This window comes from Cupriavidus sp. FW306-01-F10A, assembly GCF_058782785.1.
This window is the reverse complement of the sequence record NZ_JBYSYA010000007.1, coordinates 110,847-165,620: the sequence shown is the minus strand read 5'-3', so window position 1 is coordinate 165,620 and position 54,774 is coordinate 110,847. Positions and strand designations below refer to the sequence as shown.

Sequence of the window (54,774 nt, the reverse complement as noted above, 5' to 3'; positions counted from 1 at the left end):
GACCAGTTGCGCGGACACATCGGTCAGCGCGGGCGCCGAGCCCCGGTACGGTACGGCATCGACCGGGATGCCCGCCTGTGCTTCAAGCATCTTGGCGGCCAGATGGCTGATCGTGCCGTTCCCGCTGGTGGCAAGCTGCAGCGGCGTTCCTGCCTTGCGTGAGTCCGCAAGGAAGCGCTGGACGTCGCCAGCGCGATAGTGCGTGCTGTCCGCGAACAGGATGAGCGGCGCCTCGCCGAGCAGTGAAACCGGCGTGAAATCGCGCAACACGTCGTATGGCATCTGGCGGAACACTGACGGCGCCACGGTATGAGCCAGCTCGATGACGCCCAGCGTGTAGCCGTCGGGAGCCGACTTTGCCAGGATGTCGGCGCCGATGCGGCCGGAGGCGCCGGCACGATTGTCGACGACCACGGGCTGGCCCATCGATTCGCTCATTCGCTGCGCGACCGCACGGGCCAGCGCATCGGTACTGCCGCCGGCAGCCCAGGGCACGATCAATCGGATCGGCTTTTCAGGGTAGGCGGCCAGGGCCGACGGTACCTGAGCCGCGAGGCCGAATGTGACGGCAGTCAACAGAGAACGCAAGTTCATGGGTGGCTCCGAAAATTGTCTGTAAATCAAGCTTGTCCCGGATCGCGATCGCCGCGTGCAGTCAGCATCAGCATGACTGCTTCCGTTCTGGCGATGCGCCCGTCGGCGCGCAGTGCTTGCGTCGCGGCAAACCCCGCGCCCGCGCACAGCTCGACCCAGAATCCGGCCGCAGCGAGACGGCGGGTGCCATCGCGTGCTGCCGCGTCGTCGATGACAACCGCGCCGCCGCCCGATTGCCTGACGGCGTGGACCTGCTGCGCGGTCACGGTCGAGCCGGCCGTGGAGAATTGCTGGGTCGTGCCCGGGAAGTCCGACTGCTGCGGCGCGCCCGCCAGCACGCGCGACAGCCGCGAGAACGGCTCGATCGCCCAGAGGCGGGGCAGCTTCGGGAGATGCCCTAGCGTGACCAGGTCACGCAGCGCGCTATAGATGCCCCACAACAAATCTCCCCGCGCCGTCGGCACCATGACATGGTCGGGGCGGCATCCTTGCGCCACCCACTCCAGTGCGACAGCACGGTAGCCTTCCACACCAAATACCGGGCTACCCACCGCGGGCACGCTGTAGTTGGTCAGAGCAAAGGCTCCCTCTTCCCTGACGCGGCGGCGGACATGCGCCCATCGCGCGTGACCGTTGTCGCAGATGACACGCCGCGCACCGTAATAACGCAACGCGGCATCGAAAACGGACGGAAGCGCCTGGTAGGTCGCGACTTCGCAGTCCAGTCCCGCGGCGGCGCAATAGGCCGCGGCCGAGACTGCGGCGTTGCCGCTAGACGCCAGCACCACCTCGCTCGCGCCGATATCCAGCGCCCGGCTTACGGCCTGCGCCGACATGCGATCCTTGTGCGAGCCGGTCGGATTTGCGCCTTCATTTTTGATCCAGACGGACGCCACGTCCGCCAGCGACGCCAGGGTTGGCACCGGTACGCATGGCGTGGTGCCCTCCCCCAAAGACACACCTTCCAGGTACGGCTGCCAATGCCCCCATGTATAACTTCCGCTTCTTGGTGCAAAATCCAGTGCGTGGGGCTGGTAGGCAACTTCGAGACTGCTGGGCCGGCCGGCGCTTGCGCAGTTCGGGCACCCTTCCGGCATGTCGCTGACTGGATATTGAGCGTGGCAGGTAATGCATTGCAGGGCATGCATCGCCGGATTGACAAGCGCTTCGGTCGGATGCGGATAGCGGCTGGCGCGCATGATAAAAGCCCAAGTGGTCATGACCCGAGTCTATGTGATGTCACGCCCGGGCAGCGCAGGCATTCCGATTATCGAATTAAGCAAAACTTATAGGATTGGGTATGGGGACAGCCACCGACATCGTGATCAGCGCCCGGCAAATCGAGGTGTTTCGCATGGTCATGCGCCTGGGATCGGCACGCCGGGCCGCCGAAGCCCTGCACATCAGCCAGCCCGCCGTGACACAGATCGTGCTGCAGCTTGAACAGGCAGCGCGGTTAAGGCTGTTCGACCGAAGCAAAGGGCGTATGGTGCCCACGCCCGAGGCGGCGTCCTTGATCGACGAGGTCGAGCGCGTCTATGTCGGCCTCGACGCCGTGCAGCGCAAAATTGATCAGCTGCGTTCCTATGAAGATACGGTCCTGCGCGTCGGCGCCTTGCACGCCATGGCCTCCAGCGTGATGCCGTCATCGGTGGCGGACTTCATCCACAACCACCCCCGCGTTCGCTGCCAGCTGGAGGTCGACAGCTCCAGGGGCTTGCGCGAGCGCCTGCTTCAGCGCGAACTCGACATCGCGTTCATGGGCGACGAGGCGGACACCAGCGGCCTGACCGCGTCCGAGTTCTACGCAGTGCAGGCGGTTTGCGTCGCTCCCGCGACGCATCCTTTCGCGGCGCGCGCGAAAGTCGGCATCGAGGATCTGATCGAGGTTCCGTTGATCGGCCTGGACGCTTCGGATCCTGCGCAACGCCGGCTGGAAGCGTGCTTTTCCGAGTCCGGCATCGAGCCGCGTTTCGTGGCGACAACGCCGTACAGCCACACGCAGTGCTCACTGACCCTGGCCGGTGCTGGCCTTGCGATCACCAATCCATTGGTGGCCCGTAGCTACGTAGCGCTCGGGCTGCGCAGCGTACCGCTCACCGCTCCCGTTCGATTCCGCGCAATCCTGGCATTCCATCCGGCACAAGGCCAGTCGACGGCGGCACAGCAGTTCGTGAGCCTATGCCGGCAGCGGTTGGCCGATTTGCTGTGATGCACGTGCAGCAATGAGGGGCGCGTGCAGGAAAGTGCCATAGCAGCACGTCCGCGGCGGTTCAACGGCCAGGAGCCCCTGCCCGAAGCGCAGTGCTCCTGCGCCCCGCCGTTAAGGCGTGCCGCCCGACACATCGATCCGATACACCCGCCCGCTCGTCGCCGACGTGCCCGGATCGGCCAGCACGTACAGCGCCTGCGCGTCATCCACGCCAAAGGAGAACACACTGCCCGGGATCGTGACGTTCCAGTCGACCTGTTCTGCGACAACCCCGTCGCGATACATGAAGCTCAGCAGCTTGCCCGTGCAAAGGTCGGAATAGAAGTACCGCCCATGCAGCACCGGGTTGGCACTGCCCCGGTACACATAGCCGCCGACGATGGCACAAGCGCCCGCTTCGTGGCCGTATTCGAACACCGGCATGGTCAGCCCGGTCTTGTCGCAAGTGGCCGCACCCACGCAGGCGGTGCCCTCGGTCCGGTTCCAGCCGTAGTTCAGGCCAGCGCTGGTGGCCGGCGCCACGTCGACTTCCTCGCGCTGGTCCTCGCCGACATCGGCGATATACAGCAAGCCGGCGTCGAACGTGAACCGCCACGGATTGCGCAGGCCGAGAGCCCAGATTTCGCCACGGCTGCCGGACTGGCCGACGAAGGGATTGCCGGCAGGCAAGCCGTAGCCGGATGCGCCGCTGACGTCGATGCGCAGCATCTTGCCGAGCAGCATTCCCGGGTTCTGGGCGTTGCCCGACGGATCGCCACCGCCACCGCCGTCGCCCGTGCCGATATAGAGCATGCCGTCCGGGCCGAACGCGAGCTGGCCGCCATTATGGTTGGAGAAGGTGCCGTGCGGGATCGACAGCAGCACGGTGCCGGATGCCTCGGCGATATCCGGATTCGCGGCCGATACCTTGTAGCGGGCGATGGTGATGGCCCCATTGGTGTCGGTGTAATAGACGTAGAAGCGGCCGTTGGCCCCATAGTTGGGATCGAACGCCATCGACAGCAGCCCGCGCTCGCCATCGGTCGTCGTCAGCGCGGCGATATTGAGGAACGGCGTAGCGACCAATGCGCCGTTGCGCACGATCCGGATACGGCCGGCCCGCTCGACCACGAACAGGCGCGGATCGCCGGGGGGCGCGGTCAGGAAGATGGGCTCGGATAACCCGCCGGCAACCTGCGTCAGCGACAACTGCACTGTTTCCGGTGAGCCGTATTCCACGCTTGCCAAAGCACGGCCGCCCGCGGTCACCGCCACGGTCTGCGAAGGCGGCTGCGGCTTGAGGAGCGTGCTGCCAGTCAGCACGCTGGCGGCACTGACGGTATAGCTGCCAGCAGCCAGGTTGGACAGCGTGGTCGACTGGGTCACGGTCTGGCGGAACTGGCCGGGCCCCAATACCGTGATGGCCGCCGACGTCCCGGATGGCAGGCCGGAGATGGAGAGCGTCAGCGTGCCGGTGCCCGCGCCGGTGCTGCCGTCACCGCCCCCGTCTCCCCCGCCCCCTCCGCAAGCTGCGACACCCAGGCAGCAGGCGATGAAGAATCGGCAAAGCGAGTAGCGAAGTGCTTCGGACATGGCGCGCTCCTGTCACGGCATCTGACGGCGTGGCGCAACTGCTTGGGGAGGGCTTGGCTAAAGGATGCGCCCGTCCATCCGCTGCAACATGCGCTCAAAGACCTCGAAAAAGCCTACAAGAACACGAGCCAGCGAAGCGGCGCATTTGGCGCTGCTGTTCGCCGGTCGGCATCAGTTTGTACTTGAAGGCCTGGATGCGTTGCATGGCCGGAATTTTACTCTCGGCCGATGAGCAGTGAAACCGATATTCGGCATGGGCGGCAGTGGGACGGCTATCCTGCCCACGCTATCCTTCGCCGCCCTGGAGGGCAAGGGAACGCTGCCACGAGCAACAGCGCGGCGCTCGCCACGAACGTGGTCTGGTAGCCGCTGATATCGAACATGAACTCGCTCGTCGCCACCGCTTGGTTCATCGCTCGATAGCCGGCAATCGTCAGGTCGTTGTCAGCCGCATAGTAGATATCACCTGAAGACGCCCCCCTTCCTCAACCGCAGCAGCGGAATCCGACGAAGAGGTCGCTGCGGTGCGGCAGGTAGAAGTTCCGGTAGCGAGGATGTTGCATGCGGGCATGGGTGGCGAACGATCCGCCGCGAACCGAGCGATGCGTGTGAAACCAGGGGGCGGAATATTCCTGGTAGGGGTCGGGCGAGAACCCTGCATAGGGCACGAAAGGATCTGCCGTCCATTCCCACACGGCGCTACCCCAGCGGATCAGGTCATGCGTTGCCGCATACTCCCATTCGGCTTCCGTGGGCAAGCGCTTGCCGGCCCAGCGGCAATAGGCTTCCGCCTCGTAGGCATTGATATGACACACCGGCTGCTCGAGCGGCAGCGGCACCCACTGCCCGAACCAGCGCAACGCCCATTGCCCCGGGGCGCCGCCGGCTGTCCGGCGCCAGCGCACCGGATGCGCCAGCCTGCTCTGTTGCAGCCATGCGCGTCCGTCGTCGGACCACCATTGACGGTCGCGGTAGCCGCCGGCGGCCACAAACTCCGCAAATGCGGCATTGCTGACGCAAGTGCGATCGATGCGGAACGGGGCGATGGGGACCGGGTGGGACCACTTCTCGTTGTCGAAGACGAACCCGTCGGCCCCGCTGGGCAACCCCATCTGGAACGTGCCGCCGCCCGCGGCTGCCGCGCCGGCGCCTGGCGCAATGGAAGGCATGCCGAGCGGGGCATGCAGCGGATAATCGAGGGTCTGGCGCATATAGGTCAGCGCCTCCGCATGCATGTCTTCGTGGAACAAGGCGAGCCGGAAAAAATAGAGCGCCGCGTCCGTATCGTCCGATGTGGCGAGCCTGGCGCGAACTTGCTCCAGCACGGCGGCTGCGTAGTCGCGAATCTCGGAGAGCCGGGGCAGCGCAAGATGCCATCGGTCCCGGTGGGCGACGCGCATGGAATCGAAGAGGCGGTCGGCGTCCGGCAGCATGGACGGGAGGCTGGCCACCCAGCAGCCGTCCTGGCCGGCACGTGGCTCCCGCAGCACCCATTGCTCCGTGAACCAGGCGATATGGGCATACTCCCACAAGGGCGGATTGATTCCCGCGTCATACGGAACCTGCCATTGGGACGGCGACAGCTCTTCAAGCACGGCCCAGGTGCGCCGGTGCGCATCGGCAAACGCCGCATCCAGCTCGAACTTGTTTATCCTTCTTGCTGCCGCCCCCTCAGAACCTGTCGTCATGCGTCCTCCCAAGGCCACCGTCGCGATTATCAGTCCAGCGCTGCGCAAAGCCAACAATGGCAACTGGCAAACCGCCAATCGCTGGGCCCGGTTCCTGCAGGGGGACTACGATGTCACGCTGGCCGCTGAATGGTCGACGGCCAGCCCGGGCGGCGCCCTGCCCGATTGCCTCATCGCCCTGCACGCCCGACGCTCGGCCGAGTCCATCGCCAGGTTCGCCGAGGCTTGTCCGGATCGTGCGCTGATCGTCGTGCTGACCGGCACCGATCTGTACCGCGACATCCGCACCGATGCATCGGCCCAGCGCTCGCTCGAACTCGCCACCCACCTGGTGGTGCTGCAGGACGAAGGGCTGGCCGAACTGGCGGCCGCGCATCGCGCCCGGTGCCGGGTGATCTACCAGTCTGCCCCGGCATGCGCGCCCGCGGCGCCCCGCCAGAATCACTTCGAGGTCGTGCTGGTCGGCCACATGCGGGCGGAAAAAGACCCGCTGACGCCCATGCGCGCGCTCTCGCTGCTTCCCGACGATTCGCGCGTGCGCCTGATCCACATCGGCGGCGCGCTGGATGACGCCTATCAGCAGGAAGCCCTGGCGCTGGAAGCACGAGCCTGGCCCGGTGTGCGGCGCTATGTCTGGCTGGGAAACCTGCCCCATGACGAAACCCTGCAGCACATCCGGAAAGCACAGGCCATGGTGATCTCCAGCGCCATGGAAGGCGGCGCCAACGTGATCATCGAGGCCGTCGCCAGTAGCGTGCCGGTGCTGGCCAGCCGCATCCCGGGCAACGTCGGCATGCTGGGCCGTGATTACGAAGGCTATTTTCCGTTGGGTGACGCCGCGCAATTGGCACTGGTGCTGGAACGCACCAGCCGGGATGCCGGGTTCCTGGACCGCCTGCGGCAGCAATGCGCAATTCGCGCGCCGATGTTCGCGCCGGCGCGGGAACGGGCGGAAGTGAGTAAACTTGTCGCCGACGCCTTGAAACCAGAATGACTCGGAGCCCCGCAGTGGACCAGCCAGACAACGCAAAGATCAAGCTCACCGCCTTTTCCCACGGCGGCGGGTGTGGGTGCAAGATCGCCCCCGGTGTGCTTTCTGAAATCCTCAGGAATTCGGTCGGCTTCCCTGCTCCGGCAGCCCTGCTGGTCGGCAAGGAAACCAGCGACGACGCGGCGGTCTACCAGCTCAATGAGAGCCAGGCCCTGATCGCCACCACGGACTTCTTCATGCCGGTGGTGGACGATCCGTACGATTTCGGGCGTATCGCCGCCACCAACGCCATCTCCGACGTCTATGCCATGGGCGGAACCCCGATCATGGCGCTGGCGCTGGTCGGCATGCCCATCGAAAAGCTGCCGCCCGAGGTCATCGGCAAGATCCTCGAAGGCGGCGAATCGATCTGCGCCCAGGCGGGCATCCCGGTCGCGGGCGGCCACACCATCGATTCCCTTGAGCCGATCTACGGGCTGGTGGTCCTTGGTCTGGTGCACCCGAACCGGGTCAAGAAGAACAGCGGCGCCAAGGCGGGTGACAAGCTGATCCTCGGCAAGCCGTTGGGCGTGGGCGTGTTGTCCGCCGCGGTGAAGAAGGACAAGCTCGACGCGGCTGGCTATCAGGAACTGATTGCCTGCACCACCAAACTCAACACGCCCGGCCGACTGCTGGCCGAATTGCCGGCTGTCCACGCGCTGACCGACGTGACCGGCTTCGGCCTGCTCGGCCACCTGCTGGAGCTGTGTCGTGGCGCGGGCGTCAGCGCGCGGCTGGACATGGGGCGGATTCCACTGCTGCCGCGGGTCGAGCGCATGGCCGCCGAAGGGCTGGTGACCGGCGCATCGGGGCGCAACTGGGTCAGCTACGGCAGCGAGGTGGACCTGTCCACGTCGGTCACGCCAAGCCAGCAGGCACTGCTGACCGATCCCCAGACCAGCGGCGGCTTGCTGGTGTCGTGCGCACCGGAAGCCGTGGACGAGATCCTGGAGATCTTTAGCCGGGAAGGCTTCGCAGACGCTGCCGTGATCGGAGAAATGACGCAAGGTGCCGCCCGTGTTGCCGTTGCTTAAGCGCCTTGCCGCGCTGACCCTGCTGGGCTTTGCCGGCCTCGCCAGTGCCCAGGCTGTCCTGAAGGTCTCGGCCATTCCCGACGAGTCCCCCACCGAACTGCAGCGCAAGTTCGCGCCGCTTGGCAACTACCTGGAGAAGGAAACCGGCATGAAGGTGAAGTTCGTGCCCGTCACGGACTACGCTGCGGTGGTCGAAGCGCTGGCCACCGGCAAGATCGACATGGCGTGGCTGGGCGGCTTTACCTATGTGCAGAGCAAGATCCGGACGAAGGGAGCCACCATCCCCATCGTCCAGCGCCAGGAAGATGCCGCGTTCACCAGCAAGTTCATCACCGCCGACAGCGCGATCAAGTCACTGGCCAACCTCAAAGGCCACACCTTCGTCTTCGGCGCGCCGTCCTCTACCTCCGGCCACCTGATGCCACGGCACTTCCTGCTGCAGGCGGGCATCGACCCGGACAAGGACTTCAAGACGGTCGCCTATTCTGGCGCCCACGATGCGACGGTGGCTTTCGTGCAGGCCGGCAGGGCCGACGCCGGCGTGCTCAATGCCTCGGTGTGGGACAAGCTGGTGGAGCAACGCAAGGTGGATCCCGCCAAGGTCAGGGTATTTGCTGTCACACCGCCCTACTACGACTACAACTGGACCGTGCGCGGCGGGCTCGATCCGGCCTTGCGCAAGAAGCTGACCGAAGCGTTCCTGCGGCTTGACCCGGCCAATCCCGAGCACCGGGAGATCATGGCATTGCAGCGGACCGCCAAGTACATTCCCACCCGGCCGGAAAACTACGACGGCATCGAGGCCGCAGCCCGGGCCGCGGGCCTGATCCAGTGATGCCGGTCTGATGAGCTTCCGCCTGGACGCCGCCAGCATCAGCTACGCCAACGGACAGCGTGCGCTCAGCCAGATCACGCTGGCGGCCGGCCGCGGCGAGCCCATCGCCGTCATCGGTCCGTCGGGAGCCGGCAAGACCTCCTTGCTGCGCTTGCTGGCAACGTCGCTGCGGCCAAGCGAGGGCCGTGTGGAGGTGCTGGAGCAAAGCCCCTGGGCGGTGTCCGCCGCACGCCTGCGGCAGTTGCGCTGCCGCATCGGCATGGTGCACCAGGCGCCGCCGATGCCGCCGCGCCAGCGCGTGATCACCGCCATCCTTGCCGGCCGCCTGGGCATCTGGCCCGCCTGGAAATCCTTGCTGTCGCTGGTCTATCCGGCAGACATCGATGGTGCCGGCGAACAGCTCGCCCGCCTTGAGCTGGCCGACCGCCTGTTCGACCGCTGCGACCAGCTCTCGGGCGGCCAACTGCAGCGCGTGGGCGTCGCCCGCGTGCTTTACCAGCGCCCGGATCTGATCCTGGCGGACGAGCCGGTCTCGGCGATGGACCCGGTGCTGGCCAACCTCACCCTGGGCGAGCTGCGCAAGGAAGCGGATACACGCGCCGTGCCCCTGGTCGCCAGCCTGCACGCAGTGGACCTGGCGCTGCGCTGGTTTCCCCGCATCGTCGGCCTGAAGGCGGGCGAGATCGCCTTCGACCTGCCGGCCGAGCGCGTCACCGACGCGCTGCTGCGCGAACTCTATGCCTCCGAAAGCGCATCGCCACCGGTACAGGGCAGCCAGGCCCTGATGAGCATCGCGGCGGGTGCGAGCGCCGCCATCGGTGGCGATACCCGACCCAGGCCTGCGTGCCGATGACCGCCCACCCGCGCGATCCCCAGGCGCTGCGGCGCGCCAGCGGCCTGGTGGTCGCGCTGCTTCTGCTGTGGCCATTGTTGCAGCTGTCCCGGTTCAGCCCTTCAGCCTTGTTCGACACCGGAAACCTCAAGGTGATGGGCGCCTTCGTGCGCAACTTCCTTCCCCCCGAGGTTTCGCCCGGATTCCTCGGGCTTGTGGTCAACGCCACGCTGGAAACGCTGGCGATCGCCACCGCTGGCATTGCGCTCGCCTTTGTGATCGCAACACCTCTGGCCGTGGCCTTGACGGGCAGCCTGTCGGTGTCGCGCATCGGCCCCGGCCGGGGACGCAAGCCGCGCATGGCGGTGCGCGCTGGCGTGCGCGCCCTGGTGCTGCTGCTGCGCGGGGTGCCGGAGCTGGTGTGGGCACTGGTCTTCGTGCGGGCCCTCGGCCTGGGGGCGGCGGCGGGCGTGCTCGCTCTGGCCATCACCTATGGCGGCATGCTGGCAAAGGTCTATGCGGAAATCCTCGAATCCAGCGACAAACGCGCCGTGGATGCCCTGCTTGGCAGCGGCAGCGGGCGCCTGGCGGCACTGTTCTATGGGCTGCTTCCCCATGCCGCGCAGGAGCTGGTCTCGTACACCGTCTACCGCTGGGAATGTGCCATCCGGGCTTCCGTGGTCATGGGCTTCGTTGGCGCCGGCGGACTTGGGCAGTTGATGGACCAGGCCATGAAACTGCTCAACGGCGGGGAAGCCGCGACCATCCTGCTAGTGTTCCTGCTGCTGGTCCTGCTGGCGGACGCGCTCAGCGCGCACCTGCGCAAGCTGCTCGACTGAATCATGGCGCACAAAGTCAAGGCCGCTCAATTCTGCATGCGCTGCCTGCTCACCCTGATCGCGGTGGCCGCCGCGGTTTCGGGCAGCTTCGCGTATCTGTCGCTCGATCTGGGCCAGCTTTTTTCCGCGGACGCTGCAGCCGAGATGGCGCGCTTCCTGCTGACGTTCTTCCCGCCGCAGCTGTCACCCGCCTTTCTGGCCAGAACCGCTGGCAGCATGCTCGAAACGCTCGCGGTTTCCGCGGTGGGCACGCTGTGTGCGGCGGTGCTGGGCTTTGGCCTGGCACTACCGGCTTCCGGGCTCTACGGCGATGCGCTGCGCGCGTTGTCGCGCTTGCTACTGAACCTGTTGCGCTCGATCCCCGAGCTGGTATGGGCTGCGCTAACCGTGCTCGCAGTCGGCCTTGGACCGTTTGCCGGCACCCTCGCCCTGGCACTGCATACCGCGGGCGTGCTCGGGCGCCTGTTCGCCGAGGCGCTGGAGAATGCGCCGCGCGCACCCGCCCGCGCGCTGACGGAAGGGGGCACTCCTGCCGCGCTGGTCTTCATGTACGGGACGCTGCCGTGCGTATGGCCCCAGTTCCTGGCCTACATCCTGTACCGCTGGGAAACGAATATCCGCGTGGCGGCAATCCTTGGCTTTGTCGGCGCCGGCGGACTTGGGCAGATGCTGTATTTCGAGCTGTCCCTGTTCCATCTGCCCCAGGCTTGCACGGTGATCATCGCCATGCTTGCCCTGGCCGCCGTGGTCGACACAGCCAGCGCGATCATGAGGGGTGGCCGGCATGCGTGAAGAGGCGCCGGCGGCGCTTGCGGTTACTTCCTACGTCCAGGAACCCATGCCGCTCGCGCCAGGGAAAATTGCCGGCTATAAGCTATTGGATTGACTGCTCTATTTAGTCGAGCCCCTTCTCCGACAGGAACGCCTGCATCAGATCTGCCACCTGCAGGTTGTTCAAGTCCGAAAACGGAAAATGCGTGTTCCCGCGTACCCCGAGGTCCGGCAAGTGAACCAGCCTGGCGTCGCCGCCATGGCGATTGACGGCATCGACCCACAGCTTCGCCATCGCCAACCGCACGCGCCAGTTGTCCAGCCCCGGGTCCGCGCCAGGCCGGGTCGGGATGTTGTCGCCGTAGAAGAGCACGATCGGAATGCGCGTGAGCGACTTGAATTGCGCCATCGTCACCGCCACGCCGGCCAAGGGTCCGGTGAGGCTTGGCATTGCCGCAGGCACCTCCCCTTCCGGAAACACGAAGCCGCTGCCAGGTTCGTAAGACACCACGGCGCGGATGGCCGGGTTGCGCATGACCGCTTGCCATCCCAGCCCGCCGCTGTAGGAATGCGTGACCAGGATGCCGGGGCCGATACGGTGGAAGAGCGCCGATACGGCATCGACCGCCACCTGGTTATCCAACGGCCCGGTATCCGGCACCATTTGCCTGAAGAACTGGTTCAGTGCCTCCGGATCCTTCGAGAACTGCACGCCGCGGTAAAAGTCCGGCCATGCGCCCAGGCGGAACATATTGAACCAGCGTTGTTCATCCGGTTCGGCGGCGATTCGCGCGGCGACGGTGCTTCGGCCCGCGCCGCCCCGGCGCGGTTGGTCCAGCAGATACACCGGAAAGCGGCGGCGCAGGAAGATGGTCTGGAATCCTTCGCGACCGTCGGGGGTGGTCTCCCACGTCTTCGAAAACTCGCCAAATCCGTGCCACATCACCAGGGGCAGCTTGCGCGGGTTCACGGGGATCTGGTAAGCCACGCGCGCATGGTCACCATGGAGCGTCTGTCCGTCAGGACCAGCCTTACCCAGTTCATAGATACCCGGGCTACGCACGACAGTGCCGCCGACCGCGAAGCTGCCCTGGGCCTGGAGCACGAGCGGCGCGGAGAGAGCGTTGCCGCCGAAGACCGCTGTGCAGATGAGTGGCAAGGCAAGAAGAACACGAAAATCAAGAAGCATGTCAGCACCCTCAGAGCCCGAGCGGTGGCTCGCTGATACCCGCGTATGGCTATAGCTGAAAAGGCAGGCCGCGCTGCCGCTTGCCGGTCAGCCGCGCGATGGCATTCGCGAACGCCGGCGCAAGCGGTGGCAGACCTGGTTCACCCATGCCGGTCGGCGCATCGGCACTGGGCACGATGTGCACGTCGAAGGCAGGCATGTCGGTAATGCGGGCGACCGTAAAGTCGCCGAAATTGCCCTGCTCGAGGGAAGTTTCCACCACGGAGCGAATGCGCTCGGGGCGGCTGTCCATGCCTTTGGTGGCCTCGCCGTCCTTGAAGCCAAACTTGGTGGCGATGACAACCTGATCCCGAATCGGCTGCAAGGCTTCGCCAACCATTTCCTCGTTCAGGGCACCGTAGGCTTCGGCGGTATCGAAGAAGGTCACCCCGCGCTCGAAAGCGTCGCGGATCATCTGGACCGCCGCCGCACGTTCCAGTCCGGGGCCGTAACCAAAACTCAGCCCCATGCAGCCGAAGCCCAGGGCAGAAACTTCCAGGCCAGAACGGCCGAGTTGTCGCTTGTGCATGGTGGTCTCCCGTCCAATTGGTCCGATACCCGGGACTGTAAAGACCACTGTCTCAACCAACTAGGCCATTCCCGTTTGCATCAGTTACAAGAAAAACTTGATAATCGGCTTCCAAGCCGGGAGATTGCCATGCCGGTCAACGAATTCAGGGCGATCGCCATGTTCGCCAAGGCGGTCGAGTTGGGCAGCATCCGACGCGCCGCCCAGGTGACCAGGCGTTGGCCGAATAACAAGCGAACGGGACGCGCAGGCAGTAATATGAGCGCTCCTCCCCCATTGGAAGTATCGCGATGCAAGTACTGGTTGACGCGGACGCCTGCCCGGTTGTCGTCAAGGAAATGCTGTACCGGGCCGCACAACGTGTCGAAGTGTGCGTCACGCTGGTTGCCAACCAGTACATGCGCACGCCGCCTTCGCGCTTTATCAAGTCACTGCAAGTGCCTGCGGGCTTCGACGTCGCCGATGACCGTATCGTCGAGCTGGTCAGCAGCGGGGACCTTGTGATCACGGCGGACATCGTGCTTGCCGCCGCCGCCCTTGACAAGGGCGCCTTTGTGCTCGACCCGCGAGGAAGCTGGTTCAGCCGTGAGAACATCCAGGAGCGCCTGACGATGCGCGAGGTGATGGAACAACTCCGCAGTTCAGGCGTTGATACCGGCGGGCCGGCACCGTACGCCCAGCAGGACAGCAAGGCGTTCGCTGGCCAATTGGACCGCTTCCTGGCACGCCATGCGCCGCCGGGTGCGGTCGCCTGAGGCGTGGTGGCTACAGCAATGCAGTGGTGAGCCGACTTTGGGTTCAAGGTGGCAACACGCCTTGCGCGTTCTACCATGCGTTTGCGAGCCAGGCGCCGGACGGACAGGGTACGGGCCGCCTATGGGGAGAACTACCAAAGGCTCGTCGAGATCAAGAACAAATACGACCCGGCCAACTTCTTTCGTCCGCACCAGAATGTTCGGCTCGGGCCGGTGGCTTAAGAGAATCTGACGGCGGCGGTGGCCATCCTGGCGTGCCGCCGCCTGCCACGTAACGCCCTACGCCTCCAGTTCCTCCAGCACCTTGCCCCGAGTCTCGATGCCGATCAGTGCAACAGTAACCGCAGTGACAAGTGTTACCGCTGCAAGGCAATAGAAGGCCATATTGAGTAGACCAAGGCCTACGAGTTGCGTCACGACCATCGGACCAGAAATCGCCGCAAGCTTTGACCATACGCCGCCAAGGCCGCATCCGAGCGCACGAACGCTCGTCGGATACATTTCCGGCGTATAGACGAACACCGTGATGAACCCGCACGCAAGCAGACCAAACGCGATCGAGCAAAGCGTCGCTACGACATAGACTGACTGATTGACCATCAGGCCAGCAAGGATGAGTGCGGTAGCGCAGGCGAAGAAAGCCCAAATGATGACTGGCTTCCGGCCAACCCTGTCAACCAATACCGCGCACACGATGGAGCCAATCACGCCCAAGGCAGAACACCCGATCGCGAGATTCAGCGCCGTTTGCAGCGGCACCTTGTAGATGGTCTGATAAATGGTAGGTAGCCATGTCGTCAGGCAGGACTGGATGAATCCGCAGGCTGCCCACAGTAGCGCAATAACGAGGGTACGGCGTACGTAGGCAGCACCGAACAGGTCTCGCACGCGGCGCTTCGGCATCTTCGAGAGCAACTTGTCGTAGCGCGCGCCATCCTCCGGCACATCCAGAATGCCTCGGACGGAAGCCTCGAAACGCTGCATCGCCACATGAGCTTCGGCAAAGCGATTCTTCCCAGCGAGCCAGCGCGGAGACTCGGGCACCAGCCAGGGAATCAGGACGCACAGCAGCAAAGGCAGACCTCCCACGAAATACAGAGACTGCCAGCCGACGCGGGGCACCATCCACGCTCCGACGATAGTCGAGATCAGCAAGCCGATCGGATAGATGACTTCGTACAGGAGAACAAAACGGCCGCGACCGTGTGCCCGCGCGATCTCGTTGATATAGGTAGCAGCTACAGGTAGTTCGCCACCAATGCCGACACCTTGAATCACCCGGATTATGAGGAATACCTCGAATGAATGAGTAAGGCCACACGCGATACTGCCGAGCCCAATGATCCCTGTGCTGATCGTGATTGCCTTGAGCCGTCCGAAGCGATCTGCGATCTGGGGAAAGACCAGCGTGCCAAGCAGGGCGCCTACCGAGCTCCCAGCGATAAGCATTCCAATTTGCGCGGGAGACAGCGCCCACTCCTTGATCAGAACGGGTAGTGTCGCTGCGATCACAAGGGCGTCGAACCCGTCGAAGAACGTAGCCAGGCCGATCAACAAGCGCGCTCGGATCTGCAGCGAGGATTTTTGCAGGCGTTCGAGTCTGGCAATAATCGCGCCTTGCGAATCGTGAGCAGAGTGGCGATAGTTGATATCCCTCGCCATCGAGTATTCGGCTGCTTTCATTGTGCAGTCCTTTCAGTCGTCTATTGTCATTACCAGCCGCATGGTCGGATGCGGCCTGGCGATATCTACGCGGTGAGGATCACACCAGGTAGAGAGGATCCCGAACACCTTGCAGTTGCTCCAGATCTCGGCTTTTCGGTACGCAAAACTCCACGCGATACCCGTCAGGGTCGGTTGCAAACAGACTTGTTTTTAGCGGACCGGAGATCGGAGCAATGACTTGGTACCCAAGGGCATCCAGGCGCTTCGCACTTTCCTCCCACCTCGTGCTGCCCTCAACCTCGAAGCCGAAGTGGTGCAGACCCTTTTCCTCGCCAAGAACGAGGGCCAATTGATAGGGAGAAGGGGTCGCCGATGGACGCAACAGAACAATGTCGGGTGTATCGCAAACAATCTCGAGGCCGGCGATGCACGTATAGAACTCGACCATTGGCCCAAGATCCTGGGTAACCAGGACAGCGTGCGAGAGCCTTCTGGGTTGCATCACCCCGCCATCAAAGCGTCGTGTTTCGGGATTGGGGTGCCAACGAGGATCGGCAGCTGGTGCTGGCGCACCGGGTATCCAGGACGAGGTAATCAGTTCGATGTCACCATGCAAGACCGCACGCCAGTCCTTGATCGTATCCGCGTAGAACTCGTTCATGTTTCCATCAGGGTCGCGGAGATAGACGCTACGCGCAATCTGATGATCTACAGTCCTTGGCGTTTGAGACTTCCCTTCGGCCACAGCACGGTCCCAAGCTGCGACCAATACTGCTTCTGACTCCATTTCCCACGCGAGATGGTTCAGTCCGATTTTGCTCGCGACGCCCCTGGGCATTTGCAGGTGCCCGTCCCGGCCATATCGGGCTTCATAGGTCTGCTCGATCATGCCAACGTCATGCGGAGTGTGCCCTACACCCATGAAGCCGGCGCGGATGCCGCTCTCGGTGAACTCCAAGTTCAGTCCGCAGGCTTGCTGATAGAAATCGATTGAACGCTGCAGGCTCGCAACGATGAAATTGACGTGACCGAGGCGACGTGGACGAAAGATGCCGTCGAGACGCTGTTGCTGCATTATGGATTCCTCCTATTTAGATATGTACCGATTCGCTTGGCCCAGGCGCTGTCTGGAGCACCACTCGCCAGATGGACTGAAAAATGATCATGTCCGACAACCTGGTCCCAGCAAACGGGAACGCCTCTCTGCTCCAGGATGGCCACAAACTCCTGGTTCTGCGTCACCGTCCGCGGGAAATCGCTTTCGCCCCAACTCAGATAAAAGGGCGTTTTGGCGTTATGCACGAATGCCTTCGGGCTCCACACAGAAGCCCCCGGCCCTAGCGCATCGCCGAGTTTTTTTTCGGCATCGGTAGACGGCGAGGTGAGGAAGGAGAGATCTAGTGCCGCACTGATCAGGAAACATCCCTTTACTACATCGGATGGAATGGCGTAGGCGCTCATCAGATCTGGGCGCAAGCCCAGAATTGCCGCCAGATGCCCGCCGGCGGAGTGACCGCCAACATAGACGCGGTCCGGGTCGCCGCCATATTCAGCGATGTTCTTATGCACCCAGGACAGCGCGCGGAAGCAGTCAGCCACGATTTCTTCCATGCGAACGGCCGGTGCAAGCCGATAGGATGCGGAGACAAGCATCGCGGGTGCAGAGGCAACCGCCGGGGCCATGAAGCCCATCCACTCCTTGAAGCCGTTCATCCACGCACCGCCATGAAGGAGGAATAGGACCGGCAGTCCCTTGTCTGTCTTGTCGGTATCGCGGGGAATGTATATGTCGAGCTTTTGCCAGGGGTCTTCGCCGTATGGCAGGTCGCCCGCAAACAGCATCTGGTTCGCGGCAATGCGAGACGCTGCAAGGGCCTTTTTCGCATATTCATCCGCTCCGGGATGCAGCATCGCCGGCAACTCGGGCAATCTATCGAACGCCATCAGAGGGCTCCCGTCGGACAGTGGTTTGCGGTGCGCATGCGCTGCTGTACCAGCCAGCGCGAGCGTCCCGCAAAGCTGAAGGCGACGCTGCGCAGAGAGTCCGGCAAGCGCCCGACGGTGCTGTAGAGCTTGGAAACGCGTTGGGTATGTTCGGTCAGTGGCCGTTCGCGGGCCTCCCACTCTTGCAGCGCGATCTGGATATCAGCCTCGTTCTCGACCGCTGCGGCTAACCCCAACGCATTCATCATTGCGCACCCACCACCCTGGCCGAGATTGGGAGCCTGGGCATGTGCTGCGTCGCCAACTACCGCCACACGGCCCGACGACCAGCGATGAAGGTGGATCATTTCGAACTCGTCCCATCGCCCTTCGTGGCGAATTCGATCGATGAGCGGACGTAGGTGCGGGAACGAGTCGCCCCAGGCTTTGACATTCAGCGGAAGCGTTTTTCCCTCAACATCCGAGTTGAGCGTTGTCAGTGCCAGATACAACCAGTCCTGGCTGCAAGGCACATACAGGAGCCGGCGCTTGCCGGACCAGTGTTCGACGATTTCCGCTTTAGCATCTGTGGCATCGTTGTTCCTCGGAAGAAGAACACGAATTGCACCATCCCCGAGTTTCACACGTGACCGCACAAGTCCCAGGCTGTCCCGAATATGTGAATGCACGCCGTCTGCTGCGATGATGAGGTCCGCCTTGGCCATCTCTCCCGTACTTAGCCCCACTACCCCCGCGGGAGTTGCGCTCACCACTTCGGAACCCATCAGGATTTGCGCCCCGGCGCGCCGGGCTGCGGCAGCGACTGCTTCCAGCAGTTGCTGCCTCACGATCGTGAATACACGTTGGTTGGGGCTGGATGGATGACGGGCAAGGAGTTTGCCTTCCGCGTTGCGCGTCTCTCGAGCCGGCGTCAAGTGCGCACCGCGCACTGCGTCTTCATACGCACCGATAGCTTGCAGCACCTTCAATCCATTCTCAAAGATGAAGATGCCAGCCCCGGCTGTGCGGAGGCTGGAGGCTCGCTCATGCACCCGAACTGTCCAGCCGCGTTGCGCAAATGCCGCTGCTGCGGTCAGACCTGCGAAGCCTGCCCCTGAAATTTCAACATGCCGTACTGACATTTTTTTACCTCTATTGCTGCGGGCGCTTGCCCGGTTACTCTTTCCCGGCATCGGAGTGCCAGGACAAACTCAAAAAATGTGTTTGACGCCGACCATGGCCCCAAGCTGGTTGCCTCCCGGGGAGGTCGAGCCCGGCCCGCCGGCGCTGACTGAGTTGGTGAGTGTTCCCCCGTTATCGATATAGCCAGCCGTCGCATAGACAGAAGTACGCTTGGAAAAGCTATACAGGCCTCGAACAGCAAAGAGGATTGAGCGGTTGTCGCTATGGCGGTAGTCAAGCCAGCTCAGTTGTGTCCCGAGCGTGATGGCGGGGGTAATGTCGTAGGCAACCCCGGCCCACCAGAGATCGCTCCGAGGAGTTGGACTTGCGTCGTTATCCCGGCGCAGGAGTCCGGCACCCATTTTTGCGCGGGCCAGGATGGCGTAGCCCGCAAAGATCATCCTGGTATCTCGCATGCCGCTTGATGAGAGGCCGGCGAATGCGCCCGGCCCGCCTCTCATCGCGTCATAAGCTGCACTGACGCCCCAATTACTTCCTTCGTACATCACCATCGCGGTCCACTGCTGGCACGCGCGATGGTCTGAAGGATTCTCTCCAGCACAGTTCTGGCCGGCCAGGCTTGGACCCGCGTTGACCGTATCTCTGCCAAAGCTGTATGTGCCGCCGAGCGTCAGGCCGCCAAATTTGCCGCGATAAGCAACGGAGTTGTCCGAGCGGGGATTGGCGAGGTTTGCGTCGAGATTGCTGGTGCCGTAGATGTTCGGCCCCAGTACGTCCGGGTCTGCAGTCGACCAGAGGCTCATCGTGTACTGACGGCCCACGCTAATTTGGCCCCAGGACCCCGCCACGCCTACCCACGCCTGGCGACCGAAGAGCCGCCCTCCGTTTAGCAAGGCACCGGTATCGGGACCAAATCCACCTTCGAGCTGGAAATTCGCTTTCAGGCCGCCGCCCAAGTCTTCCGAGCCACGAAGTCCCCAACGTGAAGGCACCGTGCCGGTCGCGCTTGGCATTCGAACCACACTGTCGTGGGCGCTGCCAATGCGATTCACGTACTCGACTCCAGTGTCGAATACGCCATATGCGGTGACCGTCGACTGCGCAAATGCAGTAGTTGTCGCTACTGCAGACGCAAGCGCACCAACTGCCGGGACCAAGGGCCAAGCTCTGTTCATAAGTTCCTCCACCACTTTTGTCGGGGTAGACGTCTTGTTGTTCGGTGAGGAAAGTTACCGCACGTCCGCAACATATGCAATTACATTTGTTTAGACTTAACATATCGTTTACACCTAATAAAATCACGTAGCAACACATACTTCCAAAACATGTGTATGCATAGAATCGTGGCAGAGCACGCTCAGACGGCCTTCCCAGTGCTACAATCGGTGCCGCTATGCGAAGAACGTCCAACATCCAATCGCGCGATCTCGAGCCCGTGTCGGGTTACTTGCCTTACAACCTCAGCAGGTTGATGAACGCAATGAACGCCCGGCTTTCGCGGGCGCTACGTCCCGTCGAGATCACCATTCAGCAGTTCCGCGTGATGCAGCACTTGAGATGGGTGTCAGTTGCGACAATCGGGGAGATATGCAAGGAGACGATCATCGAGCAGTCGGTGGTGAGTCGCATCGTTGATCAGCTTGAGCAACGCGGATTTGCCGTGAGGAATAAGCGCCCGACCAACGCTCGAGTGGTTGAGGTGAGATTGACGCCGGTTGGAGAGGCCGTCTATGACAAAGTCGACGTTGCGGCCAAAGACATCGCCGCTGACACGCAAGAGATCCTGACCGAGGAGGAACGTGCGTTGCTCAATGCGACGCTCGCTCGTCTGGTGACACACGTTCTTAGCCGGGACGACTAGGTTGGCAAGGCTTGGCATCTAACGTCGACGTGCCGCGACCGCTTCAACCGTAGCGCCAGGTGTCAACCAGACCGGCGTGGTTGCCGGCATCAAACATATCTTCTGACGTGGCAGGGGCATTGGTGGCGATGTCCCCTTTTTTCGCTTTGGAGAGCGAATAAATCTGCGTCAAATGGCGTCTGCCGTGCAGTCCAGCTATTCTCGTCAGCGCAGTCTCGTTAATTCCGGTTCTTGGGCGGGCGCACGGCGACGTCATTAGCTAATAACTCTTTCGGAAAACGCAGTCTGACGAATCCGGTCCCCTACACTACGGCGCTCCCCTCTTCCGTGGCAACGCTTCCGCTCAGCTAGTCGGACACCGGGCCAGGCAGTTTGGCGATCACCTTGATCTCAAACTGGAAGCCGTAGAGCCATGCGTCAGCGTCGATTCCAGCTTCACATCGGCGTCAGCGACCGGATGGTGGACGTGATTGGCGACAACGTGGATTGCGTATTGCGGGGTGGGGAGTTGACCGATTCCTCCTTGCAAGCGCGCCGCGTGGGCGAGCTAAGGCTCGGTGTCTACGCGGCCCCCGGCTATCTCGAGCAAGCGGGCACACCCATGCATCCGGGCGAACTGGAAGACACCCACCACCGCATCGTCGGATTCCTGGGAGCCAGCAGCGGCAAGGTCGCACCGGTTACGATGCAACGCGATGGCGAGAGCATCAGTGTCCGAGGCCGCTATCTGGCCGCGCTCGATGATGGCAATGCCTATCTCGCGGCGGGTCTCGCCGGCGTAGGTGTCCTTTGGCTACCGCACTACATGGCCCGGGAATATGTGGCGCGCGGCCAGCTAGTGCCGGTCTTGGAGAGCTGGCGCCTCGATCCCATGCCCATGTACGTCGTTTATCCGCCGAACAGGCACGTCAGCGTGAAGCTCAGGGTGTTTATCGATTGGGTGGGCGAATTGATGGAACGCCACGTATCGCGTTTGCCCCCGCACCATCCATGAATCGCGCGATGTTGCGCAGCGCGCTTTATCAGGCAGTCTGGCCGCGGCGGGGAGTGGCCCTTGACCAAGGGCAGATAGTCAGCTCCCGCAGGCGGATCGGATTAACCGTCCGTTTCAAGGCCCATGGAATGACCGGATCACCCACGCATCCGCAACAGATCAGCGTAAGAAACCAGCTTGCGTTTCTCATTGGCAAGCGTCTTTCGTTTGGACGCCGAGCGGGTTGGTTGGCCGCGCTCGAACTTGGCGGCGGCGCGTGCATCCTCCCGCGCGTAGGCCCGCGCGGTCTTGGCTTCCGCCTTCAGGCGTTCAGCCTCCAGCCGCGCGGCAGTGCGTTCCTCTCGGGCAACATCTTGCACGGCCGACATGATTTCGGCTCTTAGCAGATCGCGCCTTTGCCTGGCAGCGGCACGGGCAGCCTGCAATTGCTCTTTCCTCTGCCGCAGCCAGTCTTTCCCGTTGACCGGCGCAGGCCTGGCCTCTGGCGGCACGCTCAGGCGCAAAGCCCTGCTGGTTGAAACTCTCTCAGTCGGCGGCGCGCGCCGCGCATCCTGCTTCGCATCACTCACGCTGCATCACTCTCCCAGCACCACATGGCTGCGGCCCATGCGTCACTGGTTGAAAGTCCGTAAACTCATGCCAGCAACCTTACCATAGGACTGCATCTCGGGCCTGGTGCGTCCAGCTTCCTTTTGCGTGGCGGCATGAATCGCTTAAACACGCGGGCTTACGCCGTCACCGCGCGGTAAGTGCCGCGATATCGCGTACGCCGCCGTCGATCACCAGTGCGGCAATGCCCGCCGCCTCGGCCGCGACCGTCAGCACTTCGCCCCAGTAGCCAGCAAACGACCTCCTGGATCGACGGAAGGCCAGCCACGGGGCGCGTTCATATAAGAACATCGAGTCGGGTGAGGGGTCGCCCCCTCAGCCCGCTCACACCACCGTACGTGCGGTTCCGCATACGGCGGTTCACGAACGAGACTGCAAGCGCCGCTGAGTATCCAGCAGCGAGACCAGCCCCATGGCGTCGAAGTAGCTCTTTGGATAGGCTGCGCCCATGTGGCTGGCCCCGGCATTCCACCATGGGCCTTGCCCATTGCGGGCCGAGCGCCACGCGCGGTCCTCCGTTAAGCCCTGTCGACGCAGCATCACAGTGCGGGTAGCGCGGCTCTTGGCTTGCCGCCACATTACGCAGCGCAGCCGCCGCCGCACCCACCCGTCTAGTGTCTCCAACACGCCTTTCGCTTCCGTGTATTGGAAGTACCCAATCCACCCGCGCAGCACCGGATTCAGCACCGCTATCGTGTGAGCCGGGCTCCTTCCTCGCCCCTTACGCATCAGCTCCTTGATTCGCCCGGTCAGTCTTTGCAGACTCTCCGGGGCGATACGCAGCTTGGCCTGACGATGTGCGGTCACGCTGTAGCCCAGGAACTTGCGCGCCCACGGGCGCCCGCACGTACTCTTGCCTTCGTTGACCTGCAGTTTCAGCCGTTCCGCAAGGAACGCCGTCATCCCAGCCAACAGCTTTTGCCCCGCCGCTTTGCTTCGGACGTAGATATTGCAGTCATCCGCGTAGCGACAGAACGACAGCCCCCGCTTCTCCAGTTCACGGTCCCAATCCGTCAGCAGGATGTTCGACAGCAGTGGCGACAGCGGCCCGCCCTGCGGCGTGCCCTGCCTCCTTGCCTCGACCATCCCGCCACGCATCAGCCCCGCTTCCAGATACCGCCGGATCAGCTTGAGCACCCGGGAATCCTTCACTTGTCGGGCCACCCGCGCCATCAGGATGTCGTGGTTGACCCGATCGAAGAACTTCTCCAGGTCAATGTCCACCACCCAGCGCCGGCCTTCCTGCACGTACCGCTGTGCCTGCAAGACCGCCTGCTGGGCGCTGCGCCCCGGCCGGAAGCCGTAGCTCGACTCGGAGAACCCCGGTTCGTAGATCGGTTGGAGAACTTGCAGCAGCGCCTGCTGGATCAGCCGGTCCACCACCGTCGGGATGCCCAGTGTTCTCACCCCGCCCGCGGGCTTGGGAATGTCCACCGCACGCACCGCTTGCGGGATGTACTGGCCGGCCAGCAACGCCGCCTTGACGCTCGGCCAACTCACCTTCAGCCAGTCCCGCAACGCCGTCACCTCCAGGGCATCCACCCCGGCCGCGCCGCCATTGCCGACCACCTTCCGGTACGCCAGCCGCATGTTGCTTCTCTCGACCACCGCCTCCATCAGCGATGGCGCCTGCGCTTTCGTTTGCCCAACAGCCGCCGTGCCAGCCTCCGCACCCCCATCGGCCCAGGCAGGTTCCGCCCGCCTTCCTCCGCTGTGGGCTGCACTCGTTCGTGCATTTGGGCTTCGTCGGTAAGCATCGAGGTCTGTCGTCCTAATCGCGCTCGTTCGTGTTCGGCCCTTCAGCGCCAACTGCGCGCCTAATATAGCCTCTGCTGACTTCTGCACCGCCATCCCAGCGCCTCTCGACGCCGGTAGCACACCATGGCAGCAGTGCAGATCTCCCCGGGTATGACGCACCCACCTTCACGCTTATGCCTGTCGGATATACGCCGCATCGTTCCGTGCAAGTACTGGGCTTTGGCTATTTTGGCGGCCTCACCCCGCTGCGTCGCCTCGTATCCGCTTCCTGTTCGTCAGGCCAGCGCTTTGCCTCGGGCTTCCTTCAGACCCCCAGTCGCCCGGGGAACCCTTGCCTCTGGCTAACACTTCCCCTTGCCGGGTGTGTAGGGGACTTCCACCCCCAAGTAGGTGCGCCCTGCCGGGCGCACCAAAAAAAAGCCGCTCCAAAGAGCGGCCTTCCCGGCAAACGAAGTAAAGGGTCGCCCCAGGATCAGTCATCCAGCAACGACAAGTCCCGCACCGCGCCCTTGTCCGCCGACATCACCAGCTTGGCGTAAGCCTTTAGCGCAGCAGACACCTTGCGCGGACGCGCCTTGGCCGGCTTCCACCCCTTGGCGTTCTGCTCTTCGCGGCGGCTCGCCAGTTCCTCGTCGGACAGCAGCACGTTGATGGTGCGGTTGGGAATGTCGATGCGGATCTTGTCGCCGTCGCGCACCAGGCCGATGGCGCCGCCAGCCGCCGCTTCGGGCGAGCAGTGGCCGATGGACAAACCCGAGGTGCCGCCGGAGAAGCGGCCGTCGGTCAGCAGCGCGCAGGCCTTGCCCAGGCCCTTGGACTTGATGTAGCTGGTGGGGTAGAGCATCTCCTGCATGCCGGGGCCGCCCTTGGGGCCTTCGTAGCGCACGATCACCACGTCGCCGGCCTTGACCTTGTCGTTGAGGATGTTCTCCACCGCCTCGTCCTGCGATTCGGTGACGTGGGCCGTGCCTTCGAACACGAGGATGCTCTCGTCCACGCCGGCGGTCTTCACCACGCAGCCGTCGAGCGCGATATTGCCCGTCAGCACCGCCAGGCCGCCTTCCTTGGAGAAGGCGTGCTCGTAGGAGCGGATGCAGCCCTCGGCGCGGTCCAGGTCCAGGCTGGGCCAGCGCGTGTTCTGGCTGAACGCCACCTGGGTGGGAACGCCCGCCGGGCCGGCCAGGTAGAAGTTCCTGACGGCTTCGTCCCGGGTCCGGCTGATGTCCCACTGCTCCAGCGCGTCCTTGAGCGTGGGGGCATGCACCGTGGGCACGTCGGTGTGCAGCTTGCCGGCGCGCTCCAGCTCGCCCAGGATGGCCATGATGCCGCCCGCGCGATGCACGTCTTCGATGTGGTACTTGTTGGTGTTGGGCGCCACCTTGCACAGCTGCGGCACCACGCGCGAGAGACGGTCGATATCGGTCATGCCGAAGTCGATGCCCGCCTCGCTCGCGATCGCCAGCAGGTGCAGGATGGTGTTGGTGGAGCCGCCCATGGCGATATCCAGCGTCATGGCGTTCTCGAACGCCTTGAAGCCTACCGCGCGCGGCAGGACGCGCGCGTCTTCCTGCTCGTAGTACTGGCGCGCCAGTTCCACGATGCGGCTGCCGGCGCGCTTGAACAGCTGCTCGCGGTCCGCGTGGGTGGCCACCACCGTGCCGTTGCCGGGCAGCGACAGGCCCAGCGCCTCGGTCAGGCAGTTCATGGAGTTGGCGGTGAACATGCCCGAGCACGAACCGCAGGTGGGGCAGGCGGAGCGCTCCACCTCGGCCACGTCGGCGTCGGAATAAGCGCTGTCGGCGGCGATCACCATGGCGTCCACCAGGTCGAGCTTCTTGAACTCCATGGCCTTGGTGACGGGGTTGGCCAGGCGCGTCTTGCCGGCTTCCATCGGGCCGCCGGAGACGAAGATCACCGGGATGTTGAGCCGCATCGCGGCCATCAGCATGCCGGGGGTGATCTTGTCGCAGTTGGAGATGCACACCATGGCGTCGGCGCAGTGCGCGTTGACCATGTATTCCACCGAGTCCGCGATGATGTCGCGGCTGGGCAGCGAATACAGCATGCCGTCGTGGCCCATGGCGATGCCGTCATCGACCGCGATCGTATTGAACTCCTTGGCCACGCCGCCCGCGGCCTCGATCTCGCGCGCGACCAGCTGGCCCAGGTCCTTCAGGTGCACGTGCCCGGGCACGAACTGGGTGAAGGAGTTGACCACCGCAACGATGGGCTTGGAAAAATCTTCGTCTTTCATGCCGGTGGCGCGCCAGAGCGAGCGCGCCCCCGCCATGTTGCGGCCGGCGGTGGAGGTTTTGGAACGGTATGTGGGCATTTTTTATTGCTGAAGAAATATCGCAGAAAGGAAGCGGGCCACAGGAATAAGGGCCCTTGCGCGCCCGTTGCGAACAACCTCTTGAGCTGCGCCCTGGGCAAAAGCGCAATTATCCCACACCGCTCGGGCGGTCTTGCCACCACGCACCGGTCCCGCCTGAGCCCCCACGGACGGCGAGAAGTTGCCTACGCTAGACGGATCCCGATAACGCTGTGGGAGGACCGGAAATGGCCGCCACGAAATCCACCCGCAAGCCGGCAAAGGGCCGCGGCAAGACGCGGCGCTGGTCGCAGCAGGTAACCGAGCACAGCGACGCGCTGGACCTCGAACCGCACCTCTTCGCCTCGGACAACCCTGAGGAAATTGCCGCCTCGCTCAAGCGTTCCGCCGTGAGCAGCCGGCGCCGCAAGGGCACGGCGTTCCAGTCGGCGATGTCGATGCTCAATTTCTACATCAATCGCGCCGGCCGTCATCTGCCCAAGGCGCGCCGCGCCACGCTGGAAAAGGCCAAGGGCAAGCTGCGCGAAGCGTTCGGGCGGCCACCTTAGGCAGGCGCTACGCGCCCCGCCTGGCTTGCGCGACGGCGTTTTCGCGCCAATGCTTGTTCCTATGTCACCTGCACGGAGCCTGATCATGGACAGAAAAAGCGAATTGCAAGCCACCGTGGACGCCCTGGCACAAGCGGGCAAAGGGTTGCTGGCAGCCGACGAGAGCGGGCCGACCATCGCCAAGCGGTTCGAACGCATCGGCGTGGAGTCGAGCGAGGAAAACCGCCGCGCGTGGCGCAACCTGCTCTTGTCGAGCCCAGGTCTTGGCGAGTTCATCAGCGGCGTGATCCTGTACGAGGAAACCTTGGGTCAGCGCGCCGACGATGGCACGCCGCTGCCGGAACTGGCGGCGCGCCAGGGCATCGTGCCCGGTATCAAGGTGGACAAGGGCAAGATCGCGCTCGCCCTGGCACCCGGGGACGAGATCACCGAGGGTCTCGACGGGCTGGCCAAGCGGCTTGCCGGCTATCGCCAGCAGGGCGCGCGCTTTGCCAAGTGGCGTGCGGTCTACAACGTTTCGGACAAGTTGCCGGGCTGGGCTGCCGTCCAGGCCAATGCGGAAGCGCTGGCACGCTATGCCGCGATCTGCCAGGAAGCAGGCGTGGTACCCATCGTCGAGCCCGAGGTGCTGATGGACGGCGCGCACTCCATGGCGCGTTGCGCCGAGGTTACCGAGGCCGTGCTGCACGCAGTCTTTCATGCCTTGCACCGGCATGCGGTGGTGCTCGAGCACATGCTGCTGAAGCCGAGCATGGTGCTGCCCGGCAAGGAGGCCGGGCACGCGGCCCCGGCCGAGGTCGCCATGCAGACCGTGCAGGTGCTCAGGCGCACGGTGCCGGCGGCGGTGCCGGGCATCTTCTTCCTGTCCGGCGGCCAGACGCCCACCGAGGCCACCGTCAATCTGGACGCCATGAACCGGCTTGCCCCGCTGCCCTGGCGATTGTCCTTCTCCTACGGGCGCGCCTTGCAGGAGCCGCCCCTGCTGGCCTGGCGCGGCGACGCCGCCAACGCCGCGCAAGCGCAACGGGCGCTGCTGCAGCGCTCACGGCTGAATGCCATGGCCTGCCTGGGTCAATACGACGCGGCGCAGGAGAACGCCGCAGGCTGAGCTTGCCGATGCGCCTGCGCTCCTTCGGCGCAGACGCGCAGCCCCGATGCCAGCGCGGCAAATTCCGCATACCTCAGGGCCCGCGATCATGGCTCGCCCCGTTGCGCCATTGTTCCTATAGTCGTATGGGGCGCCAGGCCGAGCCTTCGTGGCATCGGTTCAAGCCGGGCCGCTCCGCCGAAGACCCACGGCTCGCCGCCATGATCGGCGAGCCGTATTCATCCACGAACAGGAGTCCAGGTCATGAGCAACAAGCCTACGGTTGTGTTGGTGCACGGGTTCTGGGGCGGCGCCGCGCATTGGCGCAACGTCATCATTGAGCTGGCACGCAAGGGGTATCCGTCCCTGCGCGCCGTGGAGCTCCCGTTGACCTCGCTGGCTGACGATGCCGAGCGCACCCGCAAGATGATTGCCCAGCAGGCAGGCCCTGTCCTGCTGGTGGGGCATTCGTACGGCGGCGCCGTGATTACCCAGGCGGGTGACCAGCCGAATGTGGTCGGGCTTGTCTATATCGCGGCCTTCGCTCCCGACGCGGGGGAGAGCCCCGGCGCAATCACGCAGCAGCATCTTCCTGCCGCAGCGCCGAACCTGGTGCCCGACAGCGATGGCTACCTTTGGCTCAACCCCGACAAGTTCCACGAGAGCTTCTGCCAGGACCTGTCGCCCGACGAAGCCCTGGTGATGGCGGTGACGCAGAAGGCGCCGCTTGCCAGCACCTTTGGCGATACCATCACCGCGCCAGCGTGGAAGAAGAAGCCGTCCTGGTACCAGGTCTCAAGCGAAGACCGGATGATCGCCCCGGAGAACCAGCAGAAGATGGCGGCCCGGCTCAATGCCAGGAAAGTCATCACCCTGGCGGCAAGCCATGCTTCGCTGGCGTCGCAGGCACCAGAAGTCGCGGCCTTGATCGACGAGGCGGCAAGCGAGGCCATCAAGGCGTAGCCACTGCCGGCGCTGCTGCGCGGGATGCAGCAGGAAATGCAAGGAAACGTCTTTACCCGGGATCAGCTCGATGCCTATTTTTCTTCTTATGTGGGCATGGAGGGGGCAACCCGGCCGCAGCGGCCTGGATTTGCGATCCAGCGCCCGCCACGGCGGGTTCGCCGCTAGTGGCGCCGCTGACGCCAGCGCATTTGCCGCAAGCCTGGGCCGCCAACTTCCGTGCCGTTCATGCACGGGACATGGCAAGGTGGCAGACACACCAGCGCATTGCTCGCATCATGTCTGCAGCCATTCGAACCAGCCTGTCTACCGTTGACCGCAAGCTGTGTGGCGATTCGCCAGCAATCACGAGATAGCCATGTCCCGATACGTTGCCTTTCTTCGCGGCATCAGCCCGATGAACGCCCGGATGCCCGAACTCAAGCGCTGCTTCGAGGCGGCGGGCTTCTCCGAAGTGAAAACCCTGCTCTCCAGCGGCAATGTCGTGTTCAACGCGCGATCGTCGTCACTGGCCAGCCTGGAGCGACGCGCCGAGAAGGCGATGCAGTCTGAACTGGGCCACAGCTTCGACACCTTCGTCCGGCCGTCCCGCTATCTCCAGGACCTCATCGACTCGGACCCTTTCGCCGGGCTCAGCCTTGCGCCTTCGGCCAAGCGGGTTGTCACCTTTCTCCGCAACCCGGTGCCGCCAGACGTGGAGCTGCCCATCGAGCGCGACGGCGCAAGCATCGTCAAGGCCAATGCCACGGAGGTCTTCAGCGCCTACGTGCCCGATCCGAAGAAAGGCCCGGTGTTCATGCGCCTGCTCGAACGCTCGTTCGGGAAGGGCATCACCACTCGCACGCTCGATACCGTCATCAAGTGTGCCAAGGCATAGGCTTCATGCGTAAGGCGGTCGTCCGACGTCTTCGAGTGCGGCACGCAGATCGTCGCCGGGACAAAGGCGTAAGGGATGTGCTTGCATCGCGCGGTTCCAGGGTGGGGCTCTGTGGCAGATTAAGGCGAATTGAGACCGATCGCGATTGAGCACCAGCTTTCGGTCGTTGGCGTCCTGCCCTGCGCGGGACGCTGGTTTCGACAGCCTCCGGCGTCCGGCCGAGGCCGGTCGCGTAACACGTTACGTTACACGTAACACCCCGCCGCGGCCGTCAGTCGTCCGCAAAGGCCGGCAGGTCCGCGTCGACCTCCCGGAAACCCGCAGCGGGCCTGGCTCCCGCGCTTGTGCGCGATGGCACGAGGCGGCCGTGCCAGAGTTGGCATTGCCCTTGCTGGTACTGGTGCAGGGCGCTGGTCACGAAGCCAGCGCAGGCAAACCGGAGGAGACAAGGATGAGCTGGACGAACCGTGGAGCGGCCGCCTGGGAGCAAGTCCTGGGGCGCAACCGCGAGGCACATGCCGTGGTGATCGACGACATGCCGGTGTACCGGCACGGAGTCATGCGCCTGCTCGGAGAAATGCCGGGCATTGGCCGGGTCGAACTCGTGGAAACGGACGCCCTGGCGGCACGCAATGCGCGCCTGCCGGCTCCGGCATTGCTTGTGTTCGGCATGCCGCCGGATCTTGCCGAAGGCTGGCACCTGCTGCGCCTGGCCAGCCTGGTGCTGAAGCCAAGGCGCCTGCTGCTGGTCTCGGACAATATGTGGCTGCGTCTGCCACCAGGCCTCGACGGCCGGTTTGCCCGCGCCCTGTCCAGGTCCGCTTCGCTCGCAACGATCGAGCGGGATGTGCGCGCGTTGCTGGACCTTCCGCCCTCTGCGGAAGCTACGCCCGGGCAAGACGCCGGGTCGGTAGCCTTCCAACGCCCGTTCCACGTGCTCGCGTAAGCCGTTCATGCGGCCACGGATACCGGCAACAGCCGCACGCTTATAGAGCTGTAGCGTTGAACGAGACCCAGCACCAGCGTTGACTGCAGCGCGCGCCCCTCCTGAAGAGGGTGAAGCCATGCTGGCATACCTCGCTATTCAAACACGATTGTGTCCCCGCAACTCGAGAACGAATTCACTTGCCACAAATGGCGGTCTTCGACGGAGGCACGACGGATCTTCAGGCTCGGCGTCAAGTCGCCGCTCTGCACGCTCCAGCGCTTGCGGACAACCACCATCATATCGAGCCTCTCATGAGCCGGCAGTTGCGTGTTGATCCGATGGCGCAACTGTTCCAGGGTCCGCGCCACGGCTGCGCATGCTCCCCGCGCCACGAACTCGCGGGCCGCCTGGTTCAGCATCAGCAGCGCAAACGGTTGCGTGCGGCCAGCCCCGGTCACGCAGGCAGCTTCGATCCATGGATGGCTGGTCAGGCTGGCTTCGATTGGTGCCGGGTTGACAAAGATACCCTTGGCCGTCTTGAATGGATCATTCATGCGACCGGTAATGCGCAGGAACGCACGGGCGTCTATGTAGCCACGGTCGCCGGTCTTGAAGTAGCCGTCTGGCGTCAGGCTGTCGGCCGTCAGGCCGGATTCCTTGTAGTACCCAAGCATCTGTGCTGGACTCTTGACCAGGATCTCGCCGTTTGGCGCAATACGGCACTGCACATCGGGAGAACACTGTCCGACATATCCTTCGCGCGCGCTACCCAAGCTGTTGAAATGCGAGTATCCGAAATTTTCCGTCATCCCGTAACCCTCGAGCAACTCCAGGCCAAGCCGGCGATACCAGCGCAGCAGGTATGTGGGCACCGCGGCTGAACCGATATATGCAATCCTGACGTCGGCAAGACCCATTGCACGCAGCAGCTTGCGCCGCATCAGGCCTGAGAGCAGCTCTTGACAATCTGCGGCACCCAGGTGCTGATCATTCCCAGCGTGTTGGTTTCCGGGCTCAGTTCGGCGTCGTCCAGCATCACCGGCGCCGTTTCCATCATCGTCGCCACGGCGAACGGCTTCAACGAGGGAAGCAACGACGTGACGATCAGCGTCCTGAATCGCCCCGGCTTTCGTGGAGGCTAGTTGGTTTAAGTCAGGCCGTGGCGGCCTGCTCGGTAAGTTGCCGATAATACGTTGCTTCGGCTTCGGCTTCGGCTTCGGCCGGTGGCACGTACCCAATGGAGCCGAGCAGCCGGTGATGGTTGTACCAGGACACCCAGTCAACAACGCCGGCATCCTGCGCGACAAGTCATTCAGCAAGCTCGAGATCGCCGACATCAAGGCCGTGCTGGACGTGCACCTCATGGGCTCGATCTACTGCACCAAGGCCGTCTGGGAAATCATGCGCGCCCAGGAGTATGGCCGCATCGTGATGACCACTTCGTCGTCGGGCATGTTCGGCAACTTCGGCCAGTCCAACTTTGACCAGCAGGAAATAGGCCACGGCCAGTTGCATCACCGGCAGCGAGCACAGCGTCTTCGCCAGCGACACGTCATGCGCCTCCGCTAGGCGCCGAGGGCCGACGTCACAGGCATGGCGATCATGAAGAACGCGTTGGCGCGTGCGCGATGCGCCGACGGGAACCAGAACATCATGTACAGCAGGACGCCGGGCAGGAAGCCCGCTTCCGTGATGCCGACCAGGATGCGCAGGACGTAAAGGCTGTTGGCATCCGAGGCGAACATGGTCGCGGTCGATGCAATGCGCCACGCCACCATGATGATCGCGACCCAGCGACGCGCGCCGAGCTTGCCGAGCATGATGTTGCTCGGCACCCCGAAAAAATGTAGGCGCCATAGAGCACGGTCGAGGCGAGGTTGAACTCCGTTGCCGAGAGGCCGAGGTCGCGCCCCATCGTCAGTCCCGCGAAGCCGATATTGATGTGGCCTAGGGATGAGAGCATGAAGAGGACGAACAGGAAGCCGATCAACCGGCGGTAGATCTTTCCGACCACGCGTTCGTCGGCCATGGCGTCTGCTTCGCGGAATCTTTCCTCCGGCAACGGCATGGCAGGGGCGGGCATGGCATCGATCGTGGGATCGCTACCTGGTCTCATGACTTGTCTCCCTTGTGGATTGGCCACGACAACCGTGGTGGGCGTACGCCTTTGTCAGGCCGTGTGCGATGCGCAGACGGCCCGGTGTCGCGTTTCTTGCTTTCATAGCCAACGTAGTTCCAGGTGTTGGCGAAAAAGTGCTCCTGTTCCAGCGGGAACAGCTCCGGGTCGATGTAGACGTCGCGGTGCGCGCGGTCACGCACGGCGTCTCGGTTGTCGCCGTACCTGCTCATGCCAAGGTCTCCTTGCTCGCGTGCGAATCAATCCAGCTTGATTCCGGCATCACGGATCACGCGTCCCCACCGCTCACGCTCGCTGCGCGCATAGGTGGCGAGCTCGGCCGGCGTGCTCGGCGCGGGCTCGATGCCAAGTGCCTGCAGGCGCGCCTTGATGGCCGTCGTGCCGAGCGCCTCGACCAACGCTTTGTTGAGGGCGGTGACTGCCTCCCGCGGCGTGGCCGTCGGCACCACCAGCGCCTGCCACGCATAGGCCTCGAAGCCGGCCATGCCCTGCTCGCTCAAGGTCGGAATCTCGCCCATCGTCTTGAGCCGTGAGGCACTGGCCACGCCGATCGGCTTGACCTTGCCCGACGTGATGTAGGCGCCCCCACTCGAGGTGTCGACGAACATGAACGGCACCCGCCCGCCGATCAGGTCCAGCAGCGCCGGCGCCGCGCCGCGGTACGGCACGTGCGTAAGCTTCAGTCCTGTTTGCTGGCGGAACAGTTCGGTCACCAGATGGTGCGGGCTGCCTGGTCCCGGCGAGGCGTAGGTCATGCCCTCCGGGTTGCGTTTGGCCCAGGCAAGAAACTCCTTCAGGTTCGTCGCCGGCACGTTCGGCGCCACCACCAGCACCAGCGGAAAGCGAGCGATCGATCCGACCGGCGCGAAGTCTTTCTCCGCGCTGTAGGTGAGCTTGCTGTAGAGCGATGGGTTGGCGGCCAACATCGCCGAATCGGCGGTCATCACGACGTTGCCGATGTCCTTGCTCTTGCCGACGTAGTCGGCTGCGATATTGGAGCCGGCCCCCGGCTTGTTGACGACGACGATGGTGCGGTCGAGCGTCTTGCCCATCGCTTCGGCCAGCATGCGGGCGACAACATCGGAGCCCCCGCCAGCGGCATAGCCGACAACCCATTCCATGGGCCGTCCCTCAGCGGCGAGTCCCGCCAGCGGCACCAGCAGCGGAACGAAGAGGGCGAGCAACCGGCGGTAGAACCTTCGGACTCCGCGTTCGCCGGCCATGGCGTCTGCTTCGCGGAATCTTTCCCCCGGCAACGGCATGGCAGCGGCGGGCATGGCATCGATCGTAAGATCGCTATCTGGTCGCATGACTTGTCTCCTTTGTGGATAATGGCCGCGACAACCGTGGTGGGCGTGCGCCTTTGTCAGGCCGTGTGCGATGCGCGGACGGCCCGGTGTCGCGTTTCTTGCTTGAGTGACTGGAGGCCTACCGGCCAAGCGCCTTCGCGGTCTGGCCGCCGATGGCGTAGTCGGTCTTCGGCACGTCGAGGAACATCACCCTGACCGAAGAGCGGTCGACGCCAAGCGCATTGACCGCGGCGTCAGTGACATCGGTGATGAACGCCTCCTTCTGCTGCTGCGACCGGCCTTCGATCAGGTAAATCTGCACGACTGGCATTGCCTCTCTCCTTTCATGAAATTCCCAGCGCAGCGTATGACGTACCGCGGGGGTGCGATATTGGGTCGCGTTTGCGCTCGCATAGAGGATTCTGGCGGGGCGCATAGGTAATTCCCTTAGACCCGCGCCAGTTGGTGATGCCGCCCAACAGGGCGACGATGGAACCGCGTTGCAAGAACGTGCCCCGGCGGTGCGCTCGGCACAAAACGGCAGGCGCTATCTCGCGTGCTGCACGCGGTGAAAATCGCGGTTGAAATACACCAGGCTCCCGCCTTGGTGGCCGACCGCGACACGATCGAGCGTGACGAAGATGACCGAGTGGGAACCCACCTCCTTGCAATCGCTGATGCTGCCTTGCAGCTTGACAATGGCATCGCGCAGGGCCGGCTGGTCGGCATCGCCTTCGTCCCAGATGTCCCACGCGAAACGGTCTTCCATGGGCACCTGCGTCATACCGGCGAAATGCCGGGCAAGCTCTTCCTGTTCGCTATTCAACACATTGACGCACAGCCGGCCATTGCGTTGGAAGATGGCGTGCGAGGCACTGCCCCGGTTCACGCAAACGAGGATGGTCGGCGGTGAGTCCGTTACCGAGCACACGGCGCTGGCGGTGATACCGCACCGGCCTGCCGAGCCCTGTGTCGTGACGATGTTGACCCCGGCGGGCAGGTGCGCCATGGCCTGGCGGAAATCTGTTTGATTGACGGCATTCATCGGGGGGCCTCCCTACGTTATCGGCTTCGCTAAAAGCGTAGGGCAATGCCAGGCGTGGCCGCTATTCATGCGAACCACCCGGATTGGCAGGCTAGTGAGAGGCCATCTACGTGTTTTCTTTATCCTGGTAGTCAGCGGGCTTGGTGTACCCTTGACACTTCAAGCACCCGACCGGGCAGCCCACTCAGATGTGCACCCGCCGACCCGTTGGTGCGGTACGTCATACACGAAAGCGCCCCCGACATGACTGCTTCCTCGGCTATCGTCTACATCGTCGACGATGACAAAGAACTCCGTACTTCCCTGGCATGGCTCCTTGAGACGGTGTCGGTCCAGGCCGAGTGCTTTGCCGGCGCGCGGGACTTCCTGGCCGCCTACGATCCCGAGCGCCCTGCGTGCCTGGTGCTGGACGTCCGCATGCCCGAGACCGGCGGATTCCAGCTGCAGGAAATGCTCAACGCGCAAGGCGCAACGCTGCCGATCATCTTTGTCTCGGCGCACGGGGATATTCCGATGTCGGTGAAGGCGCTGCAGCACGGCGCGATCGACTTCGTCGAGAAGCCCTACAACCCGCAGCAGATGCTCGAGAAGATCCAGGGGGCACTGAAGCGGGCGATCCAGTTGCACGACTGCGCCGAGCAACGCAAGAAGATCCGCGCGAAGCTGGACAAACTCACCGCGCGCGAACAGGAAATCCTGCGCCGCGTGCTGGACGGGAAGGCGAGCAAGGTGATTGCGGACGAACTGCACATCAGCGTGAAGACCGTCGACGTCCATCGCACCAAGATCCGCGAGAAACTCGGCGTGGTGAGCACGGCCACGCTGGTGCGTGAGGTGATGGAGGTCTGGGCGTCGGGTTCGGGCGGCACGCCGGGCTAGCTGGCGCGGCGGCCTGCGGCACGGCGCCTGCGGTCGGCAGGGCTCGCGCACAGTGGCACGGAAAAGGCGAATGACGTGCCGTAGGGCACGCGATTCTGCGCCCAGATGTCGCCGCGATGCCGCGATACGATACTCTTGCAGAGCGCGAGCCCGATCCCGTTGCCGCCCGGCTTGCCGGAGAAGAATCCGTCGAAGATCCGCTGACTGTCTGCATGCGGCAGCCCGCGCCCCTGGTCGTGCACCGAGAGGATCGCCTTGTCTGCGGCGGCGCAGGTTTCGATGCGCAGCGTGCGGCGGTCGCTGGGGAGCGCCGCCATCTCCTCGATGGCGTTGAACGCGATATTGAGGATCACCTGACCGATCAGGACCTTCTCGCAGCTGATCGGCAACGGGTCGGTGGATAGCGCCAGTTCGAGCCGCACATCCGCTTCCTCGCACTTGAGGGAGATGAAATACGCGCTGTCGTTGACGATGTCGTTCAGGTTGGCCAGCACTTCGGCCTGTTCGAGCTTGACGACATACTCGCGGATGCTCTTGATGATCAGCGACGCATGCTCCACCTGGCGGGCCGCCGCCTCGAGCCCGAAGCGGATCGGATGCGGATCGGCATGGTTCTTCGCCAGGCGCATCGACGCGCCCTCGATGAAGTTGCGCGTTGCCGCGAGGGGCTGGCTCAGCTCATGCGCGATCGTCATCGCCATTTCCCCCATCGCGTTGTAGCGGGCGAGGTATTCGATCTCCCGCTCCCGCTCGCGCTCCAGGGATTCGGCCTCGACCTGCGCCGTGACGTCGCGAAACAGCAGCAGGTAGCCGCTGACATCGTCCTCGATCTCTACGTAGCGCATGGCCGCCTGATGCCACTGCAGCTCCCCCGTCGCGGTCCGCACGCGGTACCGCGTGGAAAAGGAGCCCCGGGTGGTCGCATCCGGCGGCACGTTGTCGCGCAGTAAAGGCATCAGGGGAACTTCGCAGAAGGTGTCAAACGTCGTCCCGAGCACGGCTTCCTCGGCACGCCCGAGGATCCGGCACCCGGATTCGCTGACGTACACCACGCACCCGCCGCGATCCACCACCACGACGCCTTCGGCCAGGTCATGCATGAACTCCCTGAGCCGGCTTTCCGAGCGCCGCAGCTCACGCTTGAGCGCCTCCTCCGCCGAGATGTCCCGGAACTGCACCATCAGCACGTCACGGGACTCCAGCGACACACGCGTGGCGATGGCCTCCGACAGGATCTCGTTGCCGTTCTTTGCCCGGTAACACCATTCGATCACGCTCTGGCCCGTCCGGGCCGCGTCATCCAGCCATTTGAGCCCCACCTCGCGCCTGTACTTCGCCGCGCTGCTGGTCATGTCGGGTGCCTTAAGCGCCGGAAACTCTTCCAGCGTAAAGCCCAGTGTCTCGCGCGCCGCGCGGTTCGCCCAGAGGATGGACTTGGTGTCAGCGTCATGGAGGATCACGCGCAGGGTCAGCGCCTCGACCATGCGATAGAAGTCATCTTTGCCGAATGAGTACATGGTGGTTCCTGCGCGCGGAAGCTCGCCCGGAGGCCACGGCCGCGCTGGTGAATAGGTCCATCCCGAAGCGTACCGCCGGGACAGCCCGGACCCGTATAGGTATTTCCTTTACCCGGCCCCGGGAAACCGTGCGGCAATGCACGCCCCGCTCCAATTGTTTGGCCCCCTGGGCCGTCGCTAGACTGGTTTCAACGGTCCACACCGTCAGAGCCGGTTCCCGAGCCGGCCCACACCATCCACAGGAGACAACTATGTTGCATTCCGCCGTGTCGGAAAGCCTCCTCAACCAACACCCCGGCATCGCTGCGCCCCAGGCCACCGATGCTGGGCCGCGCCCGGACCTGCTCGCCCGCGTACTGGACGAGGTCCGCGCCCGCCGGGACGAATTCGACGCGAAGCGGCACGTGCCGCGGGATATGGTATCCCGCCTGAAGCAGCTCGGTGTCTATCGCGCGGCCACGCCGCGGTGCTTCGGCGGCGATGCAAGGTCGCCGTCTGAATTCCTCAAGCTGATCGAGACGATCTCCGAGGCCGACGGCTCCGCCGGATGGGTCGCGAGCTTCGGCTCGGCCGCGGTCTACCTTGCAGCGCTGCCCCGCGACACCCTCGCCCGCCTCTACGCAAATGGGCCGGACATCGCGTTCGCCGGTGGCCTGTTTCCCATCCAGCCAGCCGAGAAGGTCGATGGCGGCTGGCGCGTCAATGGACTGTGGAAGTTCGCGAGCGGCTGCAAGGGCGCCGACATTCTCGGCGTGGGCATCGGCGTCGGCGACGGCGGCAAGCCGCGCACGGCCGTGCTGATGCCCGAGGATGTGGAGATCGTCGAGAACTGGGAAGTGATCGGGCTGCGCGGCACCGGCAGTCATGATCTTCGCGTCAGGGACGTATTCGTCTCCGATGCGTGGACCTTCGTGCGCGGCGGCACGCCTTCCGTAGACGAACCGCTCTACCGCTACCCGTCCCTCGCCTACGCGGCGCAGGTACTGGCGGTGGTCAATCTTGGCGTCGCCCGCGCGGCGCTGGATGAGGTGTCGCGGATGGCCGGCGGCCGCACCGGCATTACCGGCGCGCCGAAGATGGCCGACCGCCCATACCTGCGCATCTCCGTGGCCAAGGCGGAAGCCGAGCTGCGGTCAGCGCGCGGCTTCTTCTACGAGACCACCGAGGCGGCCTGGGATTCGATCCTGAACGGCGACGCCGTCTCTGCCGAACAAACCAGCCTGGTGCGCCTTGCGGCAGTGCAGGCCACGCGCGCGGGCGCATCCGCTGTGCAGGCAGCCTACCTGCTCGCGGGCACGGCCGCGATCTACGACGGGCACCCGCTGCAGCGCTACCTGCGCGACGCGATGGTCGTGACCCAGCACGCGTTCCTTGGCGAAGGACTGTACGACGCCGCCGGCGCCGTGTGCCTGGGCGTGCCCCCCATGCCGGGGTACATCTGACCCGCTACATCGTCCCTCCTTCCACCATAGAACCACCTGGAGTCCCCATGTCGCAACCTGCCCAAACTCCCCTGCGCGTCCTCTTCTGCATCGGCATCACCCAGAACTTCTTCGACTTGCCGACGGGCCAGGGCATCGAAGTGTGGAAGGGATTCAGCGCCATGATGAAATCCATGGCGGCACTGCCCGGCGTCACGATCCTCGGCGCCATCGACGATGACCGCCTGATGGTCGGCCCCTCCACGACGTCGCCATGGACCGTCTACATCATGGCCGACGTCGTGGACTATGCAACCGTCGTCGCCGCCTGCAACCTGTTCCGCACCACGCCGGTCGGCGAGCATAGCCTGTGGCGCTACGCCAAGATCGAGGCGCGCGTGGGTCGCGCGCTCGAAATCCCCGCCGAGGCGGCCTGAAGCCATGACGCAAGCGCAGTGCATCGCGCAGTCCGGCGAGACCGGCGCCGCCGCGAGTCTCCTGGCAACCCGGATCGCCGCGCTCGAAGCCCAGAACGCGGCGCGACGCACGCTGTCCCGTTATATGTCGTTGTGCGACGTGCCGGCGCCGAACGATGCGCGCGACGGCGAACTGGAAGCGCTGTTCACCGGCGACGCCGTATGGGAAGGCGTCGGCGCCGAGTACGCCACGGGGTTCGGCCGGCACGTCGGACCGGCCGCCATCGCCAACTTCCTGCGCAGCTACCTTCCGCCCTCGCCGCATTTCCTGCGCAACGTGCACTTCCTCACCAGCGAAGCGATGGCCGCGGAAGCGGGCGTTGTGCGCGGCCACTGGATCATGCAGCAGCTATCGGTCCATGCCGGCGGGAAGACCGAACTGATTTCGGCACGCCTGGCCGTTGAATTCGCGGTCGACACGGACGGAACCGCCCGCATCAGGCAATTCCAGACGGAGCGGTTGTCGTGCCTGGAGGTCGCGCTTGCGCGCACGGAGACTTTGCAATGACCGCCTTCGTCTCACGCATCCGCCTGGGGGGCTCCGGTCCCGCCATCGCCATCAAGGATTGCATCGACATCGCGGGCTACCCCACGGCCGCGGGCAGCCGGGCGCTGCGCGACGCACCGCCCGCAGCCGAGCACGCGGAAGTGGTGTCCCGGCTTCTCGATGCCGGCTGGTCTATCGTCGGCAAGACCACGATGCACGAACTCGCCTTCGGTATCTCGGGCATCAATGACTTCGCCGGCACACCGGTCAACCCCCAGGCTCACGATTGCATTCCCGGCGGCTCTTCCAGCGGCTCCGCCGCCGCGGTAGCCGCCGGCGAAGTGCGCATCGCGCTGGGCACCGATACCGGCGGATCCATCCGCATGCCCGCAGCCTGTTGCGGGGTCGTTGGCCTGAAGCCGACCTTTGGCCGCGTCAGCCGACGCGGTGCGCATCCGGCCGAGTCTTCGCTGGATTGCGTTGGACCCTTTGCAGATGACGTCGCCGGCATCGTCGCCGCGATGGCGGTGATTGCGCCGGGCTTCGATCCATTGCAGGCGCACGGTGCCGGGCGGTGCTTCCGCATCGGCCTGCTGGACGAGGTGCAGGCGGACCCCGCGATTCTCGAAGCCGTCGCCAGTGCGCTATGCAAATCAGGCTTCTCCACGCAGCGCGTCCGACTCGACGGCATGAGCGCCGCTTATGAGGCCGGCATGCAGATCATCAGTGCCGAGACCTGGGCGGCCTTCGGCCACCTGACCGGCTCGGATGCATTGCAGGCCGATGTCGAGCAACGCCTGATCGCCGCGAGCCAGGTCGGGCGCGACGATCTGTTGCAGGCCGAAGTCGTGCGCCACGCATTCATGGCGCAGGTCGACGCCGTGTTCGACGAAGTCGACGCGATCGTGCTGCCCACGCTTCCCGGATTGCCCCCAACCCTTGCCGCAGTCCGCGAAGGAGCGCCGATCCTTGGCCTGACCTCGCTGGTGCGGCCCTTCAACCTGAGCGGCCATCCCGCACTCACCCTGCCCGTGCCGCTGCCCGGCGTCCCCGGCATCCCAATCAGGGCCGGGCTCCAGATCGTCGGACGCAAGCGTGACGACGAAACGGTCTGCGCCATCGCCACCCGGATCGAGCGCGCGGTCGCTGCCGATGGTGCCTCCCACTGAACCCACGGAGAACTAGCATGTGTTCCCACGATACCCACGATAGCTACCAGCCGCTGACCTTCGCGGCAAAGCCTGAGCAACTGGTGCAGGCGGACCGCGTGGACGGTTCGATGTACTACGATCCCGGCCTGTTCGAGCTCGAGCAAGAGCGCATTTTCTACAAGACCTGGATCTGGGTCGCGCACGAGAGCGAGATCCGCAACCCCGGCGACTTCAAGACCACGAAGATTGGCCGCCAGCCCGTCATCGTCGTGCGCGACAAGACCGGCGCCATCCGCGTGCTCGAGAATCGCTGCCGCCATCGCGGCGCCACGGTGTGCGAGAAGTCGAAAGGCAACGCCACCGGCTTCACCTGCCCATACCATAGCTGGTCCTACGGCCTGGACGGCAAGCTGCGCGCCCTGACCTACCCCGACGGCTACGAGGACATCCTGGACAAGTCGGAACTGCCGCTGCGCTCGCTGCGCGTGGACAGCTACGCCGGCATGGTCTTCGCCAGCTTCAACCAGGACGTGGAACCGCTCGGCGACTTCCTCGGCGAAGCAAAGCGCTGGATCGACCTGTTCATGAAGCAGGGCGCGGGCTACCCCATCAAGACCCAGGGCGAACACAAGTTCCGCTTCCGGGGCAACTGGAAGATCCAGCTCGAGAACACCACCGACGGCTACCACTTCCCGATCGTCCACAAGTCGTGGATGTCGTCGGTGGATGAAGAGACGTCCGAGATGCTGTCCTTCATGACCGACGAAAAGGCGGTCACCCACGCGCTGGGCAACGGCCACAGCGTGATGGTGATGGTGCCCGGGCACGTCGACCTCGACCAGGACGACGGCACGGAGCCGTTGCAGGAACGCTTCGCGCACGTGACCGAGGCGCTCTCAAAAGAGATGCCGCCCGAGCAGGTGCGCCGCATTGTCCGTGCGCTGCATGGCGCGGGCTTCAACCTGAACCTGTTCCCCAACGTCGCGATGTCGATGGCCTTCTTCCGCGTGCTGCATCCGGTATCGGCGACGGAAACCGAGATTCGCCACATTGCCCTGGGCATGGACGGCGGCCCCGAGATCGCCAACCGCGAGCGGCTGCGCATCCATGAGCACTTCCAGGGCCCCTTCGGCTTCGGCAGTCCTGACGACGCCGAAGCCTGGGAGCGCGTGCAGCGCGGCTCGTACGCCGGCAAGGACGTGCCGATCCTGGTCAACCGCGGCCTGAACCGCGAAGTCGTCGCCGACAACGGCGACAAGATCTCGCACGCCACCGACGAAGGCGGCATGCGCGAAGCCTACCGCATGTGGAAAAGGATGATGAGCGATGAATAAGCCGAACGAACTGTCCATGGTCTCGCCCTCGCTGCAGCTTGCCGCCGAGTTCATCTGGCGCGAGGCGGAACTGCTCGACCGCAAGAACTATCACCAGTGGGCCGGACTGTGGAGCGACACCGGCCACTACGTGGTGCCGATCGACCCGGATACCACCGACTTCGAGGCCACGCTGAACTACGCCTACGACGACGCGCGCATGCGTGACATGCGCATCGAGCACCTGACCTCCGGCAACTCTGTGTCGGCCGTCGATGCCGCCCGCACCGTGCGCACCGTCTCGCGCTTCACCGAAGTATCGCGTTCGGCCGACGTCATCGAGGTCAGCTCGGCGCAGGTCCTGGTTGCGTACAAGCGCGAGATCCACACGCTGTTCGCGGCAGACCTGACACACCGCCTGCGCTTCACGCAGGAAGGCATCCGCCTGGAACAGAAGGTGGTGCGCCTGATCAACTCGACCGACAGCCTGAACGCTCTCGGATTCCTGCTGTAGGAGGCATCATGCAACGAGTTGCCCTGATCACCGGCGCCGCCCGCGGCCTCGGCGAAGTCATCGCGCGCCGCATGCACGCCGCCGGGTACCGGGTGGCGCTTGGCGACCTCGACTTCCGTGCGGCATGCGCCGTCGCCGATTCACTGGATCCCTCCGGCGCATCGGCCATCGGCCTTGCCCTCGACGTGACCGACAAGAGCGCGTTCGAGTCAGCCCTGGCGGCATTGCAGGAGCGCTGGGGCGGCACCGACGTGCTGGTCAACAACGCTGGCAAGTCCAAAGTGTCGGCGCTGATGGATATCAGCCCTGAAGAGTTCGACCAGGTGGTGGCCATCAACCTGCGCGGCACCTTCGTCGGCTCGCAGGTGTTCGGCGCGCATTTCGCGCAGCGCGGCTTCGGCCGCATCGTCAACATCGGATCGCTCGCCGGCCAGAGCGGCGGCACCGCCACTGGCGCGCACTACGCCGCGGCAAAAGGTGGCGTCGCGGTCCTGACCAAAGTCTTCGCGCGCGAGCTGGCTGCGCATGGGGTGACCGTGAACTGCGTCTCGCCTGGTCCGCTGGACCTGCCGATCGTGCACGAAACCGTGCCGGCGGATCGGCTCGACGCGATTCGCCGGTCGATCCCCGTCCAGCGGCTTGGGTCGCCCGAATATGTGGCGGATGTCGTGCTGCTGCTGGCCGCCGACGCCGCGGGCGCGGTCACCGGGGCCAACTGGGACGCGAACGGCGGCCTCCTGATGCGCTGATCTTGCGCGCGAAAACTGGTTTAAGGTAGTTAGTCTGGAAGGGTAGTCATGTACAAAGTCAGAGTCGAAAAGGTTGTGGAAGAGGCAGTCGGCATTCGCTCATTCCGCCTCGTGCCCTGTGATGGCGCGGCGCTTGCGCCGTATGAGCCGGGGGCTCACGTCGACGTGCTCGGGCCGACCGGCGTCACACGCCAGTATTCCCTGTGCAGCCCGCCCGACGATACGTCTGGCTACCTGATCGCAGTGAAGCGCGAGGACGCCTCGCGCGGTGGCTCCGCTGCCCTGCACGAGAGCGTGCAGGAAGGCGAGGAATTATCGATCAGCGCCCCGCGCAACCTCTTCAGCCTCGCGGCGGGCGCCAGTGAGTACCTGCTGTTCGCCGCCGGCATCGGCATCACGCCGCTGCTTAGCATGGCGTACCGTCTGAACCAGATCGGCCAGCCGTATCACCTGCACTACTTTGTGCGCTCGCGCGAGCATGCCGCCTTTGTCCATCTGCTGGAGTCCGAAGCGTTCGAGGGCAAGGTGACGTTCCACATGGCCAAGGAGCGCGATGCTGTAGGGCACGTGCTTGCCGGCTGCATGGCGAATGCAGCGCCGGGCGCGCTCGCCTATACCTGCGGACCTGCGGCCTTCATGCGCCGCGTCGTCGAGGAGGGCGAGCGCAGCATTGGGCCGGATGCGGTTCACCTGGAGCACTTCCAGGCCGATCCCGAGGCGGCGAGTCTGGCGGCCGGAGCCTTCGAGGCCGAGTTGGCGCAGAGTGGAAAGGTCATTGTCGTCCCGGAAGGCACTTCGCTCGTCGATGCCCTGCAGGCAGCTGGCTGCGATATCGACACCGAATGCCGCGAAGGCATTTGCGGCACGTGCGTGGTGCCCGTGATCGCGGGCGAGCCGGATCACCGCGACAACTGCCTCTCCAAGAAGGAGAAGGCGTCCAACCAGCAAATCTGTGCCTGCGTGTCGCGCTCGCGCACGGCCCGCATCGTTCTGGATCTGTAGCACGGCGGCCCTGCGGCCGCTTCTAACCATCAATACCCCAAACAAAAGGAGACTCCATCATGGCTGAAATGCATGCCGCACAGCTGCTTGAACTGGTGAACAGCCGCCGCATCGGCAAGGACGGCAACGAGCGCGTGCGCGCCATCACCGCGCGCATCGTCGGCGACCTGTTCCGCACCATCGACGAATTCGACGTCAAGCCAGATGAATTCTGGGCCGCCGCCCAATGGCTAACCCGTCTGGGGCAGGCCGACATGATCGGCCTCATCACCGCCGGTCTCGGCTTCGACCGCCTGCTCGACATCCGCGAGGATGAGGCCGACCTGGCTGCCGCACGCGCCTCTGGCACGTCGCGCGCCATCGAGGGCCCGCTCTACGTGCCCGGCGCCCCGCTGTGCCGCAACGAGGTTCGTCTGGACGCCGGCAACGAGGACAAGGGCACACCGTTCGTCATGGAAGGGCAGGTGCTCGGCACCGATGGCCGACCCGTGCCGTACGCCGTGGTCGACGTCTGGCACTGCAATGAATTCGGTCGCTACTCCCACTTCGACCCGTCCCAGCCAGATTACAACCTGCGCCGCCGCATCGAGACCGACGAACTCGGCCGCTATCGCTTCCGCAGCTTCCTGCCGCCCGGTTACGCGATTCCGCCCAACAGCCCCGTATCCGAGCTCTTCGATCTGCTGGGCCGTCACGGCAACCGCCCCGCGCATATCCACTTCCTCGTTTCCGGTGAGGGCAAGCGTGCGCTGACCACGCAGATCAACATTCCGGGAGACACCTACCTAGACGACGATTTCGCCTTTGCCACGCGTGACGGGCTCATTGTGGAGCTTGAGCAGGCTAAAAGCACTGCAGGGTACGAGTCGCTCGAAATCACCGCCCCATTCACCCGGATCCGGTTCGACTTCCGCTTGCAGGATGCGGCGAACGAACGCGAGGCGCTTCCCGCCAGCCGGTACGAGACTGCACGGGGCTAAGGCAGTGCAGGGGCTTCGGGTTGCAGATGCGGATCGGACTGAATAGTGGCCCAGTGGTCGCCGGCGTCATTGGCAAACGGAAGTTCATCTACGATTTATGGGGTGATGCGGTTAACACTGCCAGCCGGATGGAATCCCACGGTGTCGCCGGGCGCGTGCAATTGACGGATGCCACGCGGCGCTTGCTTGGAAGAGAGTTCCTTGTGGAAGAGCGGGGAGCCATTGAGGCGAAAGGCTTAGGCACACTTCATACGTGGTTCCTGACTGGCCGAGGTTCCACCATCCTAATAGCACATTAGTTTGCGCAATAACTGGGCTTCCGCCATTGCGCAGCCGCACTGGACCGCACTCAGTGCTCAACGCGATCTACGAGTGCGACTTCTTCCGGTTCAGGTTTAGCGATGTGAGGGACGAACAAAGGTTGGAAAGTTCGTCCCTCACAAAAGGAGGCACATCAGCGCCGCGCCCCACCCGCCTTACAAATACTTGAACAGATTCATCCCCTGAATCTGCATGAACGACTGCTGCGCCCCCTGCAGCGCCGTCTGCCGCTGGTAGTACTCGGTAATCGCCTTCGCGTAATCCAGATCCTGCAGCTCCGACAGCGTCTGCGCATATGTCAGGTCACGATTGGATCCCACGTCGTCCAGCGCATCCAGTTCATTCATGCGCGAACCCACCGATGCCCGCACGGTCAGCACGTTGTCGAGCGAGTTGGAGAACTGGCGCGTGGCGGTGGAGATGACGTTGCCAAGATGAGCCCGATCGCTGCTGTCGGGAGTGGGCTGGCGCAGCGTGTCGATCACGGTCTGTAGGTTGGCGAACATGTCGGTGCCGGCCTCGCTGGCGGGAGCCATGGTCATGCTGTCGCCGTCCTTGGGATCGCCGGTCACGTTGAAGCTGACGCCGGCGACGTCGATATGGGCTGGCGACGTGTAGGCTACGGGCCCCTTCACGACCGGAGCGGGGGTCGTGCCTGCCGACAGGTTGGTGATGGTGTACTCCATCTGGCCGCTGGCATTGGTCGCAAACTTGACCTCCATCGAGAGCCCGTAGTCGGGATCGCTCGGGTTCGTGGTCGACACCGTGCCGAACGTGGCGCTGCCGGTGTTGTTGGCATTGCCCTTGACGACATACCCGGCGCCGCCGGTCACGCTCATGAACACTTCGCGCCCGGTGTTGCCGGCGGGCATCTGGCGCGCCACATCGACCTGCAGCAGTTGCTGGCCGTTGTCGCCGATGTAGGTGCCCGGACCCTTGCTCTGCGTGAACGGCGCGCTGCCGGAGCGGGTGCCGCCGAACAGGTACTGGCCGTTGCCGTCGTCGGAATTGGCCAGACCCGCCAGTTGGTTGTACAGGCCTTCCAGCGCCGTGGCCAGCGAGCCGCGGTCGGCATCGCTCATGGTGCCGTTGCCGGCCTGCACCAGCAGCGTCTGGATGTTCTGCGTGACGGTGGTCACCGACTGCAGCGCGTTCTCTTCCGCAGCCAGCGCGATATTGGCCTGCTTGCGTGAGGTAGCGTACTGGCCGTTGACGGCCTGGGCCTGGCTCACGCCCAGCGCGCGGGTGGCGCCGACGGGGTCGTCGGACGGCGTCAGGATGCTGCGGCCGGTGCCGAGCTGCTGCTGGATATGCAGCAGCGAGCCCTGCTGGTAGTTCATCGAAGCCAGGCCTTGCTGGTACAGGGTGGAGCTTGCAACGCGCATATTGGTTACCTCTTCTGACTCTGCTGACGCTGGTGGGTGCCGCCGCTTACCTGCCGATGCCGATGATGGTGTCGAACAGCGTGCCGGCCGTCTGGATCACCCGGGCGTTGGCCTGGTACAGCTGCTGGAAGCGCAGCATCGACACGGTCTCCTCGTCCATGTTGACGCCGGACACCGATTGCTGCGCGGTCTTGATCTGGGTGGTGATGCTGTCCTGCGAGGCCGAGGCGATCTTGACCGACTTGGCACGCGTGCCGACGTCGTTGACCAGCTGGGCATAGCCCTCGCTGAAGCTGGACACGCCGCCGATGGTCTTGGCGTTCTGCAGCTTGGCCAGCGCCAGCATGTTGCCGTTGTCCTTGACCGCGCCGGCGTTGCTGCTCAGCGTGAAGGTGTCGCCCGTCGCGGGCGTGCCGCCGAAGCTGAAGGTCAGGCCGTTGAGGGTGTAGTCGGTATTGCTGCCGTTGGGCACGGGCGTTGGCTGGGTCGCGAGTGGTCCGTTGGCATCGCTGAAGACATAGTTGGCTCCGTCGAACCTGGCGGTGATCGTGCCGGACAGCAGTGAATAGCCGGGCGCGACCTTGCCCAGGCTGGCCGTTCCGTTGCCCTTGTTCGATGCCGCCGCGTCGGCGCGAACCGGCGATGCCGCGGCGATCCTGGCCGGGTCGCTGATCGCCATGTCGAAGCCGGTGGCGGCATTGCGCGTGGGCTGGATCGTGAACGAATCGTTGGTGCCCATCGCCGCGTTGATCTCGACGGTAAAGCCGTCGGCGCTGAACTGCAGCGGGTAGCTGGCGCCGCCGGCGGGCACCGGCGTGACCACCTGCTGGTTGTCGGAGAGGCGCGTCAGCGTGTAGTTGGTACCGTCGAACTGCAGCTTGTAGTCGCTGGTGGTCAGGGCCGAGGCATTGTCGATCCTGGCCGTTGCCACCGTGGTCTTCACGGTGTTGTTGGCGTTGGGGATCGAGGTCGCGCTACCCAGTTCAAACATGTCGGTGCCAATGGCGCCGTTCAGGTCGATGCCCAGCTTGTGCTGCGCATTGAAGCTCTGGCCGATCGCCAGCGACAGCCGGCCAATGGCACTCTGCGCCGCGTCCAGGGATTCGGTGCGGAACTGCAGCAGGCCGCCCAGCGAACCGCCGGTGATCGCGCCCGGCTCGCTCTCGAACACGTTGCCGTTGGGCAGGGTGTAGGCCACCACGGTGCGGTTGGGATCGGCCGCCGAGGCAACCGCCTTCAGCTCGTACGCATCATTGCCCATCACCAGCGGCTGGCCGTTGCCGACGAAGACGTTGTAGGTGCCGCTGTCCTGCACCACCACCTTGGCGCCGACCAGCTTGGTCAGCTCGGCCACGGCCTGGTCGCGCTGGTCGAGCAGGTCGTTGGGCGGCTGGCCGCCGGAGGCAGCCTTCAGGCGGGTGATTTCCTGGTTCAGGTTGGCAATCTGCTTGGTATATGCGTTGACCTGCGTGACGGCGGTGCCGACCTGCTCGTTGACGCCCGATTGCAGCTGCTTGAAGTAGTTGCTGGCCGAGCGCACCTGCCCCACCAGCGCCTGTCCCGCCGACAGCATTCCCTGGCGCGCTGCCGGATCGGCCGGTGTGTCGGCCACGGCCTGCACCGCCGCGAAGAACTTCTGCATCAGCGGCGCCAGGCCGCCCTTCTGGTCGGCGAGCAGGTTGTCGATCTGGGCGATCTGGTCCGAGTACGCCGCCAGCGATGCGCTGGCCGAGGTGGCGCCGCGCAGCTGGCCGGTCAGGAACTCGTCATAGACGCGGATCACCGTGGTGGTGTTGGAGCCGAAGCCATAGAAACCCTGGCTGGTGTACTGGCCGCCGGCCGAGGCCACGATGGTGTTCTGGCGCGAATAGCCTTCGGTCGCCGAATTGGCAAAGTTGTGGCCGGTCGTCGTCAGCGCGTTCTGCGCGGTGTTCAGGCCGGAAAGACCAATACTGAAGAGAGACATTGTGCTCTGACCCCGGATTTGTAGGACTGCCGCGGCAAGGGCCGGCGGTGGTGGATGTGGAAGTTATCGGCTGGTTGGGGGCGGGACTTTAGGTGTGGAAGTGGCGCTTTCCAGATTCCGGCTGGTTTGCTCCTCTCTCCCGTGTGCGGGAGAGGGGAGCCGGGTTCATACGGTGTCAGCTACGGCCGGCGCCAGCGCAACACCCCTGCCCTCAGGCCGCCACCTTTTTCATGATCTTCACCAGCTTGTGCCCGTACGCCGGATCGGTGGCATAGCCCGCGCGCTGCAGGCCATGCGCCGCCTCTTCAGCGGACGCTGCGCTGACCACGCCCGCGTAGCGCGGGTTGTTGGTCAGCAGGCGGGCATAGTCGGCACAGGCCTCGTCATACGAGCCATAGGCACGGAACTTCGCCCGCACCTTCTGCGGCTGCCCGTCGACATACTCCGTGGTGGTGATCTCGGCCACGCGCCCCTTCCAGCTGGCGCCGGCCTTGATGCCGAAGACGTTGAAGGTGGTGGAGCCGTCGGCGTGCGTGATCTCGCGCTGGCCCCAGCCTGATTCCAGCGCGGCCTGCCCTACGATCAGCCGCGCCGGCACGCCGCTGGCGCGCGCGGCGGCTTCCGCGGGTCCGGCCATGCGGGCGACAAAGGCGCTGACGTGGGCCGGCGCGTCGTCCGGCAGCCTGCCAAGCCGGTCGTCACCCTGGCCGCGATCCGCATAGGATTGCGGCTGATACTGGCGCAGCCCTGCGGTGGGATTCCAGTTCTGCCCCGGCACGATGGTGCCGATGGCAGGCAGGTCGGCCAGCTCGCCGGCGTCGGCAGGCATGGCACCCGCGCCGCGGCTGTCAAGCAGCCTTGCCATCTCGGCATCCGCGGCCTTGCCTGATTCGGCCGGGCTCATGGCATTCATGCCGGCCGGCATCGGCGTGCCGGTGGCGCGCGCCAGCTGGCGCACCATCACATCGGCCAGGCCAATGCCGCGCGACGACATCTGCTGCGCCAGCTGCTGGTCCATCATCGACATATAGAGCTTGCTCTGCTCATTGTCGAACAGGCCATCCTGCGGCGTGGCATCGCGCATGCTCTTGAGCACCATCTGCGTGAACACCGCCTCGAACTGCTTGGCGACTGCCTGCAGCGTATTGGCGTCGGCGCCGCCGCGCGCGCTGTGCTTGAGCGCCTCGAAGCCCTGTGTGTCCAGCGCGAAGCGCTGCGTCAGCTCCGCCGCCTGCGGGGGTCGTGCCGTGTTCATGGTCAGATGACTTCCAGCTCGGCACGCAGCGCCCCGGCCGCGCGCATGGCCTCCAGGATGGTCTGCAGGTCGGCCGGAGTCGCACCCAGCGCGTTCAGCCCCTTGACCACGGCGGCCAGCGAGGCACCCGCCTTGACGATCTGCAGCGAGCCGCCCTGCTGCTTCATGTCGATCTGCGACACCGGCGCCACCACTGTCTGGCCGCCGCTGAACGGCGCGGGCTGGCTGATCACCGGTTGCGTGTTGATCACCACCGACAGGTTGCCATGCGCCACCGCGCAGTCTTCCACGGTCACGGCCTGGTTCATCACGATGGAACCGGTGCGGGCGTTCAGGATCACCTTGGCCGCGGCCTTGGCCGGGGTCACGTCGATATTCTCGATGCGGGCCAGGAAGCCCACGCGCGCAGCCGCCGAGGCCGGCGCACGCACCTGCACCACGCGGCCATCCAGCGCCGCGGCAACGCCGCCGCCCATGGAGCGGTTGATGGCCTCCACCACGCGCTCGGCGGTGCCGAAATCGGTGTCCTTCAGTTCCAGGTTGAGTACGCCGCCATCCGGCTGGAACGGCGCCACCGCGCGCTCGACGATCGCGCCGTTGGCGATGCGCCCCACCGCCAGCTGATTGATCTGCACCTTGCTGCCGTTGGCTGACGCGCCCGCGCCGCCCACCAGCATATTGCCCTGGGCGATGGCATAGACCTGGCCGTCGGCGCCCTTGAGCGGGGTCATCAGCAGCGTGCCGCCACGCAGGCTCTTGGCATTGCCCATCGACGACACCACGATGTCCAGCTGGCTGCCGGGCTGCGCGAACGCGGGCAGCGAGGCGGTCACCATCACCGCCGCCACGTTCTTGAGCTGCATGTTCTTGCCGGCCGGCAGCGTGATCCCCAGCTGCGAGAGCATGTTGGTCAGGCTCTGCGTGGTGAACGGCGTCTGCATGGTCTGGTCGCCGGTGTTGTCCAGGCCGACCACCAGGCCGTAGCCCACCAGCGGGTTCTCGCGCACGCCCTGGAACGTGGCCAGGTTCTTCAGGCGCTCGGCCTTGGCGACGCTGGCAAAGGCGCCAAAGGCCACGCCCAGCGCCAGGCTGATCACGCTCAGGCGCAGCAGGCGGGACAGGAAACGGGCGAGCATCGGAGCAGACATGGCGCGGTCAGAACGGAGAAACATTGAGGAAGAAGCGCTGCAGCCAGCCCATGTTCTGCGCTTCGTCGATCACGCCCTTGGCGGTGTATTCGATGCGCGCATCGGCCACCTGGGTTGAGGGCACGGCGTTGTCGCCGGTGATCGTGCGCGGGTTGACCACGCCGGAGAAACGGATGAACTCGGCACCCTGGTTGATGGCCATCTGCTTTTCGCCGGAGACCACCAGGTTGCCGTTGGCCAGCACCTCAAGCACGGTGACGGTGATGGTGCCGTTGAAGGTGTTGGCCGCGCTGGCGCCGCCGCTGGCCTTGAGCGTGTTGGCGCCATTGATGCTGGCGTTCGAGCTGCTGCTGAACAGCCCGGCCAGCGCCTTGGGCACGGCGTCGAATGCCAGCGACGTGTTGCCGTTGCGGCTGGCATTGGTGCCCGAGTTCTTGCTGGCGTTGACGTTCTCGGTGATGACGATCGTCAGGATGTCGCCGACATTGCGCGGACGGCGATCCTCGAACAGCGGGTTGCCGGCATACGAGGACGCGAAGATCGAACCGGTGGCCGGCCCCATCGGCCGCGGCTCTGCGCGCGCGGTGGTGGGCAGTTGCACCAGCGGCTCGCGCGGCATCAGCGCGCAGCCGCCGCTGGCCAGCATTGCCACGCCGGCCAGGCAAACCAGCGCATGCGCGCCCAGGCGGGAAAGCAAGGTGGCCATGTTCACACCAGTCAACCCAGTTGCGACAGGCGCTGCAGCATCTGGTCGGATGCCTGCACGGCCTTGCTGTTGATCTCATACGCGCGCTGCGTCTGGATCATGCTGACCAGCTCTTCCACCACGTTCACGTTGGAGGCTTCCACGTAGTTCTGCTGCACCACGCCAGCGCCGTTCAGGCCCGGTACGGTGGTGTTGGGCGCGCCCGAGGCATCGGTCTGCACGTACAGGTTCTCGCCCATGCTTTCCAGGCCGGCCGGGTTCATGAAGGTGGCCAGCTGCAGCTGCCCCACCTGCACGTTGGCGCTGGAGCCCGGCTGCGTCACCGACACGGTGCCGTCGCGCGCAATGGTCATCGACAGCGTGTTGGCCGGGATGGTGATGGCAGGCTGGATCACGAAGCCGCTGGAGGTCACCAGCTGGCCGTTCTGGTCCACCTGGAACGAGCCGTCGCGGGTGTAGGCGGTGGTGCCGTCGGGCAGCGCCACCTGGAAGAAGCCCTGGCCCAGGATGGCCACGTCCTTGGCATTGCCGGTCTGCTGCGGGTTGCCCTGGGTGTGGATGCGCTCGGTGGCCACGGGGCGCACGCCGGTGCCCAGCTGCATGCCGGAAGGCAGCGTGGTCTGGTCCGATGACAGCGCGCCGGGCTGGCGGATGGTCTGGTACATCAGTTCCTCGAACACCGCGCGGCCGCGCTTGAAGCCGTTGGTCGACACGTTGGCCAGGTTGTTCGAGATCACGTCCATCTGCGTCTGCTGCGCATCGAGGCCGGTCTTGGCAATCCAGAGAGAGCGGATCATGGGGGTCCTTGCGTTGGTGCTGGCACGGCGCGCCGTGCCGGTCAGTCATTCAGGTCAGTTGGTCGAGAGCAGCTGGTTGGCGCGCTGCTCGTTGCCGTCGGCGCCCTGGATCATCTTCATCTGCATCTCGAAGCGGCGGGCATTGGCGATCATCTCGACCATGGCTTCGGTCGGGTTGACGTTGCTGCCTTCCAGCGCGCCCGAGATCACGCGCACGGTGGGATCGGCCTCCAGCGGCTGCGCGCCGGGGCGCAGGCGGAACAGGCCGTCATCGCCGCGCGCGATGGCATCGTTGGGCGGGTTGACCACGCGCAGCCTGCCTACCTGCGCCAGGCCGGCAGAGGCTTCGCCGGGGCCGCGCGCGGTGATGGTGCCGTCGGTGCCGATGGTTACCTGCGAGCCCGGCGGCACCGCCAGCGGACCGCCGTCGCCCATCACCGGCAGGCCGGAGATGGTCTGCACCTGGCCGTCCTGCGCCACCTGCAGCGCGCCGGCACGGGTGTAAGCTTCGCTGCCGTCCGGGGCCTGCACCACCAGCCAGCCGTTGCCCTGCAGCGCCACGTCCAGCGTGCGGCCGGTGTAGGTCAGCGGGCCGGCGCGCATGTCGGCGCCGGGGGTCGAGGCCAGCGCAAAGGCGCGCGTGCCCGCCTCCGGCCCCACCACCGGCACCGCGCGGTACAGGTTGACCTGCGCGCGGAAGGCCGGCGTGGAGACGTTGGCGAGGTTGTTCGATACCGCCGCTTGCTGGTCGAGTATCTGCTTGGCGCCCGACAGGGCGGTGTAGATCATGCGGTCCATGGCGGCGGCTCAGCTCAGCGTGGCGGTCACAGGTTGACCAGGGTCTGCATGACCGTGTCCTGCGCCTTGATGGTCTGCGCATTGGCCTGGTAGTTGCGCTGCGCAACGATCAGGTTGACCAGCTGGCCGGACAGGTCCACGTTGGAAGCTTCCACCGCATTGGAGCGCAGCGTGCCCATGCTGCCGCCGGCCGCGCCGACCAGCGCCTGGCCGGAGGCACCGGTGGCCGACCACACGTTGTCGCCTTCCGGCTTCAGGCCTTCGACGTTGCCGAATGCGGCCATCACGATCTGGCCGAGCGGCTTGGTCTGCTCGTTGGAATAGTTGCCGGTGATGGTGCCGTCGCCGTTGACCGAGAAGCCCAGCAGGCTGCCCGAGGTGTAGCCGTTCTGGCTGAGCTGCTTGACGTCGTTGTCGGCGCCGAACTGGGTGGTGCCGGTCAGGTCCAGCTTCATCGCCATGGCCTGCGCGCCGTTGACGGCCGGCTGGGTCAGGGTGACAGCGCCGGCCGCGGGCGACTGCAGAGCGCCCGCGTTGTCGAACGCGAGCGTGACCGGTGCGCCGCCGACCGCGTTGCCGTTGACGTCGGTCACGTACATCCGCCAGTCGGTGCCACCAGCGACGGTCGGGGCGCCTGCCGACTTGGCGAAGTACGCCATCAGCTGCTGCTTGTTGCCCAGCGAGTCATAGACGTTGATCGCCGTGCTGTAGTTGAACATATTGCTGGTCGGCGGCGAGCCGGCCGCACTGGCGAAGGCCTGCGTCGGCACAGTAGCGCGCGAATCCAGCTGGAACTTGGCGGTGATGCTGCTGGTGGCGCGGGGCTCCATC

General features: G+C 64.7%; 56 protein-coding genes and 6 pseudogenes (2 of these 62 running past the window's edge). 28 read left to right on the top strand and 34 right to left on the bottom strand.

All coding sequences use genetic code 11. The annotated features are described in order from the left end of the window. Positions 1-594, bottom strand: the 5' portion of a protein-coding gene (locus AC3WLF_RS12930; RefSeq protein WP_492351473.1) for a tripartite tricarboxylate transporter substrate binding protein. The gene continues 375 nt to the left of window position 1, outside the view; the window shows 594 of its 969 coding nt (coding positions 1-594); it begins with the start codon at positions 592-594; its stop codon lies beyond the left edge, outside the window. Positions 595-620: 26 nt separating this feature from the next. Then, on the bottom strand, positions 621-1,517 hold the full coding sequence (locus tag AC3WLF_RS12925; protein WP_492358326.1) for a pyridoxal-phosphate dependent enzyme: 897 nt from the start codon (positions 1,515-1,517) through the stop codon (positions 621-623). Between the two features lie 377 nt (positions 1,518-1,894). On the opposite strand from AC3WLF_RS12925, the gene AC3WLF_RS12920 reads away from it, so the two are divergent. Beyond that, the gene (locus tag AC3WLF_RS12920) at positions 1,895-2,806 is read left to right on the top strand and encodes a LysR family transcriptional regulator (RefSeq protein WP_492318075.1); all 912 of its coding nucleotides are present in this window, start codon (positions 1,895-1,897) and stop codon (positions 2,804-2,806) included. Between the two features lie 111 nt (positions 2,807-2,917). On the opposite strand, the gene AC3WLF_RS12915 is transcribed toward AC3WLF_RS12920, so the two are convergent. The 3 genes and pseudogenes from AC3WLF_RS12915 to senA form a co-directional block, all read right to left on the bottom strand. After that, positions 2,918-4,378 carry a PQQ-dependent sugar dehydrogenase gene (locus AC3WLF_RS12915; protein ID WP_492358325.1) on the bottom strand — a complete coding sequence of 487 codons (1,461 nt, stop codon included), beginning with the start codon at positions 4,376-4,378 and terminating at the stop codon, positions 2,918-2,920. 121 nt (positions 4,379-4,499) lie between these two features. Further along, positions 4,500-4,583, bottom strand: a pseudogene (locus AC3WLF_RS12910) (helix-turn-helix domain-containing protein); the annotation flags it as partial. A 280-nt stretch (positions 4,584-4,863) separates the two neighbouring features. After that, positions 4,864-6,066: a selenoneine synthase SenA gene (gene senA, locus AC3WLF_RS12905; RefSeq protein WP_492357182.1), complete on the bottom strand. Its 1,203-nt coding sequence runs from the start codon at positions 6,064-6,066 to the stop codon at positions 4,864-4,866. Between senA and senB the strand changes: the two genes are divergently transcribed. The 6 genes from senB to phnE are packed head-to-tail and all read left to right on the top strand — an operon-like array spanning position 6,065 to position 11,428. Next, positions 6,065-7,060, top strand: a complete 996-nt coding sequence (gene senB / locus AC3WLF_RS12900; protein ID WP_492358324.1) for a selenoneine biosynthesis selenosugar synthase SenB — start codon at positions 6,065-6,067, stop codon at positions 7,058-7,060. The two genes, senA and senB, sit on opposite strands and share 2 nt — an antisense overlap. Beyond that, positions 7,057-8,130 carry a selenide, water dikinase SelD gene (gene selD / locus AC3WLF_RS12895; RefSeq protein ID WP_492358323.1) on the top strand — a complete coding sequence of 358 codons (1,074 nt, stop codon included), beginning with the start codon at positions 7,057-7,059 and terminating at the stop codon, positions 8,128-8,130. The genes senB and selD overlap by 4 nt, the downstream gene beginning before the upstream one ends. Next, positions 8,114-8,965, top strand: a complete 852-nt coding sequence (locus tag AC3WLF_RS12890) for a putative selenate ABC transporter substrate-binding protein (RefSeq protein ID WP_492318080.1) — start codon at positions 8,114-8,116, stop codon at positions 8,963-8,965. The genes selD and AC3WLF_RS12890 overlap by 17 nt, the downstream gene beginning before the upstream one ends. Positions 8,966-8,975: 10 nt before the next feature. Further along, positions 8,976-9,818, top strand: a complete 843-nt coding sequence (locus AC3WLF_RS12885) for a phosphonate ABC transporter ATP-binding protein (protein ID WP_492318081.1) — start codon at positions 8,976-8,978, stop codon at positions 9,816-9,818. Continuing rightward, entirely contained in the window at positions 9,815-10,636 is an 822-nt protein-coding gene (locus tag AC3WLF_RS12880) for a PhnE/PtxC family ABC transporter permease (protein WP_492318082.1), read from the top strand. Before AC3WLF_RS12885 ends, AC3WLF_RS12880 begins: the two co-directional genes overlap by 4 nt. 3 nt (positions 10,637-10,639) lie before the next feature. Beyond that, entirely contained in the window at positions 10,640-11,428 is a 789-nt protein-coding gene (gene phnE / locus AC3WLF_RS12875) for a phosphonate ABC transporter, permease protein PhnE (protein WP_492358322.1), read from the top strand. A gap of 103 nt (positions 11,429-11,531) precedes the next feature. Here the strand turns inward: phnE and AC3WLF_RS12870 are convergent, their stop codons facing one another. The 3 genes and pseudogenes from AC3WLF_RS12870 to AC3WLF_RS12860 form a co-directional block, all read right to left on the bottom strand. After that, positions 11,532-12,596, bottom strand: coding sequence for an alpha/beta hydrolase (locus tag AC3WLF_RS12870; protein WP_492358321.1), 1,065 nt, complete (start codon positions 12,594-12,596; stop codon positions 11,532-11,534). Between the two features lie 49 nt (positions 12,597-12,645). Continuing rightward, positions 12,646-12,843, bottom strand: a pseudogene (locus tag AC3WLF_RS12865) (hypothetical protein); the annotation flags it as partial. Next, positions 12,835-13,164: pseudogene (locus AC3WLF_RS12860) on the bottom strand (aldo/keto reductase); the annotation flags it as partial. The pseudogenes AC3WLF_RS12860 and AC3WLF_RS12865, both read right to left, overlap by 9 nt. A 290-nt stretch (positions 13,165-13,454) precedes the next feature. Between AC3WLF_RS12860 and AC3WLF_RS12855 the strand changes: the two are divergent. Then, on the top strand, positions 13,455-13,919 hold the full coding sequence (locus AC3WLF_RS12855) for a YaiI/YqxD family protein (RefSeq protein WP_492318085.1): 465 nt from the start codon (positions 13,455-13,457) through the stop codon (positions 13,917-13,919). 75 nt (positions 13,920-13,994) lie between these two features. Next, a complete protein-coding gene (locus AC3WLF_RS12850) occupies positions 13,995-14,141 on the top strand; it encodes a BBE domain-containing protein (RefSeq protein WP_492318086.1) in 147 nt (48 codons plus the stop codon). 57 nt (positions 14,142-14,198) lie between these two features. Here the strand turns inward: AC3WLF_RS12850 and AC3WLF_RS12845 are convergent, their stop codons facing one another. The 5 genes from AC3WLF_RS12845 to AC3WLF_RS12825 all read right to left on the bottom strand — a co-directional run bounded on the left by AC3WLF_RS12845 (position 14,199) and on the right by AC3WLF_RS12825 (position 19,825). Further along, on the bottom strand, positions 14,199-15,602 hold the full coding sequence (locus AC3WLF_RS12845) for an MFS transporter (protein ID WP_492318087.1): 1,404 nt from the start codon (positions 15,600-15,602) through the stop codon (positions 14,199-14,201). Between the two features lie 79 nt (positions 15,603-15,681). After that, positions 15,682-16,659 carry a VOC family protein gene (locus tag AC3WLF_RS12840; protein ID WP_492318088.1) on the bottom strand — a complete coding sequence of 326 codons (978 nt, stop codon included), beginning with the start codon at positions 16,657-16,659 and terminating at the stop codon, positions 15,682-15,684. Further along, positions 16,659-17,528, bottom strand: coding sequence for an alpha/beta hydrolase (locus AC3WLF_RS12835; protein WP_492318089.1), 870 nt, complete (start codon positions 17,526-17,528; stop codon positions 16,659-16,661). Before AC3WLF_RS12835 ends, AC3WLF_RS12840 begins: the two co-directional genes overlap by 1 nt. Beyond that, positions 17,528-18,649, bottom strand: coding sequence for an FAD-dependent oxidoreductase (locus tag AC3WLF_RS12830; RefSeq protein ID WP_492357189.1), 1,122 nt, complete (start codon positions 18,647-18,649; stop codon positions 17,528-17,530). The genes AC3WLF_RS12835 and AC3WLF_RS12830 overlap by 1 nt, the downstream gene beginning before the upstream one ends. Before the next feature lie 69 nt (positions 18,650-18,718). Then, positions 18,719-19,825 carry a porin gene (locus AC3WLF_RS12825; protein WP_492318091.1) on the bottom strand — a complete coding sequence of 369 codons (1,107 nt, stop codon included), beginning with the start codon at positions 19,823-19,825 and terminating at the stop codon, positions 18,719-18,721. 296 nt (positions 19,826-20,121) lie between these two features. Between AC3WLF_RS12825 and AC3WLF_RS12820 the strand changes: the two genes are divergently transcribed. Continuing rightward, positions 20,122-20,511 (top strand): MarR family winged helix-turn-helix transcriptional regulator, encoded by a 390-nt coding sequence (locus tag AC3WLF_RS12820; RefSeq protein ID WP_492318092.1) that lies wholly within the window; start codon positions 20,122-20,124, stop codon positions 20,509-20,511. A gap of 43 nt (positions 20,512-20,554) precedes the next feature. On the opposite strand, the gene AC3WLF_RS12815 is transcribed toward AC3WLF_RS12820, so the two are convergent. Continuing rightward, positions 20,555-20,683, bottom strand: coding sequence for a hypothetical protein (locus AC3WLF_RS12815; RefSeq protein WP_492318093.1), 129 nt, complete (start codon positions 20,681-20,683; stop codon positions 20,555-20,557). A gap of 258 nt (positions 20,684-20,941) precedes the next feature. Here AC3WLF_RS12815 and AC3WLF_RS12810 point away from each other — a divergent pair. After that, positions 20,942-21,505: pseudogene (locus AC3WLF_RS12810) on the top strand (LysR substrate-binding domain-containing protein); the annotation flags it as partial. Positions 21,506-21,642: 137 nt separating this feature from the next. Here the strand turns inward: AC3WLF_RS12810 and AC3WLF_RS12805 are convergent. The 4 genes from AC3WLF_RS12805 to ilvD form a co-directional block, all read right to left on the bottom strand. Beyond that, the gene (locus AC3WLF_RS12805; protein WP_492340470.1) at positions 21,643-22,074 is read right to left on the bottom strand and encodes a hypothetical protein; all 432 of its coding nucleotides are present in this window, start codon (positions 22,072-22,074) and stop codon (positions 21,643-21,645) included. A 166-nt stretch (positions 22,075-22,240) separates the two neighbouring features. Continuing rightward, positions 22,241-22,405 carry an RraA family protein gene (locus AC3WLF_RS12800; RefSeq protein WP_492358320.1) on the bottom strand — a complete coding sequence of 55 codons (165 nt, stop codon included), beginning with the start codon at positions 22,403-22,405 and terminating at the stop codon, positions 22,241-22,243. A 69-nt stretch (positions 22,406-22,474) separates the two neighbouring features. Next, entirely contained in the window at positions 22,475-23,731 is a 1,257-nt protein-coding gene (gene ltrA, locus AC3WLF_RS12795) for a group II intron reverse transcriptase/maturase (RefSeq protein WP_492358319.1), read from the bottom strand. 613 nt (positions 23,732-24,344) lie between these two features. Continuing rightward, entirely contained in the window at positions 24,345-26,204 is a 1,860-nt protein-coding gene (ilvD, locus tag AC3WLF_RS12790; protein WP_492352787.1) for a dihydroxy-acid dehydratase, read from the bottom strand. Positions 26,205-26,431: 227 nt separating this feature from the next. Here ilvD and AC3WLF_RS12785 point away from each other — a divergent pair, with 227 nt between their 5' ends. The 5 genes from AC3WLF_RS12785 to AC3WLF_RS12765 all read left to right on the top strand — a co-directional run bounded on the left by AC3WLF_RS12785 (position 26,432) and on the right by AC3WLF_RS12765 (position 30,625). Then, positions 26,432-26,752 carry a DUF3175 domain-containing protein gene (locus AC3WLF_RS12785; RefSeq protein WP_492318097.1) on the top strand — a complete coding sequence of 107 codons (321 nt, stop codon included), beginning with the start codon at positions 26,432-26,434 and terminating at the stop codon, positions 26,750-26,752. An 85-nt stretch (positions 26,753-26,837) separates the two neighbouring features. Continuing rightward, positions 26,838-27,860, top strand: a complete 1,023-nt coding sequence (locus tag AC3WLF_RS12780) for a class I fructose-bisphosphate aldolase (protein WP_492318098.1) — start codon at positions 26,838-26,840, stop codon at positions 27,858-27,860. A 243-nt stretch (positions 27,861-28,103) separates the two neighbouring features. Beyond that, entirely contained in the window at positions 28,104-28,802 is a 699-nt protein-coding gene (locus AC3WLF_RS12775) for an alpha/beta hydrolase (protein ID WP_492318099.1), read from the top strand. A gap of 358 nt (positions 28,803-29,160) precedes the next feature. Next, positions 29,161-29,679, top strand: coding sequence for a DUF1697 domain-containing protein (locus AC3WLF_RS12770; RefSeq protein WP_492318100.1), 519 nt, complete (start codon positions 29,161-29,163; stop codon positions 29,677-29,679). Positions 29,680-30,046: 367 nt separating this feature from the next. Continuing rightward, positions 30,047-30,625 carry a DNA-binding response regulator gene (locus AC3WLF_RS12765; RefSeq protein ID WP_492358318.1) on the top strand — a complete coding sequence of 193 codons (579 nt, stop codon included), beginning with the start codon at positions 30,047-30,049 and terminating at the stop codon, positions 30,623-30,625. Positions 30,626-30,759: 134 nt separating this feature from the next. Here AC3WLF_RS12765 and AC3WLF_RS12760 read toward each other — a convergent pair whose 3' ends face one another. Together AC3WLF_RS12760 and AC3WLF_RS12755 are read right to left on the bottom strand one after the other, a co-directional pair. Next, complete coding sequence (locus tag AC3WLF_RS12760; RefSeq protein ID WP_492358317.1) at positions 30,760-31,548, bottom strand: AMP-binding protein; 789 nt, start codon at positions 31,546-31,548, stop codon at positions 30,760-30,762. Next, positions 31,548-31,688 (bottom strand): hypothetical protein, encoded by a 141-nt coding sequence (locus tag AC3WLF_RS12755; protein WP_492318103.1) that lies wholly within the window; start codon positions 31,686-31,688, stop codon positions 31,548-31,550. The genes AC3WLF_RS12760 and AC3WLF_RS12755 overlap by 1 nt, the downstream gene beginning before the upstream one ends. 197 nt (positions 31,689-31,885) lie before the next feature. Here AC3WLF_RS12755 and AC3WLF_RS12750 point away from each other — a divergent pair. Beyond that, positions 31,886-32,089, top strand: a pseudogene (locus AC3WLF_RS12750) (SDR family NAD(P)-dependent oxidoreductase); the annotation flags it as partial. 83 nt (positions 32,090-32,172) lie between these two features. On the opposite strand, the gene AC3WLF_RS12745 reads toward AC3WLF_RS12750, so the two are convergent. The 5 genes from AC3WLF_RS12745 to hpaC form a co-directional block, all read right to left on the bottom strand. Beyond that, positions 32,173-32,427 (bottom strand): MFS transporter, encoded by a 255-nt coding sequence (locus tag AC3WLF_RS12745; protein ID WP_492358316.1) that lies wholly within the window; start codon positions 32,425-32,427, stop codon positions 32,173-32,175. Positions 32,428-32,719: 292 nt separating this feature from the next. After that, positions 32,720-32,956, bottom strand: coding sequence for a hypothetical protein (locus AC3WLF_RS12740; protein WP_492352783.1), 237 nt, complete (start codon positions 32,954-32,956; stop codon positions 32,720-32,722). 27 nt (positions 32,957-32,983) lie between these two features. Beyond that, on the bottom strand, positions 32,984-33,967 hold the full coding sequence (locus AC3WLF_RS12735) for a Bug family tripartite tricarboxylate transporter substrate binding protein (protein WP_492318215.1): 984 nt from the start codon (positions 33,965-33,967) through the stop codon (positions 32,984-32,986). Positions 33,968-34,172: 205 nt separating this feature from the next. Next, on the bottom strand, positions 34,173-34,469 hold the full coding sequence (locus AC3WLF_RS12730; RefSeq protein ID WP_492318106.1) for a tautomerase family protein: 297 nt from the start codon (positions 34,467-34,469) through the stop codon (positions 34,173-34,175). 111 nt (positions 34,470-34,580) lie between these two features. Next, entirely contained in the window at positions 34,581-35,078 is a 498-nt protein-coding gene (gene hpaC / locus AC3WLF_RS12725) for a 4-hydroxyphenylacetate 3-monooxygenase, reductase component (protein WP_492318107.1), read from the bottom strand. A gap of 243 nt (positions 35,079-35,321) precedes the next feature. On the opposite strand from hpaC, the gene AC3WLF_RS12720 reads away from it, so the two are divergent. Then, positions 35,322-35,957 (top strand): response regulator transcription factor, encoded by a 636-nt coding sequence (locus AC3WLF_RS12720; RefSeq protein ID WP_492318108.1) that lies wholly within the window; start codon positions 35,322-35,324, stop codon positions 35,955-35,957. Here AC3WLF_RS12720 and AC3WLF_RS12715 read toward each other — a convergent pair. Continuing rightward, positions 35,954-37,474, bottom strand: a complete 1,521-nt coding sequence (locus AC3WLF_RS12715; protein ID WP_492318109.1) for a sensor histidine kinase — start codon at positions 37,472-37,474, stop codon at positions 35,954-35,956. The genes AC3WLF_RS12720 and AC3WLF_RS12715 overlap by 4 nt on opposite strands. 251 nt (positions 37,475-37,725) lie before the next feature. Between AC3WLF_RS12715 and AC3WLF_RS12710 the strand changes: the two genes are divergently transcribed. The 10 genes and pseudogenes from AC3WLF_RS12710 to AC3WLF_RS12665 all read left to right on the top strand — a co-directional run. Continuing rightward, on the top strand, positions 37,726-38,916 hold the full coding sequence (locus AC3WLF_RS12710) for an acyl-CoA dehydrogenase family protein (protein ID WP_492358315.1): 1,191 nt from the start codon (positions 37,726-37,728) through the stop codon (positions 38,914-38,916). 47 nt (positions 38,917-38,963) lie between these two features. Next, positions 38,964-39,332, top strand: coding sequence for a hypothetical protein (locus AC3WLF_RS12705; RefSeq protein WP_209762072.1), 369 nt, complete (start codon positions 38,964-38,966; stop codon positions 39,330-39,332). Between the two features lie 4 nt (positions 39,333-39,336). Then, on the top strand, positions 39,337-39,879 hold the full coding sequence (locus tag AC3WLF_RS12700; RefSeq protein ID WP_492358314.1) for a nuclear transport factor 2 family protein: 543 nt from the start codon (positions 39,337-39,339) through the stop codon (positions 39,877-39,879). Further along, positions 39,876-41,027 carry an amidase gene (locus AC3WLF_RS12695; RefSeq protein WP_492358313.1) on the top strand — a complete coding sequence of 384 codons (1,152 nt, stop codon included), beginning with the start codon at positions 39,876-39,878 and terminating at the stop codon, positions 41,025-41,027. Before AC3WLF_RS12700 ends, AC3WLF_RS12695 begins: the two co-directional genes overlap by 4 nt. A 17-nt stretch (positions 41,028-41,044) precedes the next feature. Continuing rightward, the gene (locus tag AC3WLF_RS12690; protein WP_492358312.1) at positions 41,045-42,343 is read left to right on the top strand and encodes an aromatic ring-hydroxylating oxygenase subunit alpha; all 1,299 of its coding nucleotides are present in this window, start codon (positions 41,045-41,047) and stop codon (positions 42,341-42,343) included. Beyond that, the gene (locus tag AC3WLF_RS12685) at positions 42,336-42,836 is read left to right on the top strand and encodes an aromatic-ring-hydroxylating dioxygenase subunit beta (protein WP_492358311.1); all 501 of its coding nucleotides are present in this window, start codon (positions 42,336-42,338) and stop codon (positions 42,834-42,836) included. The genes AC3WLF_RS12690 and AC3WLF_RS12685 overlap by 8 nt, the downstream gene beginning before the upstream one ends. Before the next feature lie 5 nt (positions 42,837-42,841). Then, positions 42,842-43,585, top strand: a complete 744-nt coding sequence (locus tag AC3WLF_RS12680) for an SDR family NAD(P)-dependent oxidoreductase (RefSeq protein ID WP_492352795.1) — start codon at positions 42,842-42,844, stop codon at positions 43,583-43,585. Positions 43,586-43,633: 48 nt separating this feature from the next. Beyond that, on the top strand, positions 43,634-44,587 hold the full coding sequence (locus AC3WLF_RS12675) for a PDR/VanB family oxidoreductase (protein ID WP_492358310.1): 954 nt from the start codon (positions 43,634-43,636) through the stop codon (positions 44,585-44,587). Positions 44,588-44,646: 59 nt separating this feature from the next. Further along, positions 44,647-45,567, top strand: coding sequence for a dioxygenase family protein (locus AC3WLF_RS12670; RefSeq protein WP_492358309.1), 921 nt, complete (start codon positions 44,647-44,649; stop codon positions 45,565-45,567). An 11-nt stretch (positions 45,568-45,578) separates the two neighbouring features. Beyond that, positions 45,579-45,866: pseudogene (locus AC3WLF_RS12665) on the top strand (adenylate/guanylate cyclase domain-containing protein); the annotation flags it as partial. Between the two features lie 177 nt (positions 45,867-46,043). Here AC3WLF_RS12665 and flgL read toward each other — a convergent pair. The 8 genes from flgL to flgE form a co-directional block, all read right to left on the bottom strand. Continuing rightward, positions 46,044-47,273: a flagellar hook-associated protein FlgL gene (gene flgL / locus AC3WLF_RS12660; protein ID WP_492358308.1), complete on the bottom strand. Its 1,230-nt coding sequence runs from the start codon at positions 47,271-47,273 to the stop codon at positions 46,044-46,046. Between the two features lie 46 nt (positions 47,274-47,319). Beyond that, positions 47,320-49,239, bottom strand: coding sequence for a flagellar hook-associated protein FlgK (flgK, locus tag AC3WLF_RS12655; protein ID WP_492358307.1), 1,920 nt, complete (start codon positions 49,237-49,239; stop codon positions 47,320-47,322). Between the two features lie 211 nt (positions 49,240-49,450). Continuing rightward, positions 49,451-50,494 carry a flagellar assembly peptidoglycan hydrolase FlgJ gene (gene flgJ, locus AC3WLF_RS12650; protein WP_492318119.1) on the bottom strand — a complete coding sequence of 348 codons (1,044 nt, stop codon included), beginning with the start codon at positions 50,492-50,494 and terminating at the stop codon, positions 49,451-49,453. Positions 50,495-50,496: 2 nt separating this feature from the next. Continuing rightward, on the bottom strand, positions 50,497-51,666 hold the full coding sequence (locus AC3WLF_RS12645) for a flagellar basal body P-ring protein FlgI (protein ID WP_410054210.1): 1,170 nt from the start codon (positions 51,664-51,666) through the stop codon (positions 50,497-50,499). Then, positions 51,650-52,348: a flagellar basal body L-ring protein FlgH gene (gene flgH, locus AC3WLF_RS12640; protein WP_492318120.1), complete on the bottom strand. Its 699-nt coding sequence runs from the start codon at positions 52,346-52,348 to the stop codon at positions 51,650-51,652. The genes AC3WLF_RS12645 and flgH overlap by 17 nt, the downstream gene beginning before the upstream one ends. Before the next feature lie 11 nt (positions 52,349-52,359). Then, positions 52,360-53,145, bottom strand: coding sequence for a flagellar basal-body rod protein FlgG (gene flgG / locus AC3WLF_RS12635; protein ID WP_010812663.1), 786 nt, complete (start codon positions 53,143-53,145; stop codon positions 52,360-52,362). 54 nt (positions 53,146-53,199) lie between these two features. Continuing rightward, the gene (locus AC3WLF_RS12630) at positions 53,200-53,943 is read right to left on the bottom strand and encodes a flagellar basal body rod protein FlgF (protein ID WP_492318121.1); all 744 of its coding nucleotides are present in this window, start codon (positions 53,941-53,943) and stop codon (positions 53,200-53,202) included. Between the two features lie 26 nt (positions 53,944-53,969). After that, positions 53,970-54,774 carry the 3' portion of a flagellar hook protein FlgE gene (gene flgE / locus AC3WLF_RS12625; RefSeq protein WP_492318122.1) on the bottom strand. The gene runs 422 nt beyond the window's last position, so the window shows 805 of its 1,227 coding nt (coding positions 423-1,227); the start codon falls outside the window, past its right edge; it ends in the stop codon at positions 53,970-53,972.

Excerpts from the sequence above, each read along its gene's own strand:
- AC3WLF_RS12720 (WP_492318108.1), top strand. The coding sequence starts at position 35,322 with ATGACTGCTTCCTCGGCTATCGTCTACATCGTCGACGATGACAAAGAA.
- AC3WLF_RS12705 (WP_209762072.1), top strand. The coding sequence starts at position 38,964 with ATGTCGCAACCTGCCCAAACTCCCCTGCGCGTCCTCTTCTGCATCGGC.
- AC3WLF_RS12675 (WP_492358310.1), top strand. The coding sequence starts at position 43,634 with ATGTACAAAGTCAGAGTCGAAAAGGTTGTGGAAGAGGCAGTCGGCATT.
- AC3WLF_RS12695 (WP_492358313.1), top strand. The coding sequence starts at position 39,876 with ATGACCGCCTTCGTCTCACGCATCCGCCTGGGGGGCTCCGGTCCCGCC.
- phnE (WP_492358322.1), top strand. The coding sequence starts at position 10,640 with ATGGCGCACAAAGTCAAGGCCGCTCAATTCTGCATGCGCTGCCTGCTC.
- flgG (WP_010812663.1), bottom strand. The coding sequence starts at position 53,145 with ATGATCCGCTCTCTCTGGATTGCCAAGACCGGCCTCGATGCGCAGCAG.
- flgK (WP_492358307.1), bottom strand. The coding sequence starts at position 49,239 with ATGTCTCTCTTCAGTATTGGTCTTTCCGGCCTGAACACCGCGCAGAAC.
- AC3WLF_RS12670 (WP_492358309.1), top strand. The coding sequence starts at position 44,647 with ATGGCTGAAATGCATGCCGCACAGCTGCTTGAACTGGTGAACAGCCGC.
- AC3WLF_RS12800 (WP_492358320.1), bottom strand. The coding sequence starts at position 22,405 with ATGTTCTTATATGAACGCGCCCCGTGGCTGGCCTTCCGTCGATCCAGG.
- AC3WLF_RS12920 (WP_492318075.1), top strand. The coding sequence starts at position 1,895 with ATGGGGACAGCCACCGACATCGTGATCAGCGCCCGGCAAATCGAGGTG.
- AC3WLF_RS12760 (WP_492358317.1), bottom strand. The coding sequence starts at position 31,548 with ATGCGGCGCAAGCTGCTGCGTGCAATGGGTCTTGCCGACGTCAGGATT.
- flgJ (WP_492318119.1), bottom strand. The coding sequence starts at position 50,494 with ATGAACACGGCACGACCCCCGCAGGCGGCGGAGCTGACGCAGCGCTTC.
- AC3WLF_RS12745 (WP_492358316.1), bottom strand. The coding sequence starts at position 32,427 with ATGCTCGGCAAGCTCGGCGCGCGTCGCTGGGTCGCGATCATCATGGTG.
- AC3WLF_RS12685 (WP_492358311.1), top strand. The coding sequence starts at position 42,336 with ATGAATAAGCCGAACGAACTGTCCATGGTCTCGCCCTCGCTGCAGCTT.
- AC3WLF_RS12690 (WP_492358312.1), top strand. The coding sequence starts at position 41,045 with ATGTGTTCCCACGATACCCACGATAGCTACCAGCCGCTGACCTTCGCG.
- AC3WLF_RS12775 (WP_492318099.1), top strand. The coding sequence starts at position 28,104 with ATGAGCAACAAGCCTACGGTTGTGTTGGTGCACGGGTTCTGGGGCGGC.
- AC3WLF_RS12850 (WP_492318086.1), top strand. The coding sequence starts at position 13,995 with ATGCGTTTGCGAGCCAGGCGCCGGACGGACAGGGTACGGGCCGCCTAT.
- AC3WLF_RS12735 (WP_492318215.1), bottom strand. The coding sequence starts at position 33,967 with ATGGCCGGCGAACGCGGAGTCCGAAGGTTCTACCGCCGGTTGCTCGCC.
- AC3WLF_RS12915 (WP_492358325.1), bottom strand. The coding sequence starts at position 4,378 with ATGTCCGAAGCACTTCGCTACTCGCTTTGCCGATTCTTCATCGCCTGC.
- AC3WLF_RS12785 (WP_492318097.1), top strand. The coding sequence starts at position 26,432 with ATGGCCGCCACGAAATCCACCCGCAAGCCGGCAAAGGGCCGCGGCAAG.
- senA (WP_492357182.1), bottom strand. The coding sequence starts at position 6,066 with ATGACGACAGGTTCTGAGGGGGCGGCAGCAAGAAGGATAAACAAGTTC.
- AC3WLF_RS12845 (WP_492318087.1), bottom strand. The coding sequence starts at position 15,602 with ATGAAAGCAGCCGAATACTCGATGGCGAGGGATATCAACTATCGCCAC.
- flgL (WP_492358308.1), bottom strand. The coding sequence starts at position 47,273 with ATGCGCGTTGCAAGCTCCACCCTGTACCAGCAAGGCCTGGCTTCGATG.
- AC3WLF_RS12715 (WP_492318109.1), bottom strand. The coding sequence starts at position 37,474 with ATGTACTCATTCGGCAAAGATGACTTCTATCGCATGGTCGAGGCGCTG.
- AC3WLF_RS12880 (WP_492318082.1), top strand. The coding sequence starts at position 9,815 with ATGACCGCCCACCCGCGCGATCCCCAGGCGCTGCGGCGCGCCAGCGGC.
- AC3WLF_RS12840 (WP_492318088.1), bottom strand. The coding sequence starts at position 16,659 with ATGCAGCAACAGCGTCTCGACGGCATCTTTCGTCCACGTCGCCTCGGT.
- hpaC (WP_492318107.1), bottom strand. The coding sequence starts at position 35,078 with ATGAATGCCGTCAATCAAACAGATTTCCGCCAGGCCATGGCGCACCTG.
- ltrA (WP_492358319.1), bottom strand. The coding sequence starts at position 23,731 with ATGGAGGCGGTGGTCGAGAGAAGCAACATGCGGCTGGCGTACCGGAAG.
- AC3WLF_RS12645 (WP_410054210.1), bottom strand. The coding sequence starts at position 51,666 with ATGTTTCTCCGTTCTGACCGCGCCATGTCTGCTCCGATGCTCGCCCGT.
- AC3WLF_RS12700 (WP_492358314.1), top strand. The coding sequence starts at position 39,337 with ATGACGCAAGCGCAGTGCATCGCGCAGTCCGGCGAGACCGGCGCCGCC.
- AC3WLF_RS12630 (WP_492318121.1), bottom strand. The coding sequence starts at position 53,943 with ATGGACCGCATGATCTACACCGCCCTGTCGGGCGCCAAGCAGATACTC.
- AC3WLF_RS12870 (WP_492358321.1), bottom strand. The coding sequence starts at position 12,596 with ATGCTTCTTGATTTTCGTGTTCTTCTTGCCTTGCCACTCATCTGCACA.
- AC3WLF_RS12730 (WP_492318106.1), bottom strand. The coding sequence starts at position 34,469 with ATGCGCCCCGCCAGAATCCTCTATGCGAGCGCAAACGCGACCCAATAT.
- AC3WLF_RS12825 (WP_492318091.1), bottom strand. The coding sequence starts at position 19,825 with ATGAACAGAGCTTGGCCCTTGGTCCCGGCAGTTGGTGCGCTTGCGTCT.
- AC3WLF_RS12740 (WP_492352783.1), bottom strand. The coding sequence starts at position 32,956 with ATGAGCAGGTACGGCGACAACCGAGACGCCGTGCGTGACCGCGCGCAC.
- ilvD (WP_492352787.1), bottom strand. The coding sequence starts at position 26,204 with ATGCCCACATACCGTTCCAAAACCTCCACCGCCGGCCGCAACATGGCG.
- AC3WLF_RS12820 (WP_492318092.1), top strand. The coding sequence starts at position 20,122 with ATGAACGCAATGAACGCCCGGCTTTCGCGGGCGCTACGTCCCGTCGAG.
- AC3WLF_RS12885 (WP_492318081.1), top strand. The coding sequence starts at position 8,976 with ATGAGCTTCCGCCTGGACGCCGCCAGCATCAGCTACGCCAACGGACAG.
- AC3WLF_RS12710 (WP_492358315.1), top strand. The coding sequence starts at position 37,726 with ATGTTGCATTCCGCCGTGTCGGAAAGCCTCCTCAACCAACACCCCGGC.
- AC3WLF_RS12830 (WP_492357189.1), bottom strand. The coding sequence starts at position 18,649 with ATGTCAGTACGGCATGTTGAAATTTCAGGGGCAGGCTTCGCAGGTCTG.
- AC3WLF_RS12835 (WP_492318089.1), bottom strand. The coding sequence starts at position 17,528 with ATGGCGTTCGATAGATTGCCCGAGTTGCCGGCGATGCTGCATCCCGGA.
- AC3WLF_RS12855 (WP_492318085.1), top strand. The coding sequence starts at position 13,455 with ATGCAAGTACTGGTTGACGCGGACGCCTGCCCGGTTGTCGTCAAGGAA.
- selD (WP_492358323.1), top strand. The coding sequence starts at position 7,057 with ATGACTCGGAGCCCCGCAGTGGACCAGCCAGACAACGCAAAGATCAAG.
- senB (WP_492358324.1), top strand. The coding sequence starts at position 6,065 with ATGCGTCCTCCCAAGGCCACCGTCGCGATTATCAGTCCAGCGCTGCGC.
- AC3WLF_RS12770 (WP_492318100.1), top strand. The coding sequence starts at position 29,161 with ATGTCCCGATACGTTGCCTTTCTTCGCGGCATCAGCCCGATGAACGCC.
- flgH (WP_492318120.1), bottom strand. The coding sequence starts at position 52,348 with ATGGCCACCTTGCTTTCCCGCCTGGGCGCGCATGCGCTGGTTTGCCTG.
- AC3WLF_RS12780 (WP_492318098.1), top strand. The coding sequence starts at position 26,838 with ATGGACAGAAAAAGCGAATTGCAAGCCACCGTGGACGCCCTGGCACAA.